Annotated in this window: 56 protein-coding genes (2 of these 56 running past the window's edge); 26 read left to right on the top strand and 30 right to left on the bottom strand. The window is 65.6% G+C overall.

The features are described from left to right. The 7 genes from AC1DOQ_RS09325 to AC1DOQ_RS09295 all read right to left on the bottom strand — a co-directional run. A protein-coding gene (locus tag AC1DOQ_RS09325) for a class I SAM-dependent methyltransferase (protein WP_477362443.1) crosses the window boundary here: on the bottom strand, nt 1-212 show its beginning. It extends 340 nt beyond the left edge of the window; 212 of the gene's 552 nt are visible here — the first part of the coding sequence; the start codon lies at nt 210-212; its stop codon lies off the left edge, out of view. Nucleotides 213-216: 4 nt separating this feature from the next. After that, a complete protein-coding gene (locus tag AC1DOQ_RS09320; RefSeq protein WP_477362441.1) occupies nt 217-1,419 on the bottom strand; it encodes a tryptophan--tRNA ligase in 1,203 nt (400 codons plus the stop codon). A gap of 4 nt (nt 1,420-1,423) precedes the next feature. After that, a complete protein-coding gene (locus tag AC1DOQ_RS09315) occupies nt 1,424-2,077 on the bottom strand; it encodes a site-2 protease family protein (RefSeq protein ID WP_477362439.1) in 654 nt (217 codons plus the stop codon). A 52-nt stretch (nt 2,078-2,129) separates the two neighbouring features. Then, nucleotides 2,130-2,753 (bottom strand): L-threonylcarbamoyladenylate synthase, encoded by a 624-nt coding sequence (locus AC1DOQ_RS09310; RefSeq protein WP_477362437.1) that lies wholly within the window; start codon nt 2,751-2,753, stop codon nt 2,130-2,132. Beyond that, nucleotides 2,750-3,646, bottom strand: a complete 897-nt coding sequence (gene htpX / locus AC1DOQ_RS09305) for a protease HtpX (RefSeq protein ID WP_477362435.1) — start codon at nt 3,644-3,646, stop codon at nt 2,750-2,752. The genes AC1DOQ_RS09310 and htpX overlap by 4 nt, the downstream gene beginning before the upstream one ends. 16 nt (nt 3,647-3,662) lie before the next feature. Beyond that, nucleotides 3,663-4,496, bottom strand: a complete 834-nt coding sequence (locus AC1DOQ_RS09300; RefSeq protein WP_477362433.1) for a 3',5'-nucleoside bisphosphate phosphatase — start codon at nt 4,494-4,496, stop codon at nt 3,663-3,665. A gap of 106 nt (nt 4,497-4,602) precedes the next feature. Continuing rightward, nucleotides 4,603-5,481 (bottom strand): alpha/beta fold hydrolase, encoded by an 879-nt coding sequence (locus tag AC1DOQ_RS09295; RefSeq protein ID WP_477362431.1) that lies wholly within the window; start codon nt 5,479-5,481, stop codon nt 4,603-4,605. 166 nt (nt 5,482-5,647) lie between these two features. Here AC1DOQ_RS09295 and AC1DOQ_RS09290 point away from each other — a divergent pair, with 166 nt between their 5' ends. From AC1DOQ_RS09290 to AC1DOQ_RS09270, 5 genes are all read left to right on the top strand, one after another. Then, a complete protein-coding gene (locus AC1DOQ_RS09290; RefSeq protein WP_477362429.1) occupies nt 5,648-6,172 on the top strand; it encodes a gamma carbonic anhydrase family protein in 525 nt (174 codons plus the stop codon). Nucleotides 6,173-6,175: 3 nt separating this feature from the next. Then, a complete protein-coding gene (gene hslO, locus AC1DOQ_RS09285; protein ID WP_477362427.1) occupies nt 6,176-7,132 on the top strand; it encodes an Hsp33 family molecular chaperone HslO in 957 nt (318 codons plus the stop codon). Between the two features lie 10 nt (nt 7,133-7,142). After that, nucleotides 7,143-7,565 carry an acyl-CoA thioesterase gene (locus tag AC1DOQ_RS09280; RefSeq protein ID WP_477362425.1) on the top strand — a complete coding sequence of 141 codons (423 nt, stop codon included), beginning with the start codon at nt 7,143-7,145 and terminating at the stop codon, nt 7,563-7,565. A 153-nt stretch (nt 7,566-7,718) separates the two neighbouring features. Next, nucleotides 7,719-8,492: a DUF3108 domain-containing protein gene (locus AC1DOQ_RS09275; protein ID WP_477362423.1), complete on the top strand. Its 774-nt coding sequence runs from the start codon at nt 7,719-7,721 to the stop codon at nt 8,490-8,492. 203 nt (nt 8,493-8,695) lie between these two features. After that, nucleotides 8,696-9,121 carry a PAAR domain-containing protein gene (locus AC1DOQ_RS09270; protein ID WP_477362421.1) on the top strand — a complete coding sequence of 142 codons (426 nt, stop codon included), beginning with the start codon at nt 8,696-8,698 and terminating at the stop codon, nt 9,119-9,121. Nucleotides 9,122-9,162: 41 nt separating this feature from the next. Here AC1DOQ_RS09270 and AC1DOQ_RS09265 read toward each other — a convergent pair whose 3' ends face one another. From AC1DOQ_RS09265 to AC1DOQ_RS09240, 6 genes are all read right to left on the bottom strand, one after another. Continuing rightward, nucleotides 9,163-9,978, bottom strand: a complete 816-nt coding sequence (locus tag AC1DOQ_RS09265) for a hypothetical protein (protein WP_477362419.1) — start codon at nt 9,976-9,978, stop codon at nt 9,163-9,165. A gap of 104 nt (nt 9,979-10,082) precedes the next feature. Further along, nucleotides 10,083-10,325: a hypothetical protein gene (locus tag AC1DOQ_RS09260; protein WP_477362417.1), complete on the bottom strand. Its 243-nt coding sequence runs from the start codon at nt 10,323-10,325 to the stop codon at nt 10,083-10,085. Nucleotides 10,326-10,329: 4 nt separating this feature from the next. Continuing rightward, nucleotides 10,330-10,692, bottom strand: a complete 363-nt coding sequence (gene ftsB / locus AC1DOQ_RS09255; RefSeq protein ID WP_477362415.1) for a cell division protein FtsB — start codon at nt 10,690-10,692, stop codon at nt 10,330-10,332. A gap of 91 nt (nt 10,693-10,783) precedes the next feature. Next, on the bottom strand, nt 10,784-12,070 hold the full coding sequence (eno, locus tag AC1DOQ_RS09250) for a phosphopyruvate hydratase (RefSeq protein WP_477362413.1): 1,287 nt from the start codon (nt 12,068-12,070) through the stop codon (nt 10,784-10,786). Between the two features lie 162 nt (nt 12,071-12,232). Beyond that, nucleotides 12,233-13,084 carry a 3-deoxy-8-phosphooctulonate synthase gene (kdsA, locus tag AC1DOQ_RS09245; RefSeq protein ID WP_477362411.1) on the bottom strand — a complete coding sequence of 284 codons (852 nt, stop codon included), beginning with the start codon at nt 13,082-13,084 and terminating at the stop codon, nt 12,233-12,235. Beyond that, nucleotides 13,081-14,754: a CTP synthase gene (locus AC1DOQ_RS09240; protein WP_477362409.1), complete on the bottom strand. Its 1,674-nt coding sequence runs from the start codon at nt 14,752-14,754 to the stop codon at nt 13,081-13,083. The genes kdsA and AC1DOQ_RS09240 overlap by 4 nt, the downstream gene beginning before the upstream one ends. A gap of 236 nt (nt 14,755-14,990) precedes the next feature. Here AC1DOQ_RS09240 and AC1DOQ_RS09235 point away from each other — a divergent pair, with 236 nt between their 5' ends. From AC1DOQ_RS09235 to AC1DOQ_RS09220, 4 genes are all read left to right on the top strand, one after another. Further along, a complete protein-coding gene (locus AC1DOQ_RS09235) occupies nt 14,991-16,109 on the top strand; it encodes a YjgN family protein (protein WP_477362407.1) in 1,119 nt (372 codons plus the stop codon). A 5-nt stretch (nt 16,110-16,114) separates the two neighbouring features. Continuing rightward, on the top strand, nt 16,115-17,230 hold the full coding sequence (locus tag AC1DOQ_RS09230) for a M48 family metallopeptidase (protein ID WP_477362405.1): 1,116 nt from the start codon (nt 16,115-16,117) through the stop codon (nt 17,228-17,230). A gap of 135 nt (nt 17,231-17,365) precedes the next feature. Continuing rightward, nucleotides 17,366-19,045, top strand: coding sequence for a methyl-accepting chemotaxis protein (locus AC1DOQ_RS09225; protein WP_477362403.1), 1,680 nt, complete (start codon nt 17,366-17,368; stop codon nt 19,043-19,045). A 149-nt stretch (nt 19,046-19,194) separates the two neighbouring features. Beyond that, nucleotides 19,195-19,596 (top strand): PRC-barrel domain-containing protein, encoded by a 402-nt coding sequence (locus AC1DOQ_RS09220; protein ID WP_477362401.1) that lies wholly within the window; start codon nt 19,195-19,197, stop codon nt 19,594-19,596. Between the two features lie 56 nt (nt 19,597-19,652). Here the strand turns inward: AC1DOQ_RS09220 and AC1DOQ_RS09215 are convergent, their stop codons facing one another. Further along, nucleotides 19,653-20,978, bottom strand: a complete 1,326-nt coding sequence (locus tag AC1DOQ_RS09215) for an amidohydrolase (protein ID WP_477362399.1) — start codon at nt 20,976-20,978, stop codon at nt 19,653-19,655. 304 nt (nt 20,979-21,282) lie between these two features. Here AC1DOQ_RS09215 and AC1DOQ_RS09210 point away from each other — a divergent pair, with 304 nt between their 5' ends. Beyond that, complete coding sequence (locus tag AC1DOQ_RS09210; protein ID WP_477362397.1) at nt 21,283-22,986, top strand: methyl-accepting chemotaxis protein; 1,704 nt, start codon at nt 21,283-21,285, stop codon at nt 22,984-22,986. Between the two features lie 133 nt (nt 22,987-23,119). Here the strand turns inward: AC1DOQ_RS09210 and AC1DOQ_RS09205 are convergent, their stop codons facing one another. Then, the gene (locus AC1DOQ_RS09205; protein ID WP_477362395.1) at nt 23,120-26,281 is read right to left on the bottom strand and encodes an error-prone DNA polymerase; all 3,162 of its coding nucleotides are present in this window, start codon (nt 26,279-26,281) and stop codon (nt 23,120-23,122) included. Between the two features lie 93 nt (nt 26,282-26,374). Here AC1DOQ_RS09205 and AC1DOQ_RS09200 point away from each other — a divergent pair, with 93 nt between their 5' ends. Both AC1DOQ_RS09200 and AC1DOQ_RS09195 read left to right on the top strand, forming a co-directional pair. Beyond that, entirely contained in the window at nt 26,375-27,142 is a 768-nt protein-coding gene (locus AC1DOQ_RS09200) for a PhzF family phenazine biosynthesis protein (protein WP_477362393.1), read from the top strand. Between the two features lies 1 nt (nt 27,143). Further along, on the top strand, nt 27,144-27,686 hold the full coding sequence (locus tag AC1DOQ_RS09195) for a hypothetical protein (RefSeq protein ID WP_477362391.1): 543 nt from the start codon (nt 27,144-27,146) through the stop codon (nt 27,684-27,686). On the opposite strand, the gene AC1DOQ_RS09190 is transcribed toward AC1DOQ_RS09195, so the two are convergent. The 3 genes from AC1DOQ_RS09190 to AC1DOQ_RS09180 are packed head-to-tail and all read right to left on the bottom strand — an operon-like array spanning nt 27,631 to nt 28,801. After that, complete coding sequence (locus tag AC1DOQ_RS09190) at nt 27,631-28,035, bottom strand: DUF1801 domain-containing protein (protein WP_477362389.1); 405 nt, start codon at nt 28,033-28,035, stop codon at nt 27,631-27,633. The two genes, AC1DOQ_RS09195 and AC1DOQ_RS09190, sit on opposite strands and share 56 nt — an antisense overlap. Further along, entirely contained in the window at nt 28,032-28,460 is a 429-nt protein-coding gene (locus AC1DOQ_RS09185; RefSeq protein ID WP_477362538.1) for an SRPBCC family protein, read from the bottom strand. Before AC1DOQ_RS09185 ends, AC1DOQ_RS09190 begins: the two co-directional genes overlap by 4 nt. Further along, nucleotides 28,460-28,801: an ArsR/SmtB family transcription factor gene (locus AC1DOQ_RS09180; RefSeq protein WP_477362387.1), complete on the bottom strand. Its 342-nt coding sequence runs from the start codon at nt 28,799-28,801 to the stop codon at nt 28,460-28,462. Before AC1DOQ_RS09180 ends, AC1DOQ_RS09185 begins: the two co-directional genes overlap by 1 nt. A 124-nt stretch (nt 28,802-28,925) precedes the next feature. On the opposite strand from AC1DOQ_RS09180, the gene AC1DOQ_RS09175 reads away from it, so the two are divergent. From AC1DOQ_RS09175 to AC1DOQ_RS09165, 3 genes are all read left to right on the top strand, one after another. Then, nucleotides 28,926-29,702, top strand: a complete 777-nt coding sequence (locus AC1DOQ_RS09175; RefSeq protein ID WP_477362385.1) for a type 1 glutamine amidotransferase domain-containing protein — start codon at nt 28,926-28,928, stop codon at nt 29,700-29,702. Nucleotides 29,703-29,820: 118 nt separating this feature from the next. Next, nucleotides 29,821-33,087: an EAL domain-containing protein gene (locus tag AC1DOQ_RS09170; RefSeq protein ID WP_477362383.1), complete on the top strand. Its 3,267-nt coding sequence runs from the start codon at nt 29,821-29,823 to the stop codon at nt 33,085-33,087. A 4-nt stretch (nt 33,088-33,091) separates the two neighbouring features. After that, on the top strand, nt 33,092-34,162 hold the full coding sequence (locus AC1DOQ_RS09165) for an AI-2E family transporter (RefSeq protein WP_477362381.1): 1,071 nt from the start codon (nt 33,092-33,094) through the stop codon (nt 34,160-34,162). 213 nt (nt 34,163-34,375) lie between these two features. Here AC1DOQ_RS09165 and AC1DOQ_RS09160 read toward each other — a convergent pair whose 3' ends face one another. Then, nucleotides 34,376-35,701 carry an MFS transporter gene (locus tag AC1DOQ_RS09160; RefSeq protein ID WP_477362379.1) on the bottom strand — a complete coding sequence of 442 codons (1,326 nt, stop codon included), beginning with the start codon at nt 35,699-35,701 and terminating at the stop codon, nt 34,376-34,378. 120 nt (nt 35,702-35,821) lie between these two features. Further along, nucleotides 35,822-36,589: a class II aldolase/adducin family protein gene (locus tag AC1DOQ_RS09155; RefSeq protein WP_477362377.1), complete on the bottom strand. Its 768-nt coding sequence runs from the start codon at nt 36,587-36,589 to the stop codon at nt 35,822-35,824. A gap of 131 nt (nt 36,590-36,720) precedes the next feature. Between AC1DOQ_RS09155 and AC1DOQ_RS09150 the strand changes: the two genes are divergently transcribed. Continuing rightward, complete coding sequence (locus AC1DOQ_RS09150) at nt 36,721-37,629, top strand: LysR family transcriptional regulator (RefSeq protein ID WP_477362376.1); 909 nt, start codon at nt 36,721-36,723, stop codon at nt 37,627-37,629. A gap of 214 nt (nt 37,630-37,843) precedes the next feature. Continuing rightward, nucleotides 37,844-38,200, top strand: coding sequence for an MmcQ/YjbR family DNA-binding protein (locus AC1DOQ_RS09145; RefSeq protein ID WP_477362374.1), 357 nt, complete (start codon nt 37,844-37,846; stop codon nt 38,198-38,200). A 29-nt stretch (nt 38,201-38,229) separates the two neighbouring features. On the opposite strand, the gene AC1DOQ_RS09140 is transcribed toward AC1DOQ_RS09145, so the two are convergent. Together AC1DOQ_RS09140 and AC1DOQ_RS09135 are read right to left on the bottom strand one after the other, a co-directional pair. Further along, nucleotides 38,230-38,517 carry a hypothetical protein gene (locus AC1DOQ_RS09140; protein WP_477362372.1) on the bottom strand — a complete coding sequence of 96 codons (288 nt, stop codon included), beginning with the start codon at nt 38,515-38,517 and terminating at the stop codon, nt 38,230-38,232. After that, entirely contained in the window at nt 38,510-38,800 is a 291-nt protein-coding gene (locus AC1DOQ_RS09135) for a hypothetical protein (protein WP_477362370.1), read from the bottom strand. The genes AC1DOQ_RS09140 and AC1DOQ_RS09135 overlap by 8 nt, the downstream gene beginning before the upstream one ends. Nucleotides 38,801-38,983: 183 nt before the next feature. On the opposite strand from AC1DOQ_RS09135, the gene AC1DOQ_RS09130 reads away from it, so the two are divergent. From AC1DOQ_RS09130 to AC1DOQ_RS09120, 3 genes are all read left to right on the top strand, one after another. Then, a complete protein-coding gene (locus AC1DOQ_RS09130) occupies nt 38,984-41,377 on the top strand; it encodes a TonB-dependent receptor plug domain-containing protein (RefSeq protein WP_477362368.1) in 2,394 nt (797 codons plus the stop codon). A gap of 139 nt (nt 41,378-41,516) precedes the next feature. After that, entirely contained in the window at nt 41,517-41,783 is a 267-nt protein-coding gene (locus AC1DOQ_RS09125) for a hypothetical protein (protein WP_477362366.1), read from the top strand. Between the two features lie 95 nt (nt 41,784-41,878). Continuing rightward, the gene (locus tag AC1DOQ_RS09120) at nt 41,879-42,247 is read left to right on the top strand and encodes a hypothetical protein (protein ID WP_477362364.1); all 369 of its coding nucleotides are present in this window, start codon (nt 41,879-41,881) and stop codon (nt 42,245-42,247) included. Here the strand turns inward: AC1DOQ_RS09120 and AC1DOQ_RS09115 are convergent. The 6 genes from AC1DOQ_RS09115 to AC1DOQ_RS09090 all read right to left on the bottom strand — a co-directional run bounded on the left by AC1DOQ_RS09115 (nt 42,244) and on the right by AC1DOQ_RS09090 (nt 48,281). Beyond that, nucleotides 42,244-42,717: a GNAT family N-acetyltransferase gene (locus tag AC1DOQ_RS09115; RefSeq protein ID WP_477362362.1), complete on the bottom strand. Its 474-nt coding sequence runs from the start codon at nt 42,715-42,717 to the stop codon at nt 42,244-42,246. The genes AC1DOQ_RS09120 and AC1DOQ_RS09115 overlap by 4 nt on opposite strands. A gap of 101 nt (nt 42,718-42,818) precedes the next feature. Then, nucleotides 42,819-43,844 (bottom strand): MBL fold metallo-hydrolase, encoded by a 1,026-nt coding sequence (locus AC1DOQ_RS09110; protein ID WP_477362360.1) that lies wholly within the window; start codon nt 43,842-43,844, stop codon nt 42,819-42,821. Beyond that, a complete protein-coding gene (locus AC1DOQ_RS09105) occupies nt 43,841-45,205 on the bottom strand; it encodes an ATP-binding protein (protein ID WP_477362359.1) in 1,365 nt (454 codons plus the stop codon). The genes AC1DOQ_RS09110 and AC1DOQ_RS09105 overlap by 4 nt, the downstream gene beginning before the upstream one ends. After that, nucleotides 45,202-45,864, bottom strand: a complete 663-nt coding sequence (locus tag AC1DOQ_RS09100; RefSeq protein WP_477362357.1) for a response regulator — start codon at nt 45,862-45,864, stop codon at nt 45,202-45,204. The genes AC1DOQ_RS09105 and AC1DOQ_RS09100 overlap by 4 nt, the downstream gene beginning before the upstream one ends. 114 nt (nt 45,865-45,978) lie before the next feature. Beyond that, a complete protein-coding gene (locus tag AC1DOQ_RS09095) occupies nt 45,979-47,517 on the bottom strand; it encodes a Do family serine endopeptidase (protein ID WP_477362355.1) in 1,539 nt (512 codons plus the stop codon). Nucleotides 47,518-47,810: 293 nt separating this feature from the next. Beyond that, the gene (locus AC1DOQ_RS09090; protein ID WP_477362353.1) at nt 47,811-48,281 is read right to left on the bottom strand and encodes an Hsp20 family protein; all 471 of its coding nucleotides are present in this window, start codon (nt 48,279-48,281) and stop codon (nt 47,811-47,813) included. A gap of 231 nt (nt 48,282-48,512) precedes the next feature. Here AC1DOQ_RS09090 and AC1DOQ_RS09085 point away from each other — a divergent pair, with 231 nt between their 5' ends. Both AC1DOQ_RS09085 and AC1DOQ_RS09080 read left to right on the top strand, forming a co-directional pair. After that, nucleotides 48,513-50,450 (top strand): M61 family metallopeptidase, encoded by a 1,938-nt coding sequence (locus tag AC1DOQ_RS09085; RefSeq protein WP_477362351.1) that lies wholly within the window; start codon nt 48,513-48,515, stop codon nt 50,448-50,450. A 26-nt stretch (nt 50,451-50,476) separates the two neighbouring features. Beyond that, on the top strand, nt 50,477-50,986 hold the full coding sequence (locus tag AC1DOQ_RS09080; protein WP_477362349.1) for a hypothetical protein: 510 nt from the start codon (nt 50,477-50,479) through the stop codon (nt 50,984-50,986). Here the strand turns inward: AC1DOQ_RS09080 and AC1DOQ_RS09075 are convergent. Together AC1DOQ_RS09075 and AC1DOQ_RS09070 are read right to left on the bottom strand one after the other, a co-directional pair. Next, nucleotides 50,983-51,624: a CatA-like O-acetyltransferase gene (locus tag AC1DOQ_RS09075; protein WP_477362347.1), complete on the bottom strand. Its 642-nt coding sequence runs from the start codon at nt 51,622-51,624 to the stop codon at nt 50,983-50,985. The two genes, AC1DOQ_RS09080 and AC1DOQ_RS09075, sit on opposite strands and share 4 nt — an antisense overlap. Nucleotides 51,625-51,651: 27 nt before the next feature. Further along, complete coding sequence (locus AC1DOQ_RS09070; protein ID WP_477362345.1) at nt 51,652-52,407, bottom strand: alpha/beta hydrolase family protein; 756 nt, start codon at nt 52,405-52,407, stop codon at nt 51,652-51,654. 111 nt (nt 52,408-52,518) lie between these two features. Here AC1DOQ_RS09070 and AC1DOQ_RS09065 point away from each other — a divergent pair, with 111 nt between their 5' ends. The 4 genes in view from AC1DOQ_RS09065 to AC1DOQ_RS09050 are tightly spaced (at most 42 nt apart) and all read left to right on the top strand, a layout consistent with a single transcriptional unit that may run on beyond the window. Next, nucleotides 52,519-52,731, top strand: coding sequence for a ParD-like family protein (locus AC1DOQ_RS09065; RefSeq protein WP_477362343.1), 213 nt, complete (start codon nt 52,519-52,521; stop codon nt 52,729-52,731). Continuing rightward, nucleotides 52,728-53,495, top strand: a complete 768-nt coding sequence (gene map, locus AC1DOQ_RS09060; protein WP_477362341.1) for a type I methionyl aminopeptidase — start codon at nt 52,728-52,730, stop codon at nt 53,493-53,495. The genes AC1DOQ_RS09065 and map overlap by 4 nt, the downstream gene beginning before the upstream one ends. Further along, nucleotides 53,492-53,842, top strand: a complete 351-nt coding sequence (locus AC1DOQ_RS09055) for a DUF3147 family protein (protein ID WP_442123453.1) — start codon at nt 53,492-53,494, stop codon at nt 53,840-53,842. The genes map and AC1DOQ_RS09055 overlap by 4 nt, the downstream gene beginning before the upstream one ends. Nucleotides 53,843-53,884: 42 nt before the next feature. Next, nucleotides 53,885-54,535, top strand: the 5' portion of a protein-coding gene (locus AC1DOQ_RS09050; RefSeq protein ID WP_477362340.1) for an SGNH/GDSL hydrolase family protein. 513 nt of this gene lie beyond the right edge of the window; only the first 651 of its 1,164 coding nucleotides appear in the window; its start codon is at nt 53,885-53,887; the stop codon falls past the right edge of the window.

Genomic DNA, 54,535 nt, shown 5'->3' with positions numbered 1-54,535 from the left:
GCGCCGGGCGCTTCCAAATCGTGCCGCAGGGTCGCGATGCCCTGCCCTGCCGCCGCGGCCAGGGCCTCGGCATCGCGGTCGAGGGCGGTCACGGCATGCCCGAGGCCGGCAAACAGGCGGGCATGGCGGCCGCTGCCGCAGGCCAGGTCGAGCACCTGTCCCTTCGGTACCAGCGGCGCCCAGCGCGCTACCCAGGCGGAAACGTCAAGCATCCGCTCAACCATACGACAGGCCCATCGCTTCGCGCACGTCGCGCATGGTTTCCTGGGCCAGCTTGCGCGCCTTTTCGCAGCCGTCGGCGACGATGGCGCGCACCAGCGAAGGATCGTCCAGGTATTGCTGGGCGCGCTCGTGCATCGGCGCCTGCTCGGCCAGCACGGCTTCCACCACCGGCTGCTTGCACTCCAGGCAGCCGATGCCGGCGCTGGTGCAGCCCTTCATGACCCAGTCCTTGGTATCGCCGTCCGAATAGACTTCGTGCAGCTGCCACACCGGGCACTTGAACGGATCGCCGGCGTCGCTCCTGCGCACGCGCGCGGGGTCGGTCGGCATCGTACGGATCTTCTTCGTGACGGAGGCCGGATCCTCGCGCAGCGAGATCGAATTGCCGTAGCTCTTGCTCATCTTGCGGCCGTCCAGGCCCGGCAGGCGCGAGGCCTCGGTCAGCTTGACCTGGGGCTCGACCAGGATGATCTTGTGACTGCCTTCGAGGTAGCCGAACAGGCGCTCGCGGTCGATGTTCGACAGGCTGCCGGCATCGACCAGCATGGCCTGCGCCTGTTCCAGGGCGGCGGCGTCGCCTTCCTGGCGGTAGGCGGTGCGCAGCTCGGTGTAGAGCCTGGCGCGCTTGCTGCCCAGCTTTTTCACGGCATCCAGCGCCTTCTGCTCGAAGCCCGGCTCCTTGCCGTACAGGTGGTTGAAGCGCCGCGCAATCTCTCGCATCATCTCGACGTGCGGGACCTGGTCCTCGCCCACCGGCACCTGGGTCGCGCGGTAGATCAGCACGTCGGCCGCCTGCAGCAGCGGATAGCCGAGGAAGCCGTAGGTGGCGAGGTCGCGGTCGGCCAGGTTCTCGATCTGGTCTTTATAAGTCGGCACGCGCTCCAGCCAGCCCAGCGGCGTGGCCATCGACAGCAGCAGGTGCAGCTCGGCGTGCTCGGGCACGCGCGACTGGATGAAGATGGTGGCCTGGGACGGATCGATGCCGGCCGCGAGCCAGTCGATCACCATGTCCCAGGTGCTCTTCTCGATGATGCTCGGGTCGTCGTAGTGCGTGGTCAGGGCATGCCAGTCGGCCACGAAGAACAGGCAAGGCAGTTCGGACTGCATGCGGATCCAGTTCTTCAGGGCTCCATGGTAATGGCCGAGGTGCATGAGCCCCGTCGGGCGCATGCCGGAAACGACACGGTCGGGAAACATGGGCTTAGCCGAGAACGAGGTTCAGCGGATAGACGATCACCTGCAGCAGCAGGTTCGCCACCGCCATGATCGGCACCACCCAGTATGCCAGCAGCTTCAGCAGCATCAGGCCCAGCAGGATGAAGAAGCCGTAGGGCTCGATCTTCGCGTATTTATAGGCCAGCTTGTTCGGCAGCAGGCTGAAGACGATGCGGCCGCCGTCCATCGGCGGGATCGGCAGCAGGTTGAAGGCCAGCAGCACCAGGTTGGTGAGGACACCTGCCTTGGCAACCCGGTTCGGGAAGGGTTCGCTGACGCCGAAGTACTCGAGGAAGATCCCGAGCAGCAGCCACAGCAGCGCCATGCCGAAGTTGGCGGCGGTGCCGGCCAGCGCCACGAAGGCCATGTCGCGCTTCGGGTTGCGCAGGCGGCCGTAGTCGATCGGCAGCGGCTTGGCATAGCCGAAGGCAAAGCCGGAGACCAGGTACAGCATGATCGGCAGGATCACGGTACCGAAGGGATCGATGTGCGCCAGCGGGTTGGTGGTAACGCGTCCGGCAGCGAACGGCGTCATGTCTCCAAAGTATTTTGCGGCATACGCCTGGGCGGCGTTGTGCATCGTGATCGCAAAAAGAACGGGCAGTGCATAGACTGCGAGGTTGCGTATGAGTTCATCCATAAAGGAGATTCTAACAGACCCCGCGGCCGGGCCAGCCTTGGCGCTTGCCCGGCTACAAGCCGAAGACCGCCGGATCGCCGCGGCCTTCGCGCAGCAGGACCGGTTCACTGCCGGTCAGGTCGACGATGGTGGTGGGCAACAGCAGGCCGGCGCCGCCGTCGATGATGAGGTCGAGCTGCTTGCCGAGACGCTCCCTCACCTCTTCCGGATCGGACAGCATGTGGTCGTCCCCGGGCAGCTGCAGGGTGGTGCCGATCAGCGGCTCGCCCTGCTCTTCCAGCAGGGCCAGCAGGATCGCGCTCTCGGGCACGCGGATGCCGATCGTCTTGCGCGACGGATGCGACAGGCGGCGCGGCACTTCGTGGGTGGCGTCCAGGATCAGCGTGTAAGGGCCGGGCGTGACCGCCTTCAGCAGGCGGTACTGGCGGTTGTCGACACGCGCATAGGTCGAGATTTCGGACAGGTCGCGCACCAGCAGGGTCAGGTGGTGCTTCTCATCGACACCGCGGATGCGGCGCAGCTTCTCGACCGCGCCCTTGTCGTCGAGGCGGCAGACCAGGGCATAGGCCGAGTCGGTCGGGACCGCGACGATGCCGCCCGACTGGATGATCTGGGCGGCCTGGCGGATCAGGCGCGGCTGCGGGTTTTCCGGATGGATCTCGAAGAATTGGCTCATCGTGCAAACCCCGGCTGTTGCAGGGTTTGCAGGGCCGCGATCCGCTCTTCCATCGGCGGGTGGGTGGCGAACAGGGCGCCCCAGCCACCGCCTTCGCCTGCAATGCCGGACGCCGCCATCGACTGCGGCAGGCCGCCGGCGTGGATGCCGCCCAGGCGCATCAGCGCATGCTGCATCGGCAGCGGGCTGTTCAACAGACGGGCCGAGCCGGCGTCCGCGCGGAACTCGCGCTGGCGCGAGAACCAGGCCACGATGATGGAGGCGACCAGGCCGAACACGATCTGGCACACGAACACGGTAATGGCATAGCCGATGCCGGGACCGCGGTCGGTGTCGCCCCGCCGCAGCATGCTGTCGACGAAGAAGCCGACCACCCGCGCCAGGAACACGACGAAGGTGTTGACCACGCCCTGGATCAGGGTCAGCGTGACCATGTCGCCATTCGCCACGTGGGCGATCTCGTGGCCGAGCACGGCCTCGATCTCTTCGTGGTTCATGCTGGCCAGCAGGCCGGTGGACACCGCCACCAGCGAGGAATTCTTGAAGGCGCCGGTGGCGAAGGCGTTCGGCTCGCCGTCGTACACGGCCACTTCCGGCATCGCGATGCCGGCGCGCTCGGCCAGCGAACGCACGGTGCTCAGCAGCCAGGCCTCGGTGCCGTTGCCCGGCTGTTCGATCACGCGCGCGCCGGTGCTCCACTTGGCCATCGGCTTGCTCATCAGGAGCGAGATGATCGAGCCCGTGAAGCCGACCACCAGCGAGAATACCGCCAGCGCGCCGACGTTGAGACCGCCCGGCCCCACCGTGCGCCCGACGCCGAGGACGTTGAGCACGATGGTCAGCACGAGCACCACCGCAAGATTGGTGGCCAGGAACAGGATGACTCTTTTCATGAAGTACAGCCTCCTCTCAGAACCAGTCGTGCCACACCGGGGTCAGGCCCGCCGGCAGCGGCGCCAGCTTGTCGAATTCGACCCGCGCCTCGCCCGGCGCATGGAAATCGGTGCCGCGCGACGCCAGGAAGCCGTAGCGGCGCGCGGTTTCCGCATAGGTTTCGTACTGGTCCGGCGTGTGGCTGCCGGTGACGACTTCGATCGCATTGCCGCCCAGCTGCTTGAACTCGTCGAACAGCGCGCCCTCGGCCAGCTGCGTGAAACGGTAGCGGCCCGGGTGGGCGATCACGGGAATGCCGCCGGCCTTGCGGATCCAGCCGACCGCGTCGGCCAGGCTGGCCCAGCGGTGCGGCACATAGCCGGGCCTGCCTTCGGTCAGGTATTTGCGGAACACCTCGGAGGTGCTGCCGCAGGCGCCGATCTCGACCAGGTAGCGCGCGAAATGGGTACGCGACAGCAGGTCCGGATTGCCGACGTACTTCAGCGCGCCCTCGTAGGCATTCGGAATGCCGGCCTGCTCGAGCTGCGCCGCGATCTCGCGGCCGCGCGCGTCGCGCCCGTGGCGGGTCGCCGCCAGGCCCTGCACCAGCGCGGGCTCGTCCTCGTTCACCTGCAGGCCGACCACGTGCACGGTCTCGCCGCCCCAGGTGACGGAAATCTCGACACCCGGCACGAAGCGCATGCCGAGCTCGCCTGCAGCCTGGCGCGCCGCCTTGATGCCGCCAACCTCGTCGTGGTCGGTCAGCGCCCAGACGTCGACCCCGCCCTTGCGGGCATAGGCCGCGACGGCAGCCGGTGCGAGTACGCCGTCGGAGACATTGGAATGGCAGTGGAGATCGACTTTCAGCATGTCCCCATTGTACCTGCATCCCATCGAGCGCGAGGATGCGTCGTGGGCACGGGGTGCCCCCCCTACCGATACATGTAGGGTGGGCACACTGTGCCCACGCGTAAGGTCACGCGGCGAGGAATTCTTCGATCATGCGCGCCAGCATCTCGGGCTGGTCATGATGCAGCATATGCCCCGCATCCGGCATCATGCGCGGCGTCACCTTCGCCAGATGGCCCATGCGGCGCTCGACTTCGCTGCGCGCCTCCTCCTTCGGTCCCATCCACAGCCACATATTCGTGTGTTCGGCCTCGACCCACAGCACCGGCGCGGTGACGCGGCGCCAGCAGGCCAGCACTTCCTCGATGCGGTACAGCAGCGGGCCGCGCATCTTGTGGGCCGGGTCGCCCAGGATTTCCCATTGGCCGTCCGCGTTCTGCGCGGCCCAGTGCGGCGCCAGGAAGGCGGCGCGCTCCGCCGGCAGGCGCGGATTGGTTTTCCGCAGGCGCGACGCCACTTCCTCGAGGCTGGCGTAGGGACGCATGGCCGGCGGCGCCTTGAGTTCGTCCAGCCAGGCGGCGTAGCGGCCCGGCGCCGATTCCGGCCGGGTCGCCGCCAGGCCGAAGCCTTCCAGGTTGATCAGGCGCGCCACCCGCTCCGGCCGGATGCCGGCATACACGCTGACGATGTTGCCGCCCATGCTGTGGCCCAGCAGGTTCACCGCCTCGCCCGGCGCGTAATGGTCGAGGATGGCGTCGAGATCGGCAAAGTAATCCGGGAACCAGTAGGTGTCCGTGCCCGGGCGCGCAGTCAGGCCGAAGCCGCGCCAGTCGTGGGCGATCACGTGCCAGTCGCCCTGCAGGGCGTCCACCACGAACTGGAAGGAAGCCGACATGTCCATCCAGCCATGCGCCATGAAGAGCTTGGGCGCGCCTTCCCGGCCCCAATGCCGGACGTGGGTGCGCAGACCGCGGATGGTGAGGAATTCGGAACGCGAAGGAGTCATGGCTAGCCTGCTTGAATGGTGGAAAATAGAACGACCGTTCGGATTATATGCCGAAAGCTTGATTTGCCGCTCACCGCCCCCATCTCTGCCCCTTGCCGGACGACAGCTGGCGCGAGGGCGTAAAATAGCGGTATTACAACCCCTTTACTCTTCTGCGAGCACATCCATGGCAATTTACCAGCTGGGCGAGCATGCGCCCGAGATCGACGCTTCGAGCTATATCGCCGATTCGGCCAACCTGATCGGCAAGGTGACGATCGAAGCGAAAGCATCGGTCTGGGACGGGGTGACGATTCGCGGCGACAACGAGCGCATCACGGTCGGCGAAAACAGCAATGTGCAGGAAGGCACGGTGATGCATACCGATATGGGCTATCCGCTCACGCTCGGCAAGAACGTCACCGTGGGCCACCAGGCCATGCTGCACGGCTGCACCGTCGGCGACGGCTCGCTGATCGGCATTCAGGCTGTGATCCTGAATGGCGCCAGAATCGGCAAGGGTTGCCTGGTCGGTGCGGGCGCCCTGGTCACCGAAGGGAAGGAATTCCCGGATCACTCGCTGATCCTCGGGACCCCGGCCAAGGTAGTGCGTACCCTCACGGAAGAAGACCTGCTCCGCCTGCAAGGCAATGCCGCCAGCTATGTCGAACGCGGCCAGCGCTTCAAGGCGGAGCTCAAGAAAATCGGATAAAGAATGACGACTGATACCAGCAAGGACATCCTGCAAAAATTCATCTTCGACAACGCCGCCGTGCGCGGCGAGCTGGTCGAGGTTTCCAAGGCCTGGGCCGAGATCCAGTCGCGCCACACCTACCCGAAGGCAGTGAAGAGCCTGCTGGGCGAGATGGTCGCCGCCGCCGCGCTGCTGTCGGCCAACCTGAAGTTCAACGGCTCGATCGTGATGCAGATCTTTGGCGACGGCCCGGTCAAGCTGCTGGTGGTCGAGTGCGACGCCGAGCTGCACCTGCGCGCCACTGCCAAGCTGAGCCCGGGCGCCGTGGTGCCGGACGATGCCTCGGTTACCGAACTGCTGAACGTGGGCGGCCAGGGCCGCTTCGTGATCACGCTCGACCCGAAGGACAAGGTGCCGGGCCAGCAGCCCTACCAGGGCGTGGTGCCGCTGCACGGCGAGGACATCGCCACCGTGATCGAGAACTACATGCTGCGCTCGGAACAGATGGACACCAAGCTGTGGCTGGCGGCCGACGATAACGTCGCACGCGGCCTGCTGCTGCAGAAGCTGCCGCGCAACAGCGAGGTCGAAGGCCAGGTGGCCCAGGCGACCGAGGAAGAAGACATCGAGACCTGGAACCGCGCGCTGGCCCTGGGCGGCACCCTGAAGCAGGAGGAGCTGCTGAGCGTCGACGTCGAAACCCTGTTGAAGCGCCTGTTCTGGGAAGAGACGATCCGCGTGTTCGATCCGCTGCACCCGGAATTCCACTGCAGCTGCTCGCGCGAAAAGGTCGGCAACATGCTGAAGATGCTGGGCAAGGAAGAAGTCGATTCGGCCCTGCACGACCTCGGCCAGCTGGCCATCAACTGCGACTTCTGCGGCAAGCACTACGAGTTCGACGCGGTCGACTGCGCCCAGCTGTTCGCGGCCGACACCACGGCCGACGCGATCGCGCCGGCCTCCGGTGTGAAGCACTGAAAAGGTCCGCATGCGCGACACGCCCCGCTCCGCCTTCCCGCATTTTTGCGAGATCGCTACCCGCTGGATGGACAACGACGTCTACGGCCACGTCAACAACGTCCATTACTACAGCTACTTCGATACGGCGGTGAACCGCTTCCTGATCGAACGGGGCGTGCTCGACATTTATGGCGGCAAGACGGTCGGTTTCGTGGTCGAGACCGGCTGCTCCTACTTCCGCTCGATCGCCTTCCCGGACACCGTGCACGTGGGCGTGCGGGTGGCCAAGCTGGGCAACTCCAGCGTGCGCTACGAGATCGGCCTCTACCGCAACGACGACGAGCTGCCGGCGGCGGCCGGGCATTTCGTGCACGTCTATGTGGATCGGGAGAGCAACCGGCCGGTGCCGATTCCGGACGGAACCAGGGCCTTGCTGCAAACGCTCACGTAGGGTGGGCACTCCGTGCCCACGCGTAACGCTTGCATGCCGCATACGTCACGCGTGGGCTCGGAGAGCCCACCCTACGCATGCATATCCGTTTGTTGTTGCACTGACACATACATAATCCCCATACTTGGCAGCAACCCATCCCAAGGAGCTGCCATGCCATCCCTGCGCCACCTCGTCCTGCCCGCCCTGCTCGCGGGCCTGTCCCTGTCGTCCCAGGCCGCCGTCCACCAGGTCGACGTCGGCACGCCGCTGCCGCGCTTCGACCTGCTCAAGCCCGGCACCCACCACTATCTGCGCTACGTCAGAACGCCTGACGGCGCCAACACGCCGGTGGACATCTGGGCGCGCGAAGTGCGTTTCGACGAGCGCGACGGCAAGCGGCAACTGCACATCGTGCAGCGCTGGGACGGCGCGGCCGCCGCGCCGACCTCGCCAGGCTATGTCAGGAAGCTCGACTCCTGGTTCGACACCTCCACCTTCCGTCCGCTGAGCCATGTGCGCATTACCGAGAAGGACGGCAAGAAGGTCGTCGAAGGCTTCGTGTTCGCGCCCGACCACGTGAGCGGCATGCAGGACCTGGCCGAAAACACGCAGAAGGCGCTGTCGGTCGCGTCGAGCGAGCCGACCTTCAACTTCGAGACCGACATCGAATTCCTGCAGGCGCTGCCGCTGGCCGAGGGCTATGAAGCCAGCATCAACTTTTATCACCCGGGCGGCCCGGCGCCGAAGCGCTACAGCTTCAAGGTGGCGGGCTCCGAGCGCATTGCCGGACCGGGCGGCCCGATCGACTGCTGGGTGGTGACGACCGACGACGGCACCCCGGGCGCCGATGCGAAATTCTGGTTCGCCAAGGGCAGCCAGGTGATGGTGCGCCAGGAAAGCGCGCCGCGTGACGGCAAGGTGATGGTCAAGGCCCTGATCGACTAGGAAGCGGAAAGCGGTGTATCGGAATTCCCTGAATCAAGAACGTGGTTCCGGACAAGTTGAGCAACATCAATTGGTTTGAATCAACAGTGAGGTCCAATGACGCCCAGTGTACGAACCCGTGCACACGGTGCCGGGACAATGTCGCTTTTTTACAAAGGCGACATTGCCCCGGTCAGTCGAATCCGTCGTTTTTGGAGATCAGGATGAATAAAGCAGCAGTCAAGGACACTTCGCATATTTTGCTCTCGCAGTCACTGCACGGCGCCGCCCCGCTGCCGCGCAAGGTCGTCGCCCGCTACCCGATCGCGACCATCGGCTCGCGCACCAGCCGCGGCGGCCAGGTAGTACTGGCATCGAACGACCAGGTCGCCGACGATTACCGCATCGCCTGCGTCGGCGACCGCGTGCGCTACCCGGACGGCAGCGAAAGCGTGATCACCTCGGGCGCCGGCCACGCATCGACCTTCGCCAACCGCCCGATCGCCCTGGTCGGCAGCCATGTCGCCAACGGCGACCGCATCGTCGCCCGCGCCCAGAGCATCGGCGAGATCGTCGTCCTCGAAGGCGAGCCGGTGCCCGGCCTGCTGGAACCCGGCTACGTGCCGCCGCTGGCGGGCAGCGCCGCCTGACCGGCTCTCGGGCTGCCGTCGCCGCAGCGGCGGCCGGCAGCTCAGGCCGGATTCGCCTTCCTGCTGATCTCGGCAAAGGTGACGATGTCGAGCGCGCCGGAGAACTCGATCACGTCGCCGCTCTTCACGCGCTCCGGATCGATCCTGAGGACCTTGCAGTTGCCGACGGTGGCGTCGGCCACCGATTTGCCGTCGATAAGGATGTCGCCGCCGGCGTCGAGGAAGCAGGCCTTGATGGCGTCATGCTTGTCGCGCTTGAGGTGACGCAGGCGCTGGTTGAAGTAGGAGATCTTTCCAAGCAAAGTATCGATCTGCTGCGAGGCCTTGCCGAGGTCGGCGTAGCGGATGCGCTGGCCGGCGCCGACGCGCAGCGAAAAATACAGGTACAGGGGCTTGGTGGTCGGCTCCCTGAACATGATGCTCCCCTCCTCCGTATACGCGGCCTCGAGGTCGGGCGGCACGAAATAGCCGCCGCGGCGCACCGGCACCGTCACGTCGACCGAGCGGCTGACGATGGCCACGCCCCACTTCTTGGGCAGATAGGCGTCCTGTTCGACGTCGGACATCGACGGATAGCGCGCCCGCACCAGGACGTCGACCAGCCGCGGTTCCGGCGGCTGGTAGGACTGCAGCAGTCGGAAGCTGTCGATGAAGGGACGGTAGGGCAGCTCCCCGAATTTCCTCGATTCCTTGATCGTGACCGTGAACGCGGGCTTGGCCTCGGCCTCGGGCGCAGGCGCTTGCGCGGATGGCTCATGCTCCTGGGGCGCGCCCAGGGCCATGCCTTGGGCGGCGCCCAGGCAGGCCAGGATGGCGCACACGAGACGGGGAAGCGTCCAGACGGGGACGAAATGCAAAAGGTCTCCTAAGCAATTGGCTTAAAAGAAACTATTGTATTTTAGAATGATTTAAACGTCACTTATTGGCGGCTTAAAAGCGGGCGGCTTAAAAGCCGGCGATATCACGGCCGATGCAGGTCGATCACCTTCATGATCGCCAAGGTGGTGTCGAGGCTCATCTCGCCGGCGCGCATGGCGTCCGCGAGCTGGGCGCGCGGCAGGCTGGCGGCGGCGGCAAGCAGCGGCAGGCCGTCGGAGTCGGCCACCCTGGCCAGGGCCACGGTCATGGCTTCGGCATCGCCGCTTTCGAAGGCGTCGGCCAGGCAGGCGGCGACGGCTTCCAGTGTGTTCAGGGTATCGGACATGGCCTCAATCCTCGGGCGGCTTTTGTGGCTTGGCACCCTTGGCCTTGGGTTCGCGCGGCGGCGGCGGCGGGGTCATCATGACCGCCGGCTTTTCGTCCTTGCGCAGCACCTGCACGAAGATCTCGTTCTGCTTGATCATGCCGAGTTCGTAGCGGGCGCGCTCTTCGACGGCTTCGGTGCCGTCCCTCAGGTCGCGCACCTCGGACTCGAGCTTGGCGTTGCGCGCCTTCAGCTGGTCGGTGCGGGCGCGGCTGGCGGCCAGCTGGCGCTCCAGCTCGCCGACGTCGAGCCAGCCCCCTTTCCCCAGCCAGAGCGGGTACTGGATCAGCAACAGCAAAGCGGCAAGGGCAAGGGTGATGATGCGCATGGTGAGATGATGTAAAAATTCGGAAGACAATCCGGCCGGCCCCTTGGCCGTGCGGAATGGCTCCCGAATCTTCGGCTACTGCCTTACTCGATTACTTCAGGTTGTAGAACGCGTCGCGGCCCGGGTAGCTGGCGATGTCGCCCAGGTCTTCCTCGATGCGCAGCAGCTGGTTGTACTTGGCCATGCGGTCCGAACGCGACATCGAGCCGGTCTTGATCTGCAGGGCGTTCAGGCCAACCGCGATGTCGGCGATGGTCGAGTCTTCGGTCTCGCCCGAACGGTGCGAGATCACGGCGGTGTAGCCGGCGCGCTTGGCCATCTCGATGGCGGCGAAGGTCTCGGTCAGGGTGCCGATCTGGTTGATCTTGATGAGGATCGAGTTGGCGATGCCCTTCTGGATGCCCTCTTTCAGGATCTTGGTGTTGGTGACGTACAGGTCGTCGCCCACCAGCTGCACCTGCTTGCCCAGGCGGTCGGTCAGGATCTTCCAGCCGTCCCAGTCGCCTTCGGCCATCGCGTCTTCGATCGAGATGATCGGGTACTTGTCGCACCAGGTGGCCAGCATGTTGGTGAAGTCGGTTGCCGACAGCTGCAGGCCGCCTTCGCCTTCCAGCACGTACTTGCCGTCCTTGTAGAACTCGCTGGCGGCGCAGTCCAGGCCGATCGCGATCTGGGTGCCGGCTTCGTAGCCTGCCTGCTCGATCGCCTGCATGATCAGCTTGATCGCTTCTTCATGGTTGGCGACCGACGGAGCGAAACCACCTTCGTCGCCGACGGCGGTGTTCAGGCCCTTGCTGTGCAGGATCTTCTTCAGGGTGTGGAACACCTCGGCGCCGTAGCGGATGGCTTCCTTGAAGGACGGTGCGCCGACCGGGATGATCATGAATTCCTGGATGTCCAGATTGTTGTCGGCGTGGGCGCCGCCGTTGATGACGTTCATCATCGGCACCGGCATCTGCATCGCGCCCGAACCGCCGAAGTAGCGGTACAGCGGCAGGCCGGCTTCTTCGGCGGCTGCCTTGGCCACGGCCATGGAGACGGCCAGCATCGCGTTCGCGCCCAGGCGGCTCTTGTTCTCGGTGCCGTCCAGGTCGATCAGGGTGCGGTCCAGGAATGCCTGTTCGTTGGCGTCCAGGCCCATGATGGCTTCGCTGATCTCGGTGTTGATGTTTTCGCAGGCTTGCAGCACGCCCTTGCCGAAGTAACGCTTCGGATCGCCGTCACGCAGCTCGATCGCTTCGCGCGAACCGGTCGATGCGCCCGACGGCACGGCGGCACGGCCCATCACGCCAGATTCCAGCAGCACATCGCACTCGACGGTCGGATTGCCGCGCGAGTCGATGATTTCGCGGCCGATGATATCAACGATAGCACTCATGGTTTTTCAGTCTCCAGAAAGTAAAGAAATCGTTACCCGTCGTTCCCGCGAAGGCGGGAACCCAAGTTTGCACGAGCAGTCGAGATGCAAGCAGAACTTGGACCCCCGCCTTCGCGGGGGCGACGTAATTTATACGTGCGTGTTCTTAATACGTGCAGCAGCTTATTCGAAGTTGGATTCGATAAAGCCAGCTTTTTTAACGATACGATCGATCTCGACCAAAGTCGTCAGCAATTCCTTCATGCGCCCCAGCGGCACCGCATTCGGACCGTCCGACAGCGCGCAGGCCGGGTTCGGGTGGGTCTCCATGAACAGGCCCGACACGCCGGCGGCAACCGCGGCGCGCGCCAGCACCGGCACGTGTTCGCGCTGGCCGCCGGACGAGGTGCCCTGGCCGCCCGGCAGCTGCACCGAGTGGGTCGCGTCGAACACGATCGGGCAGTTCGATTCGCGCATGATGGCGAGCGAGCGCATGTCCGACACCAGGTTGTTGTAGCCGAACGAGACACCGCGTTCGCAGGCCATGAACTGGTCAGGCAGGCCCACTTCGGCAGCCGCCGCACGGGCCTTGTCGATCACGTTCTTCATGTCGCCCGGCGCCAGGAACTGGCCCTTCTTGATGTTGACCGGCTTGCCCGAACGCGCGACGGCGTTGATGAAGTCGGTCTGGCGGCACAGGAAGGCCGGGGTCTGCAGGACGTCGACCACGCTGGCCACCACCGGGATCTCTTCCTCGGTGTGGACGTCGGTCAGGACCGGCACGCCGATCTCCTTGCGCACGTCGGCCAGGATCTCCAGGCCCTTCTCCATGCCCGGACCGCGGAACGATTTGCCGGACGAGCGGTTGGCCTTGTCGAACGACGATTTATAGATGTAGGGGATACCCAGCGCGCTGGTGATTTCCTTCAGCTGGCCGGCGACGTCCATCGCCATCTGGCGCGATTCGATCACGCAGGTACCGGCAATCAGGAAGATCGGCTGGTCGAGGCCGACTTCGAATCCGCAAAGCTTCATGCCACTTCTCCTTGCACGGCCGGGGTGTTGGCGGCCTGTTTGTTGTCGGCCTGGTGGACCAGGGCCGCCTTGATGAACGAGGTGAACAGCGGGTGGCCGTTACGCGGCGTCGACTTGAACTCCGGGTGGAACTGCACGCCGATGTACCACGGGTGGGTTTCGCGCGAGAGTTCCATGATCTCCAGCAGGTCTTCGTTCGGCGTACGGGCCGACACCACCAGGCCGGCCGCTTCGATCTTCGGCAGGTAGTAGTTGTTGCCTTCGTAGCGGTGACGGTGACGCTCGGTCACGACGTTGCCGTAGATCTCGGCGGCCAGCGTGCCCGGATTCACCGCGCAGGTCTGGGCGCCCAGGCGCATGGTGCCGCCCAGGTCCGAATTCACGTCGCGCTTCTCGACCTTGCCGTCGTGGTTCTGCCACTCGGTAATCAATGCGACGACCGGCTGGTCGGTCTCGGGATCGAACTCGGTCGAGTTGGCGTTCGGCAGGCCGGCCACATGGCGCGCGTATTCGATCAGCGCGACCTGCATGCCCAGGCAGATGCCGAGGTAAGGGATCTTGTTCTCGCGGGCATAGCGCGCGGCCATGATCTTGCCTTCCACGCCGCGCTTGCCGAAGCCGCCCGGCACCAGGATGGCGTCGTACTTGGCCAGGTGGGCGCAGCCGGTGCTCTCGATCTCTTCCGAGTCGATGTACTCGATGTTGACGCGGCTCTCGGTGTGGATGCCGGCGTGGCGCAGCGCCTCGGTCAGCGATTTATAGGACTCGATCAGGTCGACGTACTTGCCGACCATGCCGATGGTCACTTCGTGCTTCGGGTTCTCCAGCGTGTGGATCAGCTTGGTCCACATCGACAGGTCGGCCGGCGGCGCATCGATGCCCAGCGCTTCCAGGATGATGTCGTCCAGGCCCTGGTCGCACAGCACCTGCGGCACCTTGTAGATGGTGTCGACGTCCCACACGGAAATGACGGCCTGCTCTTCGACGTTGGCGAACAGCGAGATCTTCGCGCGTTCGTCGTCGGGGATGCGGCGGTCGGCGCGGCACAGCAGCGCGTTCGGCGAAATACCGATCTCGCGCAGTTTTTGCACCGAGTGCTGGGTCGGCTTGGTCTTCAGTTCGCCGGCGGAGGCGATCCAGGGCACCAGGGTCAGGTGGACGAAGGCCGCGCCCTTGCGGCCCGAGCGCAGCGACAGCTGGCGCGCGGCTTCCAGGAAGGGCAGCGACTCGATGTCGCCGACGGTGCCGCCGATCTCGACCAGCGCCACGTCCACGCCTTCGGCGCCGCGGCGGATGAAGTCCTGGATTTCGTTGGTGATGTGCGGGATCACCTGCACGGTCTTGCCGAGATACTCGCCGCGGCGTTCCTTGCGGATCACCGATTCATAGATCTGGCCGGTGGTGAAGTTGTTCACCTTGCGCATGCGGGTGCTGATGAAGCGCTCGTAGTGGCCGAGGTCGAGGTCGGTCTCGGCGCCATCGTCGGTGACGAACACTTCGCCGTGCTGGGTCGGGCTCATCGTGCCCGGGTCCACGTTGATGTACGGGTCGAGCTTCAGGAGGGTGACTTTGAGACCGCGCGATTCGAGGATCGCGGCGAGGGAAGCGGCCGCGATCCCTTTACCCAGGGAAGACACGACGCCGCCAGTGACGAATACGAATTTGGTCATTGTGCAGAAGGTGCCGAACGGCACGCGCGGGAAATTGAAATTATACCTTAATCCTGCAAATACTTCTTCAGTACAACTTGGCAACAGGTCGTAAAGGCGCACCACGGCGTCGCTTTCGCGCCAAGACGTGGCATATCCGACTCAGCCTGCATCGACAGCTCTTGCAAAAATTGCCAAAATGTGAAGACGGGCCTTACACTTGCATCTTTCTTCCATGCCAACATCGAGCCCGGACCATGATCGAGCAAACCCTCGAAAAGGACACCACCCTGCAGCTGGATGACGAGGCGCCGCCGGCCTTCGGTTTCAGCGGTAGCGGCGCCGAATATTTCCGCATCTGGATCGTCAACCTGCTGCTGACCGTGGCCACGCTCGGCATCTACTCGGCCTGGGCCAAGACCCGCCGGCTCCAGTATTTTTACCGGAACACCCAGCTGGCCGGCGCGAGCTTCGACTTCCGCGGCGATCCCAGGGCCATCCTGCGCGGCCGCATCCTGGCCGTCGTACTGCTGGTGGCCTACCACTACGCCTTCGGCTTCTCGCTCAAGGCCGGGGTGGTGGTGGTCGCCGTGCTGCTGGCCGGGCTGCCCTTCATGATGCTGTCGGCGCTGCGCTTCCGGCTGTCGAACGTCTGGTACCGCGGCCTGCCCTTCGGCTTTTGCGGCAGCGTGCGCGATGCCTACCGCGTCTACCTGCTGCCGGTTGCCGTGTTCGTGCTGCCCGGCGCCATGATCGCGCTTATGCCCAATAGTAAATTCTCCGGCGCGGCCTTCCTGCTCTACCTGGCCTGGCCGCTGATCCACGGCGCCACCCGCTGCTACCAGCAGGAGCACCTCATGTACGGCAACCAGCGCGCCGGCTTTTCGCTGACCACCACCGAACTGGCGACACCCTATCTGCAAGCCGTGTTCGCCGCCATGGCATTGCTGCTCCTGTTCGCCGTCACGGTCATCGTAGGCATGAGCCTCGGCAAGCCGCAGGGCATGAACCGCTTCGTGTACGTCCTTATCGTCATCGTGCTGGCCTACCTGATGATCGTGCTGACCGGACCGCTCATCGTGGTACGCATGAACAACCTGGCGTGGTCGGCCACCGCCTTCCCCGGCGTCGAGATCGCCTGCACGATGCGCGCCCGAACCTACCTGCGCCTGCAGACCGTCAACGTGGTCCTGACCCTGCTGACCCTGGGGCTGTTCCGTCCCTTCGCCGCGGTGCGCACCTGGCGCTACCGGGTGGCCCACCTGAGCGTATCGGCCCCGGCCGGCCTCGAGCAGGCCGCGCGGATGGCGGTCCCGCGCAGCACGGCGGCCGGCGACGGCGTGGCCGATTTCCTCGGCGTCGACCTGTCCTGGTAAAGCGCATGATGACCGCTCATTTCTTCGACGGGCGCAGCGCGCGCCTGCATCCCGCCCGACTCGACGTGCAGGCCGGGCAGCTCCACGTGTCGACGCCCTCGTTCGTGCGCAGCTACCCGCTCGACGGCGTGCGCCTGGCCGAACCCTTCGCCGCCGCGCCCGCCGTGCTGCGCTTCGAGGACGGCGCCAGTTGCGAAGTGCCGGCCGGCGCCCCCCAGCGCGAACTGCTGGCGGCGATCGGCTACCGCAAGAGCCGCGTGATGCGCTGGCAGGAGCGCTGGCCGCTCACCCTGCTGGCCCTGGTCCTGTTGCTGTCGCTGCTCGCCTTCGTTTATTTCCGCGTGCTGCCGGCAGCCGCCGAACGCATCGCCGCCAGTCTGCCGCCCTCGGTCGACGCCTCCCTCGGCAAGAGCGCGCTGGCCGCCCTCGAGGCCCGCGGCCTGCTGGCGCCTTCGCGCCTGAGCGACGAGCGCATCGCCGAGGTCCAGGCCCTGCTGCCGCGCGTGCTGCCGCGCCATCCGCGCATCCCGGTGCGCCTCATCGTGCGCGACGCGCCGAGGTGGGGCGCGAACGCGATGGCCCTTCCGGACGGCACCATCGTCGTCACCGACATGATGGTGCGCCTGGTCCAGAACCGCCGCAACGAACTGACGGACACCGGCCGGGAACAGCTGGTTGCCGTGCTCGGACACGAGGTCGGCCACCTGGAACTGAGGCACAGCGCGCGCATGCTGGCCAGGTCTTCGCTGACCGCCGCCCTGTCGGCAACGCTGTTCGGCGACTTCAGCGCGGTGGCGGCCGGCCTGCCGGCCGTACTGTCGCAGGCGGAATATTCGCGCGCGATGGAAAGCGACGCCGACCGCTACGCCCTGGCCGTGCTGCGCCATAACCGGATTCCGGTGATGTCCTTCATCGAGGTGCTCGGCAAGCTGGAAGACCAGCACCGCGCGCGCGGCACCACGCCGCAATGGCTGCGCGAGGGCATGGACTATATGTCGAGCCACCCGAAGACGGCCAGGCGGATCCTGGACCTGCAGGACGCAACCGACGACGAGAAAGAGGAAGCGCGGCTTGGCGGAAAGGAGATTGAAGAGCTGTTCCATGCGAAAGGCATGAATTGATAACGAACGGCTAAGGGATGTTGGGCCGATGCCGCAGAATGTTGCCAATATGTTCCCAAAAGCAACAGGAATTACTGCATCGAAAGTACAATCTTTTGTGAATATTCACTAATGGTTTCGCTTTCGAGGACAGTCATGGGTTTTTTCAGTCAATTCAATATCGGTAAACGGCTCGCCATCGGCTTCTCGCTGACCCTGGCGATGGCCGTGCTGATCGCGGGCGTCGGCATGTCGCGCCTCACCAAGGTGGCCAACGAGTCCGCCGAGGTGCTCACCGTGCCCCTGACCAAGGAACGCCTGGTGGGCGAGTGGTATGTGCAGATCTTCGCGGCCGTGCGCCGCACCGCCGCCATCGTCAAGAGCAGCGATCCCTCGCTGGGCGACTACTTCAAGGAAGACGCGGCCGCCACCGGCAAGCGCGCGGCCGACCTGGTCAAGCAGATCGAACCGCTGATCACCGCCGGTGAAGAAAAGGCGCTGTGGGAGCGCATCGGCGAACTGCGCAAGCGCTATTCGGCGGCGCGCGACGCCGCGGTCAAGGCCAAGGCCGACGGCGACACCGAGCAGGCAAGCAAGATCCTCGACGAGAAATTCACCCCGGCCGCCAAGGCTTACCAGGAAGCCGTGCAGCAGCTGGTGGCCATGCAGAACGCGCGCATCGATGCCGCCAAGAGCGACATCCAGGCCGGCGCCGGCGCCAGCGAACGCCTGATCACCGTGCTGACCGTGTGCGCGGTCGCCCTCGGCGCGATCAGCTCGATCCTGCTCACCCGCGGCATCGTCGGCCCGATCCGCGAAGCGGTGGAAGTGGCCGAGACCGTGGCTTCCGGCGACCTCACCCGCCACATCGAGTCGGACGCAAAGGACGAAACCGGCGCCCTGCTGCGCGCGCTGCGCCACATGAACGACAGCCTGGTCGGCATCGTCAGCGAAGTCCGCGGCGGCACCTCGGCGATCCACGGCGCGGCCGGCGAGATCTCGGCCGGCAACCTCGACCTCTCCTCGCGCACCGAGCAGCAGGCCGCCGCGCTGGAACAAACCGCGGCCTCGATGTCCCACCTGACCGACACCGTGCGCCAGAACGCGGACAACGCGCGCCAGGCCAACCAGTTGGCGATCACCGCCTCCAGCGTCGCCACCAAGGGCGGCGACGTGGTCGGCCAGGTGATCCTGACCATGGGTTCGATCAACGAATCGTCGAAGAAGGTCGTCGACATCATCGGCGTCATCGACGGCATCGCCTTCCAGACCAATATCCTGGCCTTGAATGCGGCAGTGGAAGCGGCGCGCGCCGGCGAGCAGGGCCGCGGCTTTGCCGTGGTGGCGAGCGAAGTGCGCACCCTGGCCCAGCGCTCGGCGGCGGCGGCCAAGGAAATCAAGACCCTGATCGACGACTCGGTCGGCAAGGTCGATGCCGGCGCAAGGCTGGTCGACCAGGCCGGCGACACGATGGGCCAGGTGGTGGATGCGATCCAGCGCGTCACCGACATCATGGCCGAGATCGCATCCGCCAGCCAGGAACAGACCGACGGCATCGAACAGGTGAACCAGGCCATCACCCAGATGGACGAAACCACCCAGCAGAACGCGGCCCTGGTCGAGGAATCGGCGGCAGCCGCCGGCTCGCTGCAGGACCAGGCGGCCAAGCTGGCCCACGCCGTGGACGTGTTCAAGGTCGAGCGCCAGGCCGGCCTGGCCCCGGCCGCACCGTCGCGCATCGAACCGGCAGCCGGCCTGCCCGCCGTGCGCCCGCAGCCGGCGCCGAATTCGACGCGCTCTGCAGCCGCCGTCGGCGACGGCTGGGAAGAGTTCTGATTCGTAGGGTGGGCTCTCCGAGCCCACGCCGTATCTGCCGCGCGTGGGCTCGGAGAGCCCACCTTACCTCCATCTGAAGATCGTGCGCGTCCGAACGGAGTTTGTCCCGACTCGGGTTATCCTTGCGCTTCCAGATCAAGGAGGTGGAGATGTCCTACGAGGAAAGAGACGACTACGGCATGTACAAGAACAAGCACGGCAAGGGCCCGGGCCCGGAACTGATGGGCACGAATACCCTGATCGGCGACCATGTCCATAACCTGCAGAACGAGCACCTGGGCGTCATCAAGGAGTTCATGGTCGACATGCGCAGCGGCGCCATCGCCTATGCCGTGATGTCCACCGGCCGCTTCCTGGGCCTGGGCGAAAAGCTGTTCGCGGTGCCCTGGCAGGCCCTCACGCTGGATACGCGGCACAAGCGCTTCACGATGGATATTCCGAAGGAACGCATCGAGAATGCGCCCGGATTCGATACCGACCACTGGCCGGACATGGCCGACCTCGAATGGGTCGGCGTGGTGCATGACTACTTCGGTACGCGCACGGCATGAACGTCGTGCGCGCAGCATGCACGTCGTCCCCGTGCCCGGGGACGACGTAGCGAGGCTTACTTCTTCGGCGCCATCAGATCCAGCAGGATCGCAGTCTCGGCCTTGATGGTATTCACCACGGTCGGCTTGAAGTCCGGCGCCCATTGCGGCGAGTGGGTTCCCGGCAGCGGTTCGCCGGCCTTCTTCGCGGCTTCCAGGCGCTTGCCGTCGACCGCGCCGACGTGCAGCAGGATCGCCTTCACGCCCGGCTGCAGGCCGTACTGCGAGAAGTCTTCCGAGGTCATCTTGGCCGGCATCTCCTTCACGAACGCGGGGCCGACGGCGCCCTCCACCACTTTCACCATGCGGCCGATCAGCTCCGGATCGTTGTAGACCGAATCGGTGCCCGGCTCGACGACCACCAGCGGCTCCTTCGGCGCGCCGGCGGCCATGGCTTCGCCCTTGGCTTCGCGCGCGATGCTGGCCAGGATGCGCTTGCGCACTTCCGGTTTGAAGGTACGCACCGACAGCTGCAGCTTGACCTGGTCCGGAATGATGTTGGCCACGGTGCCGCCGTGGATGCTGCCCACGGTGATGACGGCCGGGTCGATCGGGTTGTTCTCGCGCGAGACCAGGGTCTGCAGCGCCAGCACGATGCGCGCGGCGATCACGATCGGATCGCGCGCCTCGTGCGGCACGGCGCCGTGGCCACCCTGGCCGTTGACGGTGATGGTGACCACGTCGGACGACGCGCGGAACGGGCCGGCGTGGTACATGATCGTACCCGACGGCATGGTGGCGTCGTCATGGAAGGACAGCGCGTAGTCAGGCTTCGGGAAGCGCTTGAACAGGCCGTCCTTCAGCATCGCTTCGGCGCCGTGCACGGTTTCTTCCGACGGCTGGCCGATCAGCATCAGGGTGCCGCTCCAGGCCTTGCGGTTTTCCGCCATCAGCTTGGCGGTGCCGTACCAGGCCGACATGTGCAGGTCGTGGCCGCAGGCGTGGGCCAGGGCGACGGTCTCGCCGGCGGCGTTCTTGGTGGTCGCCTTGCTGGCGAACGGCAGGCCGGTCTTTTCCTGGACCGGCAGCGCGTCCATTTCGGTGCGCAGCATCACGGTCGGGCCGGGGCCGTTCTTCATGATCGCGACCACGCCGGTGCCGCCGACGCCGGTGGTGACCTCGAAGCCCAGGTCCTTGGCCAGCTTGGCCAGCTTGGCGGCGGTCTGGTGTTCGGCGAAGCCGATTTCCGGGTTGCGGTGCAGGTCCTGGTACAGGCTTTCGATTGCCGGGTAGTTGGCGTTCAGCTGTTCCGCGAAGGGTGCGGGCAGTGTTGCGGCGCCGGCGCTGGCGCCGATGAGTCCGGCCAGGAACAGGGTGTTACGGAGGATGCTGGATGACTTCATTGCGTATTTACTCTTTGCGTGATGAACAAAAAAGCGGCGGGCGAGCCCCGCCTTCTTTTTTTACGCTAACAGATCATGCCAAATGCAACAATGTTCAATTTAACAATCCTACGAGGAAAGTGTCGGATATTCCCTACAAAATGTTGCAAAAATTTTTCCATAAGGAATTTTTTCATTCCTGAAAGAAATTTCCGTCAGTACAATTCAGTCTTCTCCGGTCCGGCCACCAAAAACACGTGTTTACGCTCCAGCTCGAGCACTTCCTTCACGCGTGGCCGGCCGCAATTCGTACAAAGGAATATCGATGGGATTCGTTGCAAACATCAAGATCGGCAAACGCCTCGGACTCGGCTTTGCCGTCATTCTCGCGATGACGGTGGTCATTTCCGCCGTCGGCGCCTGGCGCATGGCCCAGGTGGCCGACGCGACCAAGAACATGATGGCCGTGCCGCTGGCCAAGGAACGCCTGATCACCGACTGGTACACGCTGAACTTCGCGTCGATCCGCCGCACCGCGGCCATCGCCAAGAGCTCCGACCCGTCGCTGGGCGCCTACTTCAAGGAAGACTCGGCCGCCTCGGTGAAGAAAGCCGCCGAGCTGCTCAAGCAGATCGAGCCGCTGATCGCCGCCAGCGGTCCGGAAAAGGAGCTGTTCGCGAAGATCCTGGAACAGCGCAAGGTGTACAGCGCCTCGCGCGACGGCACCGTCAAGGCCAAGGCCGACGGCAACGCGGAAGAAGCGGCGCGCATCCTCGACAAGGAATTCACCCCGGCGGCGCAGAAGTACCAGGACCTGCTGCAGCAACTGGTCACCATGCAGCGTAACAGCATGGACGCCACCGCCAACGGCATCGACAACAACGCCGACAACGCCACCAACCTGATCATGATCCTGTGCGGCTGTGCGGTGCTGCTGGGCGGCGTGATCTCCTGGGTGCTCACCCGCGGCATCGTGCTGCCGATCCGCCAGGCGGTCGGCGTGGCCGAAACCGTGGCGAGCGGCGACCTGACCCACGACATCGTCGCCAGCACCAAGGACGAAACCGGCGCCCTGCTGCGCGCCCTGCGCCACATGAACGACAGCCTGGTGGGCATCGTCGGCCAGGTCCGCGGCGGCACCGACACCATCGCCACCGCCTCGCGCGAGATCAGCGCCGGCAACCTCGACCTGTCGGCCCGCACCGAACAGCAGGCCGGCGCGCTGGAAGAAACCGCGGCCTCGATGGAAGAACTGACCACCACCGTGCGCCAGAACGCCGACAACGCACGCCAGGCCAACCAGCTCGCCATCGCCGCCTCCCAGGTGGCGACCCAGGGCGGCGCCGTGGTCGGCGAAGTCGTCACCACCATGGGCGAGATCAACGATTCGGCCAACAAGATCGTCGACATCATCAGCGTCATCGACGGCATCGCCTTCCAGACGAACATCCTGGCGCTGAACGCCGCTGTCGAAGCGGCCCGCGCCGGCGAACAGGGCCGCGGTTTCGCGGTCGTGGCGGGCGAAGTGCGCACCCTGGCCCAGCGTTCGGCTGCGGCCGCCAAGGAAATCAAGGAACTGATCACGGCCTCGGTGGCCAAGGTCGACACCGGCGCCAGGCTGGTCGACCAGGCCGGCGCGACCATGGAACAGGTCGTCACCAGCATCCGCCGCGTGACCGACATCATGGGCGAGATCACCAGCGCCAGCCAGGAACAGACGGGCGGCATCGAGCAGGTCAACCAGGCCATCGGCCAGATGGACCAGGTGACCCAGCAGAACGCGGCCCTGGTCGAAGAAGCGGCCGCCGCCGCCGCCTCGATGCAGGACCAGGCCGCCAAGCTGGCCGAGGTGGTCAGCGTGTTCAAGCTGGACCGCTCGCACGACTTCGGCGCAGTGGCCGCGCCGGTCAAGGCCGCGCCGGCGCGCCCGGCCCTGCCGCGCGCCAGCACGCCGGTGGTGAAGGCTGCTTCGGCCAGGCCGGCCAGGACGTCGAAGCAGGCGCTTGAGGCGGATTGGGAAGAGTTTTAAGCGTTAGCTTGTAAACGCCGCCCCCGCGAAAGCGGGGGTCCAGGTTCCGCCGGCGCGGTCGAAACGCGAACAAACTTGGGTCCCCGCCTTCGCGGGGACGACGGTGGAGTTTCGCGGGAATGACGGCTACACGCTAACAAAAATCCCGGCTGCGCGTATCCAGATTCCCCAGCAGGTGCGACATGTCCACCAGCCGCTTGGCCACCAGGTGGCGCACCTCCCCTTCCCTCTGCCACACGCCGTACACGCCCAGCAGGTGCGCATTCAGCACCTCGCGGCGCTGTTGTTCGACCAGGCTGGCCCACACGATCACGTTCACGTTCCCGGTCTCGTCCTCGATGGTGAGGAAGAGCACGCCCTTGGCCGTGCCCGGACGCTGGCGCACGGTGACGATGCCGCAGGCGCGCGCCAGCTGGCCGTTGGCGAAATCCATCAGCACCTCGGCCGGCAGGAAGCGCTTCGCCAATAGCTGCGGCCGCAGCAGCGCAAGCGGATGGCGGCCCAGCGTGAGCCCCTGGGCGCGGTAGTCGCCGACGATCTCCTGCCCTTCGCTGGGCGCCGCCAGCAGCGGCACGTCTTCTTCCAATGAGGCGGGGCGCAGCAGGTCCTTGTCCGGCACCGAACCTACCGCCTGCCACAGGGCCTGGCGCCGGTGTCCGGCCAGCGCCCGCAGCGCATTCCCGCCGGCCAGTACCTGCAGGTCGCCGCGGTCCAGGTTCGCGCGCCGCGCCAGGTCGGCCGTGTCGAGGAAGGGGCGGATGGCGCGCGCCAGCTCGATGCGCTCGGCCGCCTCCTTGCCCATCCCGCGCAGCAGGTGCAGGCCGAGGCGCACCGCCGGCTGGGTGGACGAGGGCTCGCCCGTTTCTTCCAGCGCCGACTCCCAGCCGCTGACGGCGACATCCACCGGGCGCACCTCGATGCCGTGGCGGCGCGCGTCCTGCACCAGCTGCGAGGGACTGTAGAAGCCCATCGGCTGGCTATTCAACAAGGCGCACAGGAAGGCCGCCGGCTCGTGGCACTTCAGCCAGGAGCTGGCATAGGCCAGCAGCGCGAAGCTGGCCGCGTGCGACTCCGGGAAGCCGTATTCGCCGAAACCCTGGATCTGGCTGAAGATCTGCTCGGCGAAACTCAGGTCGTAGCCGCGCTTGAGCATGCCGCCGACGATGCGCTCGTAATACTTCTCGAGTCCTCCCTTGCGCTTCCAGGCCGCCATCGCGCGGCGCAGCTGGTCGGCTTCGCCGGGCGTGAAGCCGGCCGCCAGGATCGCCACCTGCATCACCTGCTCCTGGAAGATCGGCACGCCCAGCGTGCGCTCCAAGGCCACCTTCATTTGCGGACTCGGGTAAGTCACCAGGGACGGATCCTCGCGCCGCTTCAGGTAGGGGTGCACCATGCCGCCCTGGATCGGCCCCGGACGCACGATGGCCACCTGGATCACCAGGTCGTAGAACCGGCGCGGCTTCATCCGCGGCAGCATGCTCATCTGGGCGCGCGACTCGATCTGGAAGACGCCCACGGTATCGGCCGCGCGGATCATGCGGTAGGTGGCCGGGTCGTCGTGCGGGATGTCCTGCAGTTCGAACACCATGCCGTGGCGCCGGCCGACCAGCTCGAGCGCACGACGCAGCATCGACAGCATGCCCAGCGCCAGCACGTCGACCTTCATCAAGCCCAGCTCCTCGAGGTCGTCCTTATCCCACTGGATCACGCTGCGCTCCGCCATCGTCGCGTTCTCGATCGGCACCAGGCGCGAGAGCTTCCCGCGCGCCATCACGAAACCGCCCGGATGCTGCGACAGGTGCCGCGGGAATCCGAGCAGGCGCTGGGCCAGCGAAGCCCATTGCTGCGACAGCGGCGCTTCCGGATCGAGGCCGCTCTCGGCCAGGCGGTTCAGCAGGTCCGCCTTGCCGTCGAACCAGTGGTGCTGCTTGCAGACCTTCTCGATGATGGCGAGGTCGATGCCGAGCGCCCGCCCGCTGTCGCGCAGCGCGCTTTTCGGGCGGTAGCTGATCACCACCGCCGCCAGCGCGGCGCGGGTGCGTCCGTATTTCTGGTAGATGTACTGGATGACTTCTTCGCGGCGCTGGTGTTCGAAGTCGACGTCGATGTCGGGCGGCTCGTTCCTCTCCTTCGAGATGAAACGTTCGAACAACAGGCTGGCCCGCGCCGGGTCGACCTCGGTGATGCCCAGGCAGTAGCAGACCGCCGAGTTGGCGGCCGAGCCGCGGCCCTGGCAGAGGATGTGCCGGGAGCGGGCGAAGCGCACGATGTCGTACACGGTCAGGAAGTAGTGCTCGTAGCGCATTTCGGCGATCAGCGCCAGCTCGTGCTCGATCTGGGCCTGCACCTTGGCCGGGATGCCGTCGCGGAAGCGCCGGTGCGCGCCGATCCAGGTTTCGCTGCGCAGGTAGCTGGTGGCCGTGTGGCCGGGCGGGACCACTTCGTCCGGGTATTCGTAGCGCAGCTCCTCCAGCGAGAAGGTGCACAGGCCGGCGATGCGCAGGGTTTCCTGCAGCGCGGCGCGCGGATAGATGTTGGCGAGGCGCACCCGCGAACGCAGGTGCTGCTCGGCGTTCTGGGCCAGCTGGTAGCCGCATTCGGCGACCGGCTTGCCGATCCGCGTCGCGCTCAAGGTATCCTGCAAGGGCTTGCGGGAACGCACGTGCATCACCACGTGGCCGACGGCGACGATCGGCAGGCCGTGCTGCCAGCCGACTTCCTCGACGGTGGCGCGGTGGGCGTCGTCGAAGGCGCGGTGCAGCAGGTTCAGGCCGATCCAGGTGCGGCCCGGAAAGGTCAGCGCCATCCAGGCCGCCTGGGCGTGCAGGCGGTCGACGCCTTGCTGGTCGTGGCCCGGATAGGCAGGCAGCAGGATCGCCAGGCAGTCCGGCATGCCGTTTTCCAGGTCGGCGGGATGCAGCAGGTAAGTCCCCTTCCCGCTGCGGGTGCGTCCGAGCGTGATCAGTTCCGACAGGTTGCCGTAGCCGTTGCGGTTTTGGGCCAGGAGGATGAGGGACAGCGCATCGGCGCCGTCCGGGTGCTTCAGGTGGAAATGGGCGCCGATGATGAGCGGCAGTTTTGCGCCCTTCGCCTCCGCATGCGCGCGCACCACGCCGGCCAGCGAGCACTCGTCGGTGATGGCCAGCGCCGCATAGCCCAGCTGCACGGCGCGCGCCACCAGTTCTTCCGCGTGCGATGCGCCCTGCAGGAAAGAGAAGTTCGACAGGCAGAACAGCTCCGCATACTGGGGCAGGCCAAGGTGCAGGCCAAGTTGGGAAGATGGCTCGGATGGCATCGTGTGTCTGGGCAAATAGGTCTACAATTGTCTTGAAAAAAGACAACACTGTATAAAAACACAGTATAACTGACGACTTCAGCATTTGCGAACATGCACGTACACGAATTGATTTGCTTCGGGGCGCATCCCGGCGACGGCAACCCGGCGCTGGTGATCGAGGACGACGGCATGGACCCGGCCGCCCGCCAGGCCTTTGCCGCCGCGCGCAACACGACCTGCGTCTTCCTGTCCCCGGACCAGCAGGTCGACTACTACTATCCGCACATGCGCAGCCCGCTCTGCCTGCATGCGACCTTGGCGGTGGCCGCAGTCCTGTTCAGCCGCGCGCAGGCCATGCGGACGATCAGCGTGCGCACCGCCATGAAGGGCCAGGCGCTGGAACTGTCGCGCGAGGACGGCCGCTATTTCGTGAAGCTGGCGCCGCAGGCGGTGCCGCAGGCCGCCATCGGCGGCGACGACATCGCGGCCCTGCTGAACGCCCCCGGCCTGGCCCTGGCCTCGCGGTCGCGGGTGGCCTCGGTCGGCAGCCCCAAGCTGCTGGTCGAGGTGGGGGATGTGGACACGCTGTACGGCCTGGCGCCCGACCTGGCCGGCATCGCGGCCTGGGGCAAGGCGAACGGCGTGAACGGCCTGTATGTCTATTGCCGGCTGGCGGAAGGCATCTATGAAGGCCGCAACTTCAACCACCTCGATGCGGCGCTGGAAGACAGCGCGACCGGGGTGGCGGCCGGCGCGCTGGCCGCGGCGCTGGGACATGGCCTGGTGCTGCGCCAGGGCCGGGCGACGGGACGGGATTGCCTGATCCAGGCGCGGGTCGAGGATGGCGCCATCCTGGTCGGCGGAGCGGCCGAGGGCTAGCATGCATCCGGCCATCAGGTTGATCTCGCTTGCCGCCCTGCTCACCCTGGGCGCCTGCGCATCGAAGACGGTGTCGCGGATGGGCAGCGCCGCCGCCTCCCCGCTCAACGATCTCGGCATCACGAAACAGGAGATTCCGGCCGTGCTCGAGAAAGCCAAGGAAGACCCTTACCGGCCGCCGGCCAGCCGCAGCTGCACCGCGATCGCACGCGAGATCCGCGAACTCGACGAGGCGCTCGGCCCCGACTACGACGCGCCGCCCTCGGCAAAGGACGAGGACAGCTTCATGAACAAGGCGTCCGACGTGGCGGAAGACCAGGCCGTCGGCGCGGTCCAGCGCACCGCCGAAGGCCTGATCCCCTTTCGCAGCTGGGTGCGCAAGCTCAGCGGCGCCGAGCGGCATTCGAAGCACGTGTCCGCCTGCATCACGGCCGGGTCGGTGCGCCGCGCCTACCTGAAAGGCCTGGCCGCTTCGCAGCGCTGCGCCTTCATGCGCAAGCCGCCGTCCTTGCCCGCTTCGGCTTCGTCTTCGCCGACGCATTGAGCGCGGCCGCGGCGCGGACCAGCGCCTTGAAGGCTTCGGCATCGACTTCCTCGCCTTCGCGGATGTCGATCGCGCGCCGCGCATTCCCATCCAGGCTGGCATTGAACAGCTTTGCCGGATCGTCCAGCGAGGCGCCCTTCAGGAAGGTCAGCTTTACCCAGGACTTGTAGGACTCGCCGGTGCAGAGGATGCCGCCGTGTTCCCAGACCGGCGTGCCCATCCACTTCCAGCTCTCCACCACATCGGGGATGGCTTCGTGGATCAGCGCGCGCATCCGCGCCAGGGTCGCGCCGCGCCAGTCCCGCAGGCTGGCGATGCGCTCGTCGATCAGTTCGGAGGCCTCGCTCATGCCGTCTCCCCTTGCCCGGCCAGCACCTGATCGAGCGACGCGAAGAACTTGTTCCAGCCGTACTGGGCGCCATGGTAGGCCTGGTCCTGGTCCGGACGGAAGCCGCTCTGTTCCATGCGCAGGCGGGTGCCGGCGCCGCTGGGCGTGAGGGTCCAGGTGACCACGCTGTCCAGGCCCATCGCGGCCCAGGTATAGGACAGGCTGCGCTGCGGCTCGATCTCGAGCACCCGGCAGTCGACCGAGCCCCAGTCGCCGTGCAGGCTGAAGCGGTGGTTCGCGGCCGGCACGAAGTCGTTCTTCATCAGCCAGGCCTCGATCAGGTGCGGCTGGGTGAGCGCGCGCCAGATCTTCTCGGGCGCATGCGCGAACTCGCGTTCGACGGTGACGGTGCGGAGTTCGGAAGCAAGCTGCGGCGAAGCATTCATCATTGATCCATCCTTTTCAAAAGGTCATCGAGCTCATCGAACCGGCTCTCCCAGAACCGGGACATCTGCTGCGTCCAGTCGACCAGCGGGGCGAGCGCTTTCAACCGGGCGGAATAATGGGTCTGGCGCCCTTCGTGCCGGTCGCTGACGAGTCCGGCCTGCTTGAGGATGCCGAGGTGCTTCGACACGGCCGGCTGCGAGATCCCGGCCTGGGCCGTCAAGGCCCCGACGGTCTGCTCCCCTTCGCGGCACAGCCGTTCGAACAGGGCCCGGCGGGTGGGGTCGGCGAGGGTCCTGAAAATGGTGTCGGGGGTGTCGGGCGTGTCGGGTGTCTGTTCCATCTGAATTCATAACTGAATGGTTATGAATTAAGTATAACCACGCGGTTATGAATAGGTCAAGCGGAACTAAAGCCATGTCTGCCAACTCTGCTAACAAGGGACGATGGACAAGGAGGAGCTCACGATGAACGGATCCGGAAAACTCGCCGGCAAGCGGATTGCCGTGCTGGCGGCGGACGGTGTCGAACAGGCGGAACTCGATGCCGCGCTGATGGCGCTGAAGAACGCGGGCGCGCACTCCGCGCTGGTGGCCCTGCGCGCCGGCCGGCTCCGCGGCATGAACGGGCACCAGCCGGCCGAGCTGGTGCGGGTCGACCGGACGGTCGATGCGGTCCGCGCGGACGACTACGACGGCCTGCTGATTCCCGGTGGCTATATCGCGCCAGACCTGCTACGCCAGTCGCTCCCTGCGCGCGAGTTCGTGCGCGCCTTCGATGCCGCCGGCAAGCCGATCGCGGCGATGTCGCACGCGGCCCTGCTGTTGGTCTCCTGCGGGCTGGCGGCCGGGCGCACCCTGACCTCCTGGCCGGGCGTGCGCGACGACCTGGTGAATGCCGGCGCCATCTGGCGCAACCAGCAGGCCGTGCGCGACGGCCGCCTCCTCACCAGCCGGACGCCGCAGGACGCCATCGCCTTCGCCCATGAACTGGCGCCCTTCCTGGCCGGCGAGGCCGAAGCCGCTCCCGCCACGATGCCTGCCGATTCCGATCCGCCCCAGCAGGCGCCGTCCGAACTGCCCGACCAGTCGCTGCGCTGGCTGGCCGCGCCCTCGCTCGGCGCCATGCTGAGCCTGGCGATCGTCGGCGTCGGCGTGGTCGCCGCCAACCGCAGCCTGCGCAAGCGCGAAGCCCGCGAAGCGGCGCCCGTGCCGCCCTCGCCCTCGGCCGGCCCGGACGGCTGAGACCCGGCCGCGGATTGCCGTCACGCGCTTCTGGAGCAGGCACCGGGCTTCATGATATCTTGGCACCAACTGGCTAGCCCATCCAACGGAACTGGCCCGCCTCTCCAGGAGCGTGTTCATGCTGGTCGTGCGCGTCATCGTGCTTGCCGTGCTGTGTCTTCCCGGCCTCGTTTGCGCGGCGCCGGTTCGTGTCGTGCTGGACGAAAACTATCCCCCCTTCGTCCACCGCAATCCCGACGGCTCGCTGGAAGGCTACACGGTCGACCTGTGGCGCCTGTGGGAGCGCAAGACCGGCAGGAAGGCCGAGCTGGTGGCCGTCAACTGGGCCCAGGCCCAGCCGATGCTGGAAGCCGGCCGCGCCGACGTGATCGACACCATCTTCCGCACCGACGCCCGCACCGCCACCCTCGACTTCTCGAAGGCCTACGCGACGGTCGCCACCGCCATCTACGCCGACGCCTCGATCAGCGGCATCCACGACATCGCCAGCCTCAAGGGTTTCGAGGTGGGAGTACAGGCCAACGACGCCTGCGCCGAGGAGCTGCTGCGCCAGGGCGTCACCGGCGTGCGGATCTACCCGACCTACCGGGCCCTGGTCGACGCCGCCGCCCGCCAGTCGATCAAGCTGCTGTGCATGGACGAATACTCGGCCGACTACCGCCTCTACCAGCTCGGCCTGCAGCGCCAGTACGTGAGGGCCTTCGAGGTCAGGCGCAACGGCCTGCGGCGCGCCGTCAGGAAGGGCGACGACGCCACCCTCGCCATGGTCGAAGACGGCATGGCGAAGATCACGCCGGCCGAACTCGGCGCCCTGCACGACAAGTGGATGGGCCGGCCCCTGCCCTTCATGCGCATCGCCGAACGGCTGCTGGCGGCCCTGCTGGCGCTGGGCGTGCTGGTGCTGATGCTGGGCTTCTGGCTGCGCTCGGTGCGCAAGGCGGTGCGCGTCCGCACCGCCGAACTCGAACGCGAGAAGGCACTGCTGCGCACCCTGGTCGAGAGCAGTCCCGACGTGATCTGGCTGAAGGACCAGGCCGGCACCTACCTGGCCTGCAATGCGCGTTTCGAGGAACTGGTGGGTAAGCCGCGCCAGGAGGTCATCGGCAGGCGCGACGAGGACCTGTTCCCGCCGGCCTCGGCCGAGACCATGCGCAGCACCGACCTCGCCTCCCTCGATCGCGGCAAGCCGCTCGCCCACGACACCCACGTGACCTCGGCGAAGGATGCGAAAGAACATACCTATGAAACCATCAAGACCCCCATCGTCGAGGCGGACGGCAAGGTCCTGGGCGTACTGGGCGTCGCGCGCGACGTGACCATGCGCATCGAACACGAACGCACCATCCGCCGGCAGGAACGCCTGCTCACGGAGATGAGTTCCCTGGCCCGGATCGGCGCCTGGGAGCTCGAACCGGCGACCGGCCACCTGGAATGGACCGACGAGGTGATCCGCATCTACGAGCTGCCCGCCGCCCGCCCGGTGACGCTCGAAGCCTGCCTGGCCTGCTGCGTCGTGGACGACCGGATCCAGGCCGAGCGCGCGCTCGCCGAGGCCGAGTCCGAGGGCAAGCCTTTCGACCTCGAGCTGCGGATCGTCACCCCCGCCGGCACCCGCAAATGGATACGCGTGCTGTGCAGTCCGATCATGGCGGACGGCCGCACGATCCTGAGCGGCACCGTGCAGGACGTGACCCACCAGCGCGACCTCGAAGAATCGATGCGCATGGCGAACCTGATCTACCGCACCAGTTCGGAAGCGGTGCTGGTCACCGACGAAGCCAACCGCATCGTCGACGCCAACCCGGCCTTCACGCAGCAGACCGGCTACACGCTGGACGAGGTGGCCGGCCGCGAACCCCAGCTGTTCGAGTCGAGCATGCACGACCAGGGCTTCTATGCCTGCCTGCGCGGGACCCTGGCCGCCCGCGACCACTGGCAGGGCGAGATCCAGGACCGCAACAAGGACGGCAGCGTCACGCCGAAGTTCGTCAACATCCGCGTGATCCGCCATCCGGACGGCCGCATCTACCGCCATGTGATCCAGTTCCGGGACATCGGCGAGCAGAAGCAGAAGGATGAAGTCATCTGGCGCCAGACCAACTTCGATCCGCTGACCGGCCTGCCGAACCGGCGCCTCTTCCTCGACCGCCTGGAGCAGGAGATGCGCAAGGCCCAGGGCGCCGGGCACCGGCTGGGCGTGCTGCTGCTCGACATCGACCGCTTCAAGGACATCAACGACGCCTACGGCTACGCCAGGGGCGACGAGGCCCTGGTCGAGCTGACCCGGCGCATGGCGCGCCGCGTCCCCGCCGACGCCGGCATGGCGCGCCTGGGCGGCGGCATGTTCGCCATTGCGCTCGGCCAGGGCGACCAGCAGCTGCACCTCGAGACCGTCGCCGGCGCCCTGATCGACGCGGTGGCGGCGCCGCTGGGTCTCGGCAGCGACGAACTGGCCTACCTGTCGGCCAGCATCGGCATCAGTGTCTATCCCGACGACGCCTGCGACCCCTCCACCCTGCTGGCGAACGCCGAGCATGCGATGTACCTGGCCAAGCGCGCTGGACGCGGCCACTTCCAGTATTTCACCGCCTCCCTGCAGCAGCAGGCGTCCTTCAAGCTCAGGCTGACCAACGAGCTGCGCATGGCGCTGGCGCGGCGCCAGCTGCACGTGCACTACCAGCCCATCGTCGAGACCACCACCGGGCGCTTGCGCAAGGCCGAGGCCCTGCTGCACTGGGAGCATCCGGAATTCGGTCCGGTCAGCCCGGCCACCTTCATCCCGCTGGCCGAAGAGACCGGCCTGATCGACGAGATCGGCGACTGGGTGCTGGGCGAAGCCATCGCCGACATCGAACGCTGGCGCCGGAAATACGACTGCATCATCGAGCTGAGCGTGAACATTTCGCCGCTGCAGTTCGAGCGCCAGGGCCCGCTGCCATGGCTGGAGCGCATCCTGCGCTCCGAGCTGCCGTCGTGTATTACCGTGGAGATCACCGAAGGGGTGCTGGTGAGCGACACCGGCCAGGTTTCGCGCTGCCTGGGCGACCTGCACGAAGCCGGCGCCAGGGTCTCGATCGACGATTTCGGCACCGGGTTTTCCTCGCTCGCCTACCTGAAGCATTTCGACGTCGACTACCTGAAGATCGACAAATCCTTCATCGTCCAGCTGGCCGACGACGATGGCGACAAGGCGCTGACGGAGGCCATCGTCGGCCTCGCCCACCGCCTCGGCATCGAAGTGATCGCCGAGGGCGTCGAGACCGGCGCCCAGCGCGACCTGCTGGCCGCCTTCGGCTGCGACTACATCCAGGGCTGGTTCTACGCGAAAGCCCTGCCGCGCGAAGCCTTCGAAGATTACCTGGAACGGCATATGGCGTTATCATAAGAGTATGAATCTACCTGCCAGCCAATACACCCTCCAGCAAAAAGTCTTCCTCTTCCTCCTGGCCGTCGTCACCATCGGCTTCGTCTGGATCCTGACGCCCTATGCGGGCGCGGTGTTCTGGGGCGTGGTGCTGGCGATCCTGTTCATCCCCCTTTACCGCCGCCTGCTGCGCGCCACCGGCCAGAAAGCCAACCTGGCCGCCCTGCTCACCTTGGGCTCGATCGTGGTGATGGTGATCATCCCGGTGGCCCTGATCAGCGCCTCGCTGGTCCAGCAGGCGGTCGGGCTGTACAACATGATCAGTACCGGCCACATCGATTTCGGCAAATACTTCCGCCAGATCATCGGCGTGCTGCCGGACTGGCTGACCGGCCTGCTGCAACACTTCGACCTCACCAACCTCGCGACCATCCAGGAAAAGCTGTCGAGCGTCGCCGCCCAGGCCAGCCAGCTCGCGGCCAAGTACACGCTCAACTTCGCCAGCAACACCTTCGACTTCCTGGTCAGCATGACGATCATGCTCTACCTGCTGTTTTTCCTGCTGCGCGACGGCCATTCGCTGGCGGGCCGCATCAGGACCGCGGTACCGCTGAGCCGCAAGTACAAGCAGCGCCTGTTCACCCATTTCACCACCGTGATCCGCGCCACCGTCAAGGGCAATGTGCTGGTCGCGATGGCGCAGGGCGCGCTGGGCGGCCTGATCTTCTGGATCCTGCACGTGCAGGCGCCATTGCTGTGGGCCGTGGTAATGGCCTTCCTGTCGCTGCTGCCGGCGGTCGGCGCCGCCATCGTGTGGGCACCGGTGGCCGTGTACTTCCTGGTGACCGGCGCGATCTGGCAAGGCGTGGTGCTGATCCTCTTCTGCGTGTTCGTGATCGGCCTGGTCGACAACTTCCTGCGCCCCATCCTGGTCGGCAAGGACACCAAGATGCCGGATTACGTGGTGCTGCTGTCCACGGTGGGCGGCATGGCTCTGTTCGGGCTGAACGGTTTCGTGATTGGACCAGTGATCGCGGCGCTGTTCATCGCCGCCTGGGACCTATTCTCGACGGCCGAAGAGTTTCACCAGGAATAAAAGCGCCTGGCTACCCTCTTGCTTATTCTTGGAGCCATCCGCCCATACACCGAACCGTCCGAAGGCTCCGCTATCGGTGGGAGCGGACATCATGGCTACAACCAGATAACATTCCCGCCATCACGACATCACATATTTAGCGACACGACATTCTCGCGCCGAGGCATTAAAGCTTCGTGCGCGAGACAGTCTCGATGATTAATATGAGGATGATTAGCTGACGACCTTGCTCTTACCTTGTGGTGCAGCGACGGGAACATTAATTTTCGGACCCCGGCCCCGAACAAAAATGAGGGTTGCGATCGCTGCGGTAACCGAGATTCCAGCAAGTGCGTACAGTCCACCAGTAAAACTTCCCGATGCCTCCTTGATCCAACCGACAGCGTAGGGACCGACGAATCCCCCAAGGTTGCCCACCGAATTGATAAAGGCAATTCCGCCTGCCATTGCTGTGCCGCTCAGGTAGGCAGCTGGCAGCGGCCAGAATGGCCCTTTCAGACCCAGGATACCGACCGCAGCGAGCGCCAGCGACAGGATCGACCAGATCGAGCCGCCAAACGCGGCGGCAAGATAGAGGCCTGCCGCAGCCATTAGCATGGTGGCGACGAGGAACAGGCGACGCTCCTTCGTTCGGTCCGACCAGTAGCCGATGACCAACATGCCGATGCAGCCGACGATATACGGCAGCGAGGTCAGGAAGCCGACCTGCAGGTTCGAGTAGCCATGCTGCTTGATCATTTGCGGCAGGAAGGACGACAGCCCGACGTTGGCCGCAGTGCCGCAGAAGTACACGAAGCTCAAAGCCAAGATAGCAGGATTTGTGAACACCGTGCGCAGCGACGAGGATTGCTGGGTCGTTCCCGCCATTTCGCGGTCGGCGGCCAGCTGCTCTTCAAGCCAGCCTTTCTCCTTGCTGGATAACCAACTTGCTGCTTCCGGTCGCTCGGTCAGGTAACGCAAAACGGCCCACGTAGCGAGCACAGCCGGCACCCCTTCGATGATGAACAACCACTGCCATCCCTTCAGACCATAGAGGCCATCCATCTGCAGGATCCAGGTCGACAGCGGCGCACCGACTGCGATCGACAGCGGGATCGACAACATGAAGGCGGCGATGATGCGTGCGCGGTAGCGCGCCGGGAACCAATAAGTCAGATACAGCACAACGCCTGGAAAGAATCCGGCTTCAGCAGCGCCGAGCAGGAAACGCATGACAATAAAGCTGGTTGGCCCCTGGACGAAAGCCATGCCGGCCGACAGGAGGCCCCAAGTGAACAGGATACGCGCGATCCAACGGCGTGCTCCGACACGGGCCAGCATCAGATTACTGGGCACTTCAAACATGCAGTAGCCAAGAAAAAAGATGCCAGCGCCCCAGCCGAAGACATAAGCGCTTAGGCCCAAGTCCTTGTTCATGGTCAGCGCAGCGAAGCCGACGTTGATCCGGTCGATGTAAGACAGCACATATAAAGCCATGAGCAAGGGCACAAGGCGCCAGAAGATCTTGCCCATCACCTGCTTTTCATTGATGATTTCCATCGTTGTCTCCTTAATGTTGCATATCAGCTTCTTTCGACTGCAGTCGCTCGATCGAAGAATTGCCGGTCAAGCAGGCGGAGCCGTCCGTCTGACTTATGAATTGTTGGAAATGAAGAGAAATCAGTCGCGGTACGAAGTATCGCGGCGATCGAGAAGCCGGATCATGGCTGGCCACTCCATGATTCCGTAGGGTCGGCGTACTTGAGGCTCAAACTGATGAGCGGTTTTGGCGATAACGTGCTGTTGCGGCAGGTGCAGGGCTGTGTTGCAGGCCAATGCGTCGAGCTGGGTCTTGCAGGCGTTCTCCAACCAGTACATCGTGTTGAAAGCTTCGGCCACACTCGGACCGCAGGTCAGCAGTCCGTGATTACGCAGGATCATGACGTCCGAGTCTCCGAGGTCGGCGACCAGGCGTTCGCGCTCATCTACGTCTACAGCAACGCCTTCGTATTCGTGATAAGCGATCTTGCCGAAGCGCATATTGGTCTGAGCGATCGGCAACAGGCCGCACTCCAGTGCAGACACGGCCATTCCGCTGCGGGTGTGCGTGTGGATGACGCAATCCACTTCGTGACGGGCGCCGTGGATGGCACTGTGGATCACGTAGCCCGCCGGGTTGATGCCGTAGGTCGGGTTGGGATTAAACAGGATGTCGCCCGCAAGGTTAATCTTGACGAGGCAGGATGCAGTAATTTCCTCGTATAACAGGCCATAGGGGTTGATCAGGAATTCGTCATCTGCATCGGGGACCTTGCAAGTGATGTGATTGTAGATGAGGTCGGACATGCCGAAATGGGCGATCAGCCGATAGGCGGCGGCAAGGGTGACCCGCGCCTCCCATTCGGCTTCGGATACCAGGTTGCGGACGCTTTGTACTGGATGGTTCATGATGCTCCCTTATCGAGATAAACAGGCGTGAGCTGATTGTCGATTAAAATTTTTAAGGGATACAGAGCAGATCATCACCTTTGAACCATAAGGAAATTATCTTCTCGTGCCTGTCGTGCTAGACTTTTGACATGGACACACGCTTTTTGCAGACTTTCGTCGCTGTCGTGGAATGCGGATCGATAGCGGAAGCAGCACGTCGGCTCGACCTAACGCCGGCCGCTGTTGCAGCCCGGATCCGCACCTTGGAAGAGGACTTGGGAGTAGGACTGGTCAACAGGTCCGGCCGAGCCGTGAAGCCGACGGAGGCCGGGTTACAGATCCTGGACCAATCGCGCGGTGTAGTGCGCAACGTGGCCGATCTCCGCGCGGCAGCGATTGATCAGGTCGGACTAGGGCAGCTACGCATCGGCAGCTTCTTTTCCGCAGCCATCTCGATCGTTTCGCCGGCCCTCGAAAAGCTATACGCCGACCACCCAGAGTTGTCGGTTTTTGTCGATGTCGCGCACTCCGCAGAACTGGCGACCAAGGTGATGGCTGGAGAGCTGGATGCTGCCATTGTGGTTGAACACCAGTTCGCCATTCCCAAGGCATGCGCATGGCATGCCCTCACCCAAGAACCCCTCATCCTTATTGCCCCTGGCACGTTCAAGAGCGATGAAGACGCGCACGCCTTGCTGCGTTCGGAACCTTTCATCAAGTACGACAGACGTATCTGGGGTGGACGCCTTGCGGATCGCTATCTACGGGAACGCGACATTCAGCCGCGGGTGAGACTCGAAATCGATGGCCTGATGACCATTGCAAGCTTCGTCAGCCGCGGTCTCGGGATATCACTGGTTCCTGACTGGGCGCCCATGTGGGGGCCAAATTTGTCGATGACCCGGATTACCCTACCAGGAACGGCACCCACCCGGGGAATCGGGCTGCTGAGAACGGTACGCGGCCCACGCGACAAGCTGGTCGATGAACTGTTTCAGTACGCATTGGCTGTCTGTCGACCAGATTCAACCATTAACTCCACGAATGGATCTGGATAGGCTTTTTGGTATATCAGGTACCTCGATAGGCCTTTGTTTTCCTAAAGGAAGCCATTACTACTGCGGAGCTTCGATGTTATTCCCGAAGCTTTGTATGCTACGCCCCAATCTGGCCCGGTTGGCGGGCCGTTCTTGCAACATCAAAAAATTCGTAGCTCACCGAGGCCATCACGCTACTATTGGCGTTTGCTTGACACGATAGGGAGAGCGGGAGATGGATTTCGAAGCCGCCAAGGTGCTGTGCCGCAGTTTCGCGGGCTGTACGGAGGACATCAAATGGGGCGCTGACCTTGTATTTTCGGTCGGCGAAAAAATGTTCGCGGTGACAGGCAGTGCGACGCCCGCCGAGGGCATGAGCTTCAAGGTCGAGGACGATCGCTTCCTGGAACTCACCGATCGTCCCGGGATCATTCCGGCGCCCTACCTGGCGCGCGCCAGGTGGGTGCATGTCGACAAGGACGCGGATTTATCGGATCAGGAAGCGGCGGCGTTGCTGCGCCGCTCGTACGAGCTCGTATTCGCCAGGCTGACCAAGAAGCTGCAGCGCGAGATTGCCGCCGGTGTGGCGTAGCGGCCGTACGCCTTGAACACGTTCTTCAATCACCTGCCGGCGATGTCTTGCGAGGCTTCGCCGGAGCCCGCCTCCTGCAAGCGATGCGCGTCCTTCGCCTCCAGCGTCATCCCGTAGATCCGTTTCAAATCCTGGATGCGCGCCAGGCTCTCCTCGCCGAACGCGCTCTTGCCCTCGAAGGCATGCAGGACGATGCCCTCCACCAGGTCGCCAAGGCTCATGTCGTGGTACTCGGCCAGCCCCTTCAACACCTTCAGCATCCGCTTCTCGATGCGCAGGCCGGTCTGGACCCGCTCCACCGTCACTTTCTCAGCCATGCTTGCCTCCACATTGGACGAGGTCCGGCATGGCAAAGGTCTTGCGCGCGGCGCCGGAGGCCAGCAGTGCCATGAAGGCCACCGTCACGGTCTCGTGGTAGAGGTCCGGCTTGCCCAGCTTGCCGGCCAGCGCCTGCAGGCCGTCGCGCATCGCGATACAGGCTTCGAGGAAGGGGCGTGAACGCAGCAGCAGAAAGGCGGCGCGCAGGTGAGCACGGTGGTCGAATCCTGCCGGCGCGAGACGCCCGGCGGCGAACGCGGCGATGAATTCCTGGTCGGTCATGGCTGCCTCCAAAATGGCCGACTATGGTACCAATGTACCAAAATAACGTCCATACGACGCTGCTCTGCAATATGAGTCCAACTTATAAGCATCACTGTTGTAGTTATGAGACGTTCAACTTCTTGCCTTAGGTTGCCAACTGGTAAATTCATGGAAATGCAATATTTCCCAAGGAGCCAGCACTTGAAACCCAACGCGATTCGTCAATCCCTTCTGCTCGCCTTTTACGGCAGCGCCGCCCTCGCCGCCCTGCCGTCCGGCGCGCTGGCCCAGACCACGGCGCCGGCCGCTGCCGACGCCAGCACCATCCAGAGCGTGAACATCGTCGGCTCGCGCCGCGTCGGCAACACCTCGGCCACCGATACCACGGTCCCGGTCGACTACATCCCGCTGACCAAGTCCGCCGAACAAGGCGGCCAGTTCGACCTGGCCCAGACCCTGGCGAACATCTCGCCCTCGTTCAACTCGACCCGCCAGACCGGTGCCGACGGCGCCGACCTGGTCGACTCGGCGGCCCTGCGCGGCCTCGGTTCCGACCAGACCCTGGTGCTGGTGAACGGCAAGCGCCGCCACACCACCGCCCTGGTCAACCTGTTCGGCGCGCGCAACCGCGGCAATACCGGCACCGACATGAACGCGCTGCCGCTGCTGGCGATCAAGGACGTGCAGGTGCTGCGCGACGGCGCCGCCGCGCAGTACGGCTCGGACGCCATCGCCGGCGTGATCAACGTCGAACTGAAGAAGAGCCTGGGCTGCGAATCGATCGCCGGCTTCGGCGAGTACTCGAAGCACGACGGCAAGAACTGGCTGGCCTCGGCTTACTGCGGCGTCGCGGTGGCGGACGGCGTGCTCGGCATCACCGGCGAATACTACGACCGTGGCCGCTCCAACCGCGCCGAGCCGGACAACCCGCGTACCATCGGCGACACCAAGGTCAAGAACCAGACCGTCTACGTGAACGGCGAATTCCCGATGGGTCCAGGCAAGCTCTACCTGACGGCCGGCGCCCAGACCCGCGATGCCTCCTCGGCCGCCTGGGCGCGCGGCGGCATCGGCTCCGACGACATCCCCTCGCGTAACTCGGCCGCCATGTACCCGGACGGCTTCGTCCCCTACATCAACGGCGACATCGACGACCGCTACGGCATCCTCGGCTACCGCACCCGCATCGGCGAATGGGCCGGCGACTTCTCGCAGACCTATGGCTACAACCGCATGCGCTACAACATCTCGCATACGCTGAACGCCTCGATCGCCAACCTCGACATGACCAAGGGCGGCAAGGGCATCAGCCCCTCGCAGTTCGACGCCGGCGGCTTCTCCTTCCGCCAGCTGACCACCAACGCCGACTTCAGCCGCTACTACGCCGACGTACTGGGCGGCCTGAACGCGGCCTTCGGTTTCGAATACCGCGCCGAGAACTACCAGATCTTCGCCGGCGAACCGGGTTCGTACATCGACGCCGACGGCGTGGGCGTGGGCGGCAATGCCGGCAGCCAGGGCTTCCCGGGCTTCCAGCCGGGCGACGCCACCAGCCGCGACCGCCACAGCAGCGCCGCCTACCTCGACTTCGAGGCCGACCTGAATGCCCGCACCAAGCTGCAGGCCGCCGTGCGCCACGAGCGCTACTCGGACTTCGGCTCGACCACCACCGGCAAGCTGGCGGGCTCCTTCAGGGCCACGGATGACGTGCTGCTGAGGGCCTCGGCCAGCACCGGCTTCCGCGCGCCTTCGCTGCAGCAGGTCTACTTCTCGTCGACCTTCACCGACTTCATCAGCGGCGTGCCGATGGACGTGGTGCTGGCGCCGAACGGCGGCAAGGTCGCCAACGCGGCCGGCATCCCGCAGCTGAAGGAAGAGAAGTCGAAGAGCTACACCCTGGGCCTGACCTGGACCCCGAGCAAGTCGGTCTCGGTGACGGCCGACCTGTACCACATCGACATCGACGGCCGCATCGTGCTGTCGGGCCGCTTCGACGCCGACAACTACCCGAAGCTGGGCGCGACCCTGGCAGCACTGGGCGTCGGCCAGGCGCAGTTCTTCGTGAACTCGGTCGACACCCGCACCCAGGGCCTGGACCTGACCGCCTCGCACCGCATGGACATCGGCGGCGGCAAGCTGGCCACCTACCTGGCGATGAACTTCAGCCGCACCGAAGTCACCGGCGTGCACGCACCGAGCGCGCTGGCCGGCTTCGAGGACGTGCTGCTGTCCGAGCGCGAGCGCCTGTTCATCGAACAGGGCGGCCCGCGCCGCAAGGCCACCCTGGACTTCGACTACACCAAGGGCAAGCTGGAAACCGACTTCCGCATCGTCCACTACGGTCCGCAGACCCTGGGCACCTTCTCGGGTCCGCCGGTGCCGAACCAGCACTACGAAGCCAAGACCTCGGCCGACCTGTCCTTCACCTGGTCGTTCACGGACAAGACCAAGCTGACCGTCGGCGGCACGAATATCTTCAACGTGCATCCGACCGTGCAGAATCCGGACGAGACCGACAACGGCTTCAAGTACGAGAGCGTGCAGTTCGGCCTGAACGGCGCCGCTTACTTTGCACGGGTGGCGCACAAGTTCTAAATCCACCCGCCGCTCAGCGTCTCAAACGTCGCCCCCGCGAGGCGGGGGCCCAAGCTTGCCTTGCAAGCCGCGCCATTCCGGCGCGGCTGCCTTTCGCGAGTAGAATCCGTTCTCAATTCACGAACTACAAAGGCAAGCGATGAAAAAGACGGACCTGGCAAAGAGCGATGCAAAGAAATTGATGAACCAGATGGCGGCCAAGGGCGCCACGTTCGCTGGAGCCGCATCGGGACCTGCGCCCGACCGCCGCGAACAGCGCGAGCGTGAACGCGCCCTGGGACTGGTACCATTTGCCGTCAAGCTGAACAGCGGCCTGGTACAGCAGTTGCAGACGCTGAGCAAGGAACGCGGTGTCGAGTTGAACCAGCTGGTGGCGGAGCTGCTGCAAAAAGGCCTGTCCGCCTGACACTCCCGGCACCCCGGCGCATCGGGCGATACCCAAGGTGGCGTCACGCAGCCTCCAGGGGAAAGCGCTGACGCCGGCGCCCAAGCCTGCCGATAATGGCTGCATTTCCCGCTGCGGAAGCGCGCCATGCACCCACGTCGATCCGGCCGGACCTGTGCTGTATCGAGATCGACCAGGCCGCCACGCAATCGGCAAAGCGGACCGCGGCCGGCAGCGGCGTCGGCTTCATCGCCGCCGACCTGGCGCGGGAAGAGCTGGGCGCGCTGCTGGCAAGCCATCCGGGCTTTCGCGCAAATGGCGGCGGCCGCGCCGCGCAGCCGGGTAGCCTTCACCTGGCTCGATCCGTGCTGGAAAAGCTGAATGACAGCGGCGACCTGCTGGACGGCGCGGACAGGGCCGCGCGCCCGATGGAAGGCGAGTACATCGCACTGGCCGCGGCGGCCCCGCCGGCAGGCAGGTCCTAGGCCGCGACGGTCTCCACCCGCCACATGCCGAGCGACTCATACAGCGCGATCGCGGCGTGGTTGCCGGCGTCGACTTTCAGGTCGACCGCATGCGCGCCGCGCTTGCGGAAGGCCTGGCAGGCGTGGCCCATCAGGGCCGAGCCGAGGCCCAGGCGGCGGTGGCCCGGCAGCACGACGAGGTCCTTTACGAAGCCGGAGGTCCAGGCGATGCAGGCGGCGGCCAGGGTGCCGATCGGCGTCTCGACCAGCAGCACCAGGCGGGCGTCGAATTCCGGGTCGGTCGACAGCACGCGCCACCATTCCTCGCGCGGCGCCAGGGCGCCGCCGTTGGCCGCATAGGCCTCCTGCAGCAGCGTGTGCAGGGCCGGCACGTCGGCGGCGGACCGGAAGGTGCGCATCGTATACGGGTAGACGGAGACGGGTTCCTCGAGGGAGGGGCCGAGTTCGCGGCGGTAACGGTGGATTTGCATGGCGCTCACATTTGAGATCGGGAGTGCAGATTCTACGGCCGCGAAAGGCGCTGCGAACGGCGGCGCCGGGCTTTCCCCCATTCGTGGTGTGGCGCCGATGCCTATCGCTCGCGCCACCAGGCCGGGCCGGCCTGCGGCCGCGCGGCGGCCAGGGCGGCGCCGATCTCCGGCGTCGCCAGCGGCACGCCGGCAGCCCCGGCCAGCGCCGCGATGCGCTCCAGCGGTTCGTACCAGGGGTGGAAGGCCAGGTCGAAGGTGCCGTTATGGATCGGCATCAGCCATTTCCCCCGCAGGTCGAGGTGGGCCTGCAGGGTCTGTTCGGGCTGCATGTGGACGTCGGCCCATTGCGGGTCGTAGCCGCCGGTTTCCAGCATGGTGAGGTCGAAGGGACCATAGCGTTCGCCGATCTCCCCGAAGCCGGCGTGGTAGCCGGTATCGCCGCTGAAGAACAGGCGCAGGTCGCCGGCGTCGATGACCCAGGACACCCACAGGCTGCGGTCGCCGTCGCCCAGTCCGCGTCCCGAGAAATGCTGGGCCGGCACGGCCGCCAGGCGCACGCCGCCCAGCTGCGTCTCCTGCCACCAGTCGAACTGGCGCACCCTGCCCGCGTCGACGCCCCAGCGGACCAGGCGGTCGCCGACGCCCAGCGGCGCCAGGAACAGTTCCGCCTTCGGCGCCAGGCGCAGGATGGCGTCGTGGTCGAGGTGGTCGTAGTGGTCGTGCGACAGGATCACGGCGCGCAGCGGCGGCAGCTCGTCGATCGCCAGCGGCGGCGCATGGAAGCGCTTCGGCCCGGCGAAGGAAAACGGCGAAGCGCGTTCCGCGAACACCGGGTCGGTCAGCCACCAGCCGCCATCCAGCTTGATCAGCACGGTCGAGTGGCCGAGGCGGAACAGGGTCCCGTCCGGCGCCCGTTCGAGCGTGGCCGCATCGAGCGTGCGCACCGGGATCGGCCGGTCCGGCACCGTGGTCGCCGGCTTGGCGGTCAGCATGCGCCAGACCAGGCCCAGGGTTTTACGGAAGCCCATCGCCTGGCGCGGGACCACGTTGCGGTAGGCGCCGTCGGCGCGGCGCAGCGAGCCGGCCTGCGCCGCCGCGATGGCGTCAAGGGAAGAAAGGTCGTTCATGCCGGGAAGCGTACCACGGCCTCGAGCCCGCCCAGGCGGGCCGACTCGCCCAGCGACAAGGTGGCGCCGTGGCGCTCGGCGATCGCCTTGATGATGGCCAGGCCAAGGCCGCTGCCGGCGGCCTCGCTGCCGGGCACGCGGTAGAAGCGGTCGAATACGCGCTCGCGTTCTTCCGCCGGGATGCCTGGGCCGCTGTCCTCGACCCGGACGCAGAGCTGCTTGCCGGCCGCGCCCTGCTCCGCCGTCACCGACACGTCCACCGTGCCGCCGCCCGGGGTGTACTTGATCGCGTTGTCGACCAGGTTACGCAGCAGGATCATCAGGGATTCCGGCTGGCCTTCGACTGCCCCGGGATCGGCGCGCTGCAGGCCGAGGTCGATGTGCTTGTTCTGGGCGACGCCGATCAGGTCGGCCACCGCGCGCTTCGCCAGCTCGGCCAGCATGACCGGCTGGTGCGGGGCGGCGCTGGCTTCCTGGCGCGCCAGCACCAGCAGCTGCTCGACCAGGCGGGTGGCGCGCTCGATGCCGGCCGACAGGCGCGAGATCGCCAGCTTGCGCGCCTCCACGCTGTCGGCGCGCTGGTCGGAACGCTCCAGGCTCTGCACCTGCAGCTTGAGCGCGGCCAGCGGCGTGCGCAGCTCGTGGGCGGCGTCGGCCACAAAAGTCTGCTGGGTGTCGAAGGCCTGGCGCACGCGGCCGAACAGCAGGTTCAGTTCCTGCACCAGCGGCCTCACCTCGTCCGGCAGGCCGGCGTCCGACACCGGCGACAGGTCGTCGGCCTGGCGCGAAGCCAGCTGCTTGCGGACCCGCGCCACCGGTTCCAGCGAGCCGCTGATGACCCACCACACGACCAGCATCAGGATCGGCATCATCACCGCGATCGGGCCCAGCGTGCGCAGCGCCAGGTTGCTGGCCATGCTCTTGCGCACGGCCAGGTCCTGGGCCACCTGCACGGTCTGGGCGTTGGTCTGGATCGAGAAGATGCGGTAGGTGGTGCCGTTGGCGCGCACGTTGGAAAAGCCGAGCACCGCGCGCTGCGGCAGGCGCGCGTGCGAGGCGCTGCGGAACACCTGCACGCCGTCCGGCGACCACACCTGCACCACCAGGTCGTCGCTGCCGCTCAGCGGGGTGTCGACGTTGCCGGGTTCCTCGCTGTTGGCCAGCGGGACGCGCGAGCGCAGCGACAGCGCCATCTGCTGCATGTGGTAGTCGAAGATCTGGTCGGCGTCGGCCAGCGCGGTGCGGTAGGCGATCGAGGCCTGGGCCACGGCGGCGATGGTGATGGCCGCCAGCACGTACCACAGCAGGCGGCCGCGCAGGGAGTGAGTGAGCTTGACCTTGGCTTTTTTACCGGGACTCATGCCTTCGGCACCATGTAACCCACGCCGCGCACGTTCTGGATCAGGTCACTGCCGAGTTTCTTGCGCAGGCCGTGGATGTAGACCTCCACCGCATTGCTGCTGACTTCATCGCGCCAGCTGTACAATTTTTCTTCCAGCTGGGCCCGCGACAGCACCGCGCCCGGACGGGCGACCAGGGCTTCCAGCACGGCCCACTCGCGCGCCGACAGCACGACCGGCTGGCCGTCGACCAGGGTCTCGCGGGTGGCGGGATTGACGGAGATGTTCTTGTATTCGAAGACGGGTTCGGCGCGCCCGGCGGCACGCCGCAGCAGCGCACGGATGCGCGCCAGCAGTTCGTCGAGGTCGTAGGGTTTGAGGACGTAGTCGTCGGCGCCGGCGTCGAGCCCGGCGATGCGCTGGGCGACCGAGTCGCGCGCGGTGGCGACCAGCACCGGGGTGCGGTCCTTGCGGGAACGCATGGAGCGGAGCACTTCGAGCCCGTCCTTGCGCGGCAGTCCCAGGTCGAGCAGCACCAGGTCGTAGTTCTGGTTCTGCATCAGGGCCGTGTCGGCCATCTCGCCGTCCTTGACCCAGTCGACGGCGTAGTGCTCGGCCCGCAACAGGTCGAGCACCACTTCGCCGATCATCGTATCGTCTTCCACCAGCAACAGCCGCATCAAATCCCCCGATTCTCAGAAAACCATGCGGATAGAAGAATCTTTCGAGTTTTCAGTTTACTGAGGGGAGCTTAAACTCCCCTTAATCGAGCAAACCAATTCCTTAAGCAATCCTTAGCCAATCCGCACGGGAATGAAGATTTTGTCATCTCCGCGCTGGATCAGCAAGGCAACCGACTTGCTGGACTTGCCGACCACGTCGCGCACCTGCTCGACGCTGTTGACCGGCTTGCCGTTCACCGACAGCAGCACGTCGCCCGGCTGCACGCCGGCCACCTGGGCCGGACCGCCCGCATCCTCGACCAGCAGGCCGGCCATGATGCCGGACTGGCGGCGCTCCAGCGGGTCCAGCGCGCGCAGGGCCAGGCCCAGCTTGGCGCCCTTGTCGGTACTGGCCAGGTTGTCGCGGTTGGCCGGGTCCGGCTTGTCGTTGGCATTCGCCAGGGTCGCGTTCAGCTGGACGGCATGGCCGTCGCGCCAGACATCCAGCGCCAGCTTGTCGCCCGGCTTGGCGACCGCCACGATGGAGCTGAGGTCGCCGCCGCCGACGATCGGCTGGCCGTTGACCTTGCGGATCACGTCGCCCGACTTGAGCCCGGCCTTGTCGGCCGCGCTGCCGCGCTCGACGTTCCGCACCAGCGCGCCGTCCGGCGAGTCCAGCTTGAAGGAGTCGGCGAAGTCCTGGCCGACGTCCTGCAGGCCGATGCCCAGCTTGGCATGCTGCACCTTGCCGGTGGCGACGATCTGGTCCTTGATGCGCACCGCGACGTCGATCGGGATCGCAAACGACAGGCCCTGGTAGCCGCCGGTCTGGCTGTAGATCTGCGAGTTGATGCCGACCACCTCGCCGCGCGTGTTGAACAGCGGGCCGCCCGAGTTACCCGGGTTGACCGCGACGTCGGTCTGGATGAACTGCACGCCGTTGGTATCGATGCTGCGGCCTTTCGCGCTCACTACGCCGGCGGTCACGCTGCTTTCCAGGCCATAGGGCGAACCGATCGCCAGTACCCATTCGCCGACCTGCAGGTTACGGGTATTGCCGAGCGGGACCACCGGCAGGTTCTTCGCATCGATCTTCAGCACGGCGACGTCGGTCTTCGGGTCCGAGCCCAGGACCTTGGCGCGGTATTCGCGGCGGTCCTGCAGCTTGACCGTGACCTCGTCGGCATCGCGCACCACGTGCGCATTGGTCAGGATGACGCCGTCCGGGCTCACGATGAAGCCCGATCCGGCGCCGTAAACGAGTTCGCGTCCGCCTCCGTTGCCGCCGCGAGGCTGCTGCGGCTGGAAGCGGCGGAAGAATTCGAAGAAAGGATCGTCCGGGTCGAACTGCGGCATCTGGCGCTGGGCCACCTTGGTGGTGCCGACGACGCGCACGTTCACGACGGCCGGGCCGTTGTGGGCGACGATCTTGGTAAAGTCGGGCAGGCCCATTGCCGACGAATTGCCTGCGACAGGCGCCGGTGCGGCCGCGACCGGGGCGGCGGCAGTTGCCTGGTTCTGCGCCAGGGCCGCGGCTTCGGCGGCGGCGGCGGTGGCATTGTTATGGTTGACTGCGACCGCGCCCACCGCTCCGCCAATGACACCGGCCGCGCACAGGGCCAGGGTGAGACGTTTTGCGGTGATGGCGGTGACTGCACCTTCGTTAGCCATTACGTACTCCTAGATTGGAAAAGGGGTTTGTGGAGACTGCTGTTTTGATGCGAATAGTTTCTCGCAATACCCTTAAATCACTCTTAAGCTTGAGCTTAGGGCTGGCTTAAATCTCGTGGGCACGGGGTGCCCACCCTACGTGCAAGCCGGCGCCATCGTAGGGTGGGCTCTCCGAGCCCACGAATGCATGACGCCGGCGATGGACGTAAAAAGAGGCGCTCCTGGCGCCTCGATTTCATGCAGGGTGGGGTAATTCAGGCCACTGGCCTGAATTACCCCACCCTAGGTTCCGATTATGCGGCTTGCTGTTGCGGCTGCTCCAGCACTTGCACGTTATCGGTGTTGCCGTTCGCATCGGCGATCGCGATCTTGCGCGGCTTCAGGGCTTCAGGCACTTCACGCACCAGTTCGATGGTGAGGATGCCGTTGTCGAAGGCGGCGCTGACGACCTTCACGTGGTTGGCCAGCTGGAAGCGCTGCTCGAAATCGCGCTGGGCGATGCCGCGGTGCAGGTAGTGGCGCTGGACGTCGTCCTTCTGCTTGCGGCCGGTCACGTGCAGGGTGTCGCGTTCGGAGACGATCTCGATCTCGTCGCGGCTGAAGCCGGCGAGCGCCATCACGATGCGGTATTTGTCTTCGCTGACCAGTTCGACGTTGTACGGCGGGTAGCTCGGCGCGGCTTCGGCGCGCTGCTCGAGCATGTTGACCAGGCGGTCGAAACCGATGGCGGAACGGTACAGGGGAGTCAGGTCAAAAGTACGCATGGCAAGTATCCTTTTCAAGTAAGCGATAAGTTTCCGGACCTCATCGTGAGCATCCGTTGGGACCAATCTAATGCCCCCTGCATGCGTTTTCAAGGCATACGAAATATCGTTTTTAATATCGTTTTTCGAATTTTATTTGCATCGATGCGTCTGAGCATCTGCCCTTGGCGAGCGATGCTACACTCGGCCATTTGTTGCATTTTTGATTCACCCACGACCGTTTTCTCAGCCATGACCGCACACCCTCCGCATCGCCGTTTCAAGACGCTGGCCAGCCGTTCCGCCACCGCGCTTCTCTCTACTGCCGCCCTGGCGCTCACACTCGTCGGCCCGGCCCGCGCCGACGTCCCCGCGCCGGTCGACCAGCCCTATCCCGGCACCATCGTCCTGAACGTCGATGCGACCAATCTGTCGCAGCAGATCTTCCGCATGCGCATGAGCATCCCGGTCAAGCCGGGTCCGCTGACCCTGCTGTATCCGCAATGGCTGCCGGCCAACCACGGCCCCAACGGTCCGATCACCCAACTGGCCGGCCTGAAGTTCACGGCCAACGGCAAGCCGGTCGAATGGACCCGCGATCCGGTGCAGGTGTTCGCCTTCCACGTGAACGTGCCCGAAGGCGCCAGCGTGCTGGAAGCCGAGTACCAGTACCTGTCGCCGCTCGACACCTCGCAGGGCCGCATCACCATGACCGACGAGATCCTCGGCGTGCAATGGGTGTCGATGACCCTCTACCCGGCCGGCTACGTGGCGCGCCGCATCACCGTGCAGCCGAACCTGAAGCTGCCCGCCGGCTGGCAGTACGCCACCGCGCTGGAGACCGCGAACCGCCAGGGCGACGAAGTCCACTTCGAGCCGCACGACCTCGAGACCCTGATCGACTCGCCGCTGTTCGCCGGCCGCTACTACAAGCAGTTCGACCTCGATCCGGGTGCCAAGGTGCCGGTGCGCCTGAACGTCTTCGCCGACAATCCGGAAAGCCTGGAAGCCAAGCCGGAACAGATCGAGGCCCACCGCAAGCTGGTGCAGCAGGCCTATAAGCTGTTCCGCTCGCACCACTACAAGCACTACGATTTCCTGTTCGCGCTGTCGGACGAATTCGGCGGCATCGGCCGCGAACACCACCAGTCGAGCGAGAACGGCGTCAAGCCGGGCTACTTCACGGAATGGGCCAAGGGCGAAACCGGCCGCGACCTGCTGCCGCACGAGTACACCCACTCGTGGGACGGCAAGTTCCGCCGCCCGGCCGGCCAAAACGTCCCCAACTTCAACACCCCGCTGCAGAACGAGCTGCTGTGGGTCTACGAAGGCCAGACCCAGTACTGGGGCAATGTGCTGGGCGCCCGCTCGACCCTGGTGTCGATGGCCGGCGCGCGCGATGCGCTGGCCGCCACCGCCGCGCGCTACGACCACGTCGCCGGCCGCGCCTGGCGCGCCATGCAGGATACGGTCAACGACCCGATCATGAACGCGCGCCGCCCGCTCGGCTGGGCCAACTGGCAGCGCAGCGAGGACTACTATTCGGAAGGCCAGCTGATCTGGCTGGACGTCGATACCCTGATCCGCGAAAAATCGGGCGACAGGAAATCGCTGGACGACTTCGCCCGCCTCTTCTACGGCATCGACGACGGCAGCTTCCTGCCGGCCTTCTACACCTTCGACGACGTGGTCGCGACCCTGAACAAGGTCGTGCCCTACGACTGGGCCACCTTCCTGCGCGCACGCGTGGACGGCCACGGTCCGGGCGCCCCGCTGGACGGCCTGGCGCGCGCCGGCTGGAAGCTGGTCTACACCGACACCCCGACCGACACCATCAAGAGCTACGACGAGCGCCTGAAAGGCGCGGACCTGAGCTACTCGGTGGGCTTCACCGTGACCTCGGACGGCAGCGTGCGCAACGTGATCTGGGACGGCCCGGGCTTCCGCGCCGGCCTGGCCGCCAACACCAGCATCGTCGCCGTCAACAACCGCGTGTTCAAGCCGGAGCTGCTGAAGAAGGCGATCAAGGAAGCCAAGGACGGCAAGGAGCCGATCCAGCTGCTGGTCAAGAAGGGCAACGTGCTGCGCACGATTTCGCTCGACTACCACGGCGGCCTGCGTTATCCGCGCCTGGAGCGCATCCCGGGCACCAAGGACCGTCTGGAGGAAATCTATTCCGCACTGAAGTAAGCTTCGACAGGGAGGTAGACATGGACGTGATGCCGATTTTGCCGGAAACCGAAGTCGAAGCAGCGGCGGCCCTGCACCTGGGGCGGCTGCTGTTCGTGTTCGGCAGGCTGGAGCTGGACCTGGGTCAGGCCCTGGTGAATGCGCAGCCGGCGCAGGACGCCGGACGCGAGACCGCCAGGATCGGGCAGCTGGGCTTCGGCGAGAAGCTGGACGAGCTCGAGACGCTGGTGCTGCCGCTCCACGCCGCCGACGCGCCGCTGCTGGCCCGCTGGCAGCGCTGGTTCAGGGCGGCGCAGGCCCTCCGCAAGCTGAGGGATGGCTTCGCACGCGGGCGCTGGGGCTTCCAGAACATGCAGCAGCAGATCGTCCATGCCACCACCCTGCCGGGCAACCCGGAACAGGACGAGGTCCGGTATACCCTCGCCGGGTTCGCGGCGCGGGTCGCCGAGGCCGAGGACGTGGCCGAGGAGTTCTGCGCCCTGCTGGCCTCGCATCCCTTTGGCCCTTGTCATCGAACCGTCGCAAAATCGCCCTAGGCGCCCATGATCTCCCGCAGCTCGGCGGCGACCTGCCGGGCCAGCAGGTGGATGTGGTAGCCGTCGACGAAACCGTGGTGGGCCTGCACCGAGAACGGCAGCTCCAGGCGGCCGTCCTGGCCGTCGCGGAACCTGCCCCAGGCCAGCGAGGGAATATCCGGCGTGGCCAGCGCAGCCATCGGATGCTGGATCGAGGTGAAGTCCAGCCAGGGCATGCAGGTCACGAAGACCTGGTCCTTGGCGTCGCGCGGCGACATGCCGCGGTACTTCCGGTTCAGCTCCAGCATATTGCCGGCTTCCTCGCGCGCCGCCAGGCCGTTGGCGACGAATTCGCGCACATCGTCCGACCAGTCGAACTGGGCGAAATTCAGGTCGAAGTGCTGGTTGACCACCGTGAACGAGGGATGCAGGCGCTCGATGCGGATCACCTCGCCCTCATGCACGCGGTAGCGGAAATTCTCGACCTTCAGGATGGCGCGCAGCACGGCGCACAGCAGCACGTGGAAGGGCGCCAGGCCCTGCTCCTTGCACCAGGGCCGGAAATCCGGCAGGTCCATGCGGAAGCAGATGTTGACCGCCGGGCTTTCCATGCGGTCGAAAAACTCGAAGCGGTCGCGCCGCCTTTCAAACTCTTGCATAGCTTTCTTGATGATGATGATGAGTGATCAGATGTAGCGCGCGCTCCAGGCCGCGATGATGCCCGCCACATAGGCCGCGTCCTCCCTGCCGGTCACCAGGTGGTCGATGCCGTCGAGCGAGACGAAGCTCTTCGGATGCTGGGCGATGCCGAAGATGCGGCCGGCATTGTCGACGTCGACGGTCGAATCCTGCGGCGCATGCATCACCATCAGCGCGCGGCCCAGGTTGGCGATTTTTTCGTGCAGCTGGTGCCGGGTCGCATCCTCGACGAAGTGGCGGCGGATATCGAAATCGCGTCCCGCCAGCTTCACGCGCGCCTCGCCCAGCTGCTCGATGGTGTCGACGTGCTCGGACAGCAGCTTGTCGACCACGTAGTGCGGATCGCTGGGCGAGGCGATCGTCACCACGGCGGTCGATTCGGGAATGCGGTGGGCGGCCGCCAGCACCGCGGTGCCGCCCAGGCTGTGGCCGATCAGCAGCCTGGGTGCGGCGAATTTCCGGCGCAGGAAATCCGCCGCGGCCACCAGGTCGTCCACGTTGGACGAAAAATTGGTGTCGGCGAATTTGCCGTGGCTGTTGCCCAGGCCGGCGAAGTCGAAGCGCAGCACGGCCACGCCGAGGTCGGCCAATCCCTGCGAGATGCGGGTCGCCGCCAGTACGTCCTTGCTGCAGGTGAAGCAGTGGGCGAACAGCCCATAGGCGCGCGGCGTGCCGTCGGGCGCGTCGAGCTTGGCCGAGATCTTGCCGTGCGGCCCCTGAAAATCCATACGTTCGGTAAGCATACCTTCCTGTCCTTGCTGGAGATGGCGCCACTGTGCACGGGATTGGCCATGCTTGCAACGCGTCCGGGTATTTGTATATACTTCATATATGGATCATATACGGAGCATACAATGGGCATCGTAAACATCGACGACGAACTGCACGACCAGATACGCAAGGCCAGCTCGGTCTCGTGCCGGTCGATCAATGCGCAGGCGGCTTTCTGGATCAAGATCGGCATGCTGTGCGAGATGCACCCGACCCAGAGCTTCAACGAGATCGTGGTGCGTGAGCTGCGCGAAGCGGGGGTCGAGGCCATGGCGCCCAGAATGGCCGTGTCATGACCAAGCGCCCCGAAGAAATCGTCCTGATGGCGGCGGCGGGCAAGCTGCTGGCGGAAGTGTTCGGCCATCTGGACAAGCTGGACCTGATCGGCATGTCGACGATGGAAGTCAACGACCTGGTAGACCGCTTCATCGTCGAGACGCTCGCGGCGCGCCCGGCCAGCAAGGGCCAGTACGGCTATGCCTACGCGCTGAACTCTTCGCGCAACAGCGTGGTGTGCCACGGCGTGCCCTCGCCCACCGAGATCCTGCAAAGCGGGGATATCGTGAACTTCGATATCACGCTGGAGAAGGACGGCTACATCGCCGATTCCAGCAAGACCTACCTGGTCGGCGAGGTAGCGCCGGCGGCCAAGCGGCTGGTGCAGGTGACCTATGAGGCGATGTGGAAGGGGATCCGGGCCGTGCGTCCGGGCGCCCGCCTCGGCGACGTCGGCCATGCGATCGAGCGCCACGCGCGCCGCAACGGCTACTCGGTGGTGAGGGAATACTGCGGCCACGGGATCGGCCGCGAGATGCACGAACCGCCCCAGGTGCTGCACTGGGGGAAACCGCAGACCGGCCTGGTGCTGCGCGAAGGCATGGTGTTCACCATCGAGCCGATGCTGAACCAGGGACGCGACGACGTGTTCACCGAGGACGATGGCTGGACCGTCGTCACGCGCGACGGCAAGCTGTCGGCGCAGTTCGAGCATACCGTGGCCGTGACGCGGCAGGGCGTGCGGGTGCTGACCTTGCGCGCCGGGGAGAAGATGCCCGCATGATCTGGATCGTCACGAAATACCTGGTCACGGCCGCCGTGGTCGTCGCGGTATCGGAATTCGCAAAGCGCAGCGACAAGCTGGGCGCCCTGATTGCCGCCCTGCCGATGGTGACGGTGCTGACCCTGATCTGGCTGCATGTGGAAAAGCAGCCGGCATCCAAGGTCGCCAACCACGCCTGGTACACCTTCTGGTACGTGGTGCCGACACTGCCCATGTTCCTGGCGTTTCCCGCGCTGCTCGCCAGGCTCGGTTTCTGGCCCACGCTCGCGGTCTGCGTGGTGCTCACGATCGTCTGCTTCGCGCTGTTTGCCATGTTCGTCAGGCGCTTCGGCATCACGCTCATGTAAGCGTGCGAAGTGCGGCATCGAATGCGGCGTAGAATGCAGCTCATGCATGAGACCACTCTTCCGATCCGCACTCCGCTGACCCGCGACTTCATCCACGGCGCGCTCGACATCGAGCAGACCGACGCCGGCATCCTGCCGCACCGCCTGCCCGCCTGGGCGCGCGCGCAATGCCCGGACGCGCAACTGGCGATGGCGGAATCGCAGCCGTCCGGCGTGCGCCTGGTGTTCCAGACCGCGGCCACCGCGGTGGAGCTGGACGTGCTCGCGACCAAGCGCGTCTACGGCGGCCTGGGCCCGCGCCCGGACGGCATCTACGACCTGTTCATCGGCGGCCAGCTGGCGCGCCAGGGCAGCGTGCAGGGCGGCCGCATCCTGCACATCGACATGAGCACCGGCGCGACGACCGTCACCGGCGGCGAAGCGCAGACCCTGCTGTTCAGCGGCCTGCCTCCCGAACAGAAGACGATCGAGATCTGGCTGCCGCACGACGAGATGACGGAGCTGGTGTCCCTGCGTTCCGATGCGCCGCTGTCGCCGGTGCCGACGGCGGGAAGGCGCCGCTGGGTGCATCACGGCAGCTCGATCAGCCAGGGTTCGAACACCACCCATCCTTCCGGCACCTGGCCGGCGGTGGCCGCCGTGCGCACCGGCTTCGACCTGCTGAATCTCGGCTACAGCGGCAATGCCTTGCTG

The organism is Massilia sp. 01N417, assembly GCF_056399645.1.
This window is presented reverse-complemented; position numbering and strand designations above follow the sequence as displayed.

What these genes read in the sequence shown, in the direction of transcription:
- AC1DOQ_RS09320 (WP_477362441.1), bottom strand. Translation starts at nt 1,419, where the DNA reads ATGTTTCCCGACCGTGTCGTTTCCGGCATGCGCCCGACGGGGCTCATG.
- AC1DOQ_RS09315 (WP_477362439.1), bottom strand. Translation starts at nt 2,077, where the DNA reads ATGGATGAACTCATACGCAACCTCGCAGTCTATGCACTGCCCGTTCTT.
- AC1DOQ_RS09310 (WP_477362437.1), bottom strand. Translation starts at nt 2,753, where the DNA reads ATGAGCCAATTCTTCGAGATCCATCCGGAAAACCCGCAGCCGCGCCTG.
- htpX (WP_477362435.1), bottom strand. Translation starts at nt 3,646, where the DNA reads ATGAAAAGAGTCATCCTGTTCCTGGCCACCAATCTTGCGGTGGTGCTC.
- AC1DOQ_RS09300 (WP_477362433.1), bottom strand. Translation starts at nt 4,496, where the DNA reads ATGCTGAAAGTCGATCTCCACTGCCATTCCAATGTCTCCGACGGCGTA.
- AC1DOQ_RS09295 (WP_477362431.1), bottom strand. Translation starts at nt 5,481, where the DNA reads ATGACTCCTTCGCGTTCCGAATTCCTCACCATCCGCGGTCTGCGCACC.
- AC1DOQ_RS09290 (WP_477362429.1), top strand. Translation starts at nt 5,648, where the DNA reads ATGGCAATTTACCAGCTGGGCGAGCATGCGCCCGAGATCGACGCTTCG.
- hslO (WP_477362427.1), top strand. Translation starts at nt 6,176, where the DNA reads ATGACGACTGATACCAGCAAGGACATCCTGCAAAAATTCATCTTCGAC.
- AC1DOQ_RS09280 (WP_477362425.1), top strand. Translation starts at nt 7,143, where the DNA reads ATGCGCGACACGCCCCGCTCCGCCTTCCCGCATTTTTGCGAGATCGCT.
- AC1DOQ_RS09275 (WP_477362423.1), top strand. Translation starts at nt 7,719, where the DNA reads ATGCCATCCCTGCGCCACCTCGTCCTGCCCGCCCTGCTCGCGGGCCTG.
- AC1DOQ_RS09270 (WP_477362421.1), top strand. Translation starts at nt 8,696, where the DNA reads ATGAATAAAGCAGCAGTCAAGGACACTTCGCATATTTTGCTCTCGCAG.
- AC1DOQ_RS09260 (WP_477362417.1), bottom strand. Translation starts at nt 10,325, where the DNA reads ATGTCCGATACCCTGAACACACTGGAAGCCGTCGCCGCCTGCCTGGCC.
- ftsB (WP_477362415.1), bottom strand. Translation starts at nt 10,692, where the DNA reads ATGCGCATCATCACCCTTGCCCTTGCCGCTTTGCTGTTGCTGATCCAG.
- eno (WP_477362413.1), bottom strand. Translation starts at nt 12,070, where the DNA reads ATGAGTGCTATCGTTGATATCATCGGCCGCGAAATCATCGACTCGCGC.
- kdsA (WP_477362411.1), bottom strand. Translation starts at nt 13,084, where the DNA reads ATGAAGCTTTGCGGATTCGAAGTCGGCCTCGACCAGCCGATCTTCCTG.
- AC1DOQ_RS09240 (WP_477362409.1), bottom strand. Translation starts at nt 14,754, where the DNA reads ATGACCAAATTCGTATTCGTCACTGGCGGCGTCGTGTCTTCCCTGGGT.
- AC1DOQ_RS09235 (WP_477362407.1), top strand. Translation starts at nt 14,991, where the DNA reads ATGATCGAGCAAACCCTCGAAAAGGACACCACCCTGCAGCTGGATGAC.
- AC1DOQ_RS09230 (WP_477362405.1), top strand. Translation starts at nt 16,115, where the DNA reads ATGATGACCGCTCATTTCTTCGACGGGCGCAGCGCGCGCCTGCATCCC.
- AC1DOQ_RS09225 (WP_477362403.1), top strand. Translation starts at nt 17,366, where the DNA reads ATGGGTTTTTTCAGTCAATTCAATATCGGTAAACGGCTCGCCATCGGC.
- AC1DOQ_RS09220 (WP_477362401.1), top strand. Translation starts at nt 19,195, where the DNA reads ATGTCCTACGAGGAAAGAGACGACTACGGCATGTACAAGAACAAGCAC.
- AC1DOQ_RS09215 (WP_477362399.1), bottom strand. Translation starts at nt 20,978, where the DNA reads ATGAAGTCATCCAGCATCCTCCGTAACACCCTGTTCCTGGCCGGACTC.
- AC1DOQ_RS09210 (WP_477362397.1), top strand. Translation starts at nt 21,283, where the DNA reads ATGGGATTCGTTGCAAACATCAAGATCGGCAAACGCCTCGGACTCGGC.
- AC1DOQ_RS09205 (WP_477362395.1), bottom strand. Translation starts at nt 26,281, where the DNA reads ATGCCATCCGAGCCATCTTCCCAACTTGGCCTGCACCTTGGCCTGCCC.
- AC1DOQ_RS09200 (WP_477362393.1), top strand. Translation starts at nt 26,375, where the DNA reads ATGCACGTACACGAATTGATTTGCTTCGGGGCGCATCCCGGCGACGGC.
- AC1DOQ_RS09195 (WP_477362391.1), top strand. Translation starts at nt 27,144, where the DNA reads ATGCATCCGGCCATCAGGTTGATCTCGCTTGCCGCCCTGCTCACCCTG.
- AC1DOQ_RS09190 (WP_477362389.1), bottom strand. Translation starts at nt 28,035, where the DNA reads ATGAGCGAGGCCTCCGAACTGATCGACGAGCGCATCGCCAGCCTGCGG.
- AC1DOQ_RS09185 (WP_477362538.1), bottom strand. Translation starts at nt 28,460, where the DNA reads ATGAATGCTTCGCCGCAGCTTGCTTCCGAACTCCGCACCGTCACCGTC.
- AC1DOQ_RS09180 (WP_477362387.1), bottom strand. Translation starts at nt 28,801, where the DNA reads ATGGAACAGACACCCGACACGCCCGACACCCCCGACACCATTTTCAGG.
- AC1DOQ_RS09175 (WP_477362385.1), top strand. Translation starts at nt 28,926, where the DNA reads ATGAACGGATCCGGAAAACTCGCCGGCAAGCGGATTGCCGTGCTGGCG.
- AC1DOQ_RS09170 (WP_477362383.1), top strand. Translation starts at nt 29,821, where the DNA reads ATGCTGGTCGTGCGCGTCATCGTGCTTGCCGTGCTGTGTCTTCCCGGC.
- AC1DOQ_RS09165 (WP_477362381.1), top strand. Translation starts at nt 33,092, where the DNA reads ATGAATCTACCTGCCAGCCAATACACCCTCCAGCAAAAAGTCTTCCTC.
- AC1DOQ_RS09160 (WP_477362379.1), bottom strand. Translation starts at nt 35,701, where the DNA reads ATGGAAATCATCAATGAAAAGCAGGTGATGGGCAAGATCTTCTGGCGC.
- AC1DOQ_RS09155 (WP_477362377.1), bottom strand. Translation starts at nt 36,589, where the DNA reads ATGAACCATCCAGTACAAAGCGTCCGCAACCTGGTATCCGAAGCCGAA.
- AC1DOQ_RS09150 (WP_477362376.1), top strand. Translation starts at nt 36,721, where the DNA reads ATGGACACACGCTTTTTGCAGACTTTCGTCGCTGTCGTGGAATGCGGA.
- AC1DOQ_RS09145 (WP_477362374.1), top strand. Translation starts at nt 37,844, where the DNA reads ATGGATTTCGAAGCCGCCAAGGTGCTGTGCCGCAGTTTCGCGGGCTGT.
- AC1DOQ_RS09140 (WP_477362372.1), bottom strand. Translation starts at nt 38,517, where the DNA reads ATGGCTGAGAAAGTGACGGTGGAGCGGGTCCAGACCGGCCTGCGCATC.
- AC1DOQ_RS09135 (WP_477362370.1), bottom strand. Translation starts at nt 38,800, where the DNA reads ATGACCGACCAGGAATTCATCGCCGCGTTCGCCGCCGGGCGTCTCGCG.
- AC1DOQ_RS09125 (WP_477362366.1), top strand. Translation starts at nt 41,517, where the DNA reads ATGAAAAAGACGGACCTGGCAAAGAGCGATGCAAAGAAATTGATGAAC.
- AC1DOQ_RS09120 (WP_477362364.1), top strand. Translation starts at nt 41,879, where the DNA reads ATGGCTGCATTTCCCGCTGCGGAAGCGCGCCATGCACCCACGTCGATC.
- AC1DOQ_RS09115 (WP_477362362.1), bottom strand. Translation starts at nt 42,717, where the DNA reads ATGCAAATCCACCGTTACCGCCGCGAACTCGGCCCCTCCCTCGAGGAA.
- AC1DOQ_RS09110 (WP_477362360.1), bottom strand. Translation starts at nt 43,844, where the DNA reads ATGAACGACCTTTCTTCCCTTGACGCCATCGCGGCGGCGCAGGCCGGC.
- AC1DOQ_RS09105 (WP_477362359.1), bottom strand. Translation starts at nt 45,205, where the DNA reads ATGAGTCCCGGTAAAAAAGCCAAGGTCAAGCTCACTCACTCCCTGCGC.
- AC1DOQ_RS09100 (WP_477362357.1), bottom strand. Translation starts at nt 45,864, where the DNA reads ATGCGGCTGTTGCTGGTGGAAGACGATACGATGATCGGCGAAGTGGTG.
- AC1DOQ_RS09095 (WP_477362355.1), bottom strand. Translation starts at nt 47,517, where the DNA reads ATGGCTAACGAAGGTGCAGTCACCGCCATCACCGCAAAACGTCTCACC.
- AC1DOQ_RS09090 (WP_477362353.1), bottom strand. Translation starts at nt 48,281, where the DNA reads ATGCGTACTTTTGACCTGACTCCCCTGTACCGTTCCGCCATCGGTTTC.
- AC1DOQ_RS09085 (WP_477362351.1), top strand. Translation starts at nt 48,513, where the DNA reads ATGACCGCACACCCTCCGCATCGCCGTTTCAAGACGCTGGCCAGCCGT.
- AC1DOQ_RS09075 (WP_477362347.1), bottom strand. Translation starts at nt 51,624, where the DNA reads ATGCAAGAGTTTGAAAGGCGGCGCGACCGCTTCGAGTTTTTCGACCGC.
- AC1DOQ_RS09070 (WP_477362345.1), bottom strand. Translation starts at nt 52,407, where the DNA reads ATGCTTACCGAACGTATGGATTTTCAGGGGCCGCACGGCAAGATCTCG.
- AC1DOQ_RS09065 (WP_477362343.1), top strand. Translation starts at nt 52,519, where the DNA reads ATGGGCATCGTAAACATCGACGACGAACTGCACGACCAGATACGCAAG.
- map (WP_477362341.1), top strand. Translation starts at nt 52,728, where the DNA reads ATGACCAAGCGCCCCGAAGAAATCGTCCTGATGGCGGCGGCGGGCAAG.
- AC1DOQ_RS09055 (WP_442123453.1), top strand. Translation starts at nt 53,492, where the DNA reads ATGATCTGGATCGTCACGAAATACCTGGTCACGGCCGCCGTGGTCGTC.